Source organism: Romboutsia timonensis, assembly GCF_900106845.1.
Lineage (GTDB): Bacteria > Bacillota > Clostridia > Peptostreptococcales > Peptostreptococcaceae > Romboutsia > Romboutsia timonensis.
In genome coordinates, this window is record NZ_LT629850.1 from 1,240,845 (window position 1) to 1,298,515 (window position 57,671).

Below are 57,671 nucleotides of genomic sequence, written 5' to 3' on the forward strand. Positions count from 1 at the left end.
GATAAAGGTTACATTAACAAAAGGCTAACGCCTGAGTTAAAAACTGAAAAAGATATAAATTTACTATTTTTAAAAAGAGGAAATAGTAAAGATAACTATCCAAAACAAATAAGACAATTAATATTTAAAGTTAGAAGGAGAATAGAAACTAGCTTTTCTCAATTAACAGAACAATTAAACCTAAATAAAGTAAAAAGTAAATCAATGCTTGGATTTATAACAAGAATATCAATAAAAGTATTAGGACATAATATTTCATTTCTAATAAATAAATTGATAGGAAATTATGATTCTATAGCTAAAATAAAAAGTCTAGTATTTGGTTAAATTTTACAAATACTAGACTTGTGGGATATTATTTTTTTGTTAAAATTAATTAACTTTATTTGGAAAATATTTTGAACTAGCACAATAGATTAATTATATAAACCTTATCTTCTTTAAGCATAGATTTATCTAAAAATCCAAGTATAGATTTAAATATATTATATGCAATATCTTTTATATACTTATCATTTTTTAGAATCTTTTACATATGAATTAGATATAAAATCTATTTCTATAAGTAGTGCCAGAATTTTATCTTTTCTTCTAAGATTTCTATTTCTAAAACTGTGTCCCTTTCTTATGTGTTGTGTATTGTTTAAAGAAAGTTATTCAGGATCTTTTCCTTCATGTCTAAAGTCTAGATACAATTTCATATGTGTTTATTTTATAATATAGTTTTATCAATAATCTAATGGAGTGTATTTTTAAGTAATACTAAAAGATTTGAAGAATTTAGTAGGATGTGTTGTTATTCTTATCGAATATATATTTTAGGACTATAAGGTATGGATGTGTTTTATGTTAGAGTATTTAACTAGAGATGATTTACTTGAGATAGTGGTTGATGTTGTTGGGTTATAGTAATGGATACTTTTAAGAAAGTGATTGTGTATAGTTTTTATAAATTATATTTTAACTATATAATCTATTATAGTATGTAGAAAAATAAATTTCATACAAATGTAATTTAGTTGTATATTTATGTATTAATAAATAAATGTTAAAATAGAGTTATAAGAAACATCATAATATTGAAATATAAAAAGAAGATATTTATACTTATACACTTTATATAAATCAGTATGAAAATAAACTAAACACATAGGAGACAAAAAATGAGTAAATTTTCAAATTTGCTTAGATTAATAACGTTATTAAAAAGCAATAAAAGAATAAAAAGAAAGGAAATAGCAGATGCATTAGGTGTAAGTGAAAGAATGGTAAGGAAATATATAAGTGATTTGCAAGAAGCAAATATAACCATAGAGTCAATACCAGGACCTAATGGAGGATATGAGTTAAAAGGACATAATTATTTATTGAATTTAAATACAGATAATGAAGAAGTTAAATCTTTAGAAAAAGCATTAGAGCAATTGAAACAACAAGAGTTTGAATATATAGATGATTTAGAGTCACTTACAAAGAAGGTAAAAAGTAATAATGAGTTAACTAACGATATAACATATGGAATTATAAGTGAATCTGAAGAAACTTATTTAGATAAAGAAGAAGATTATGAGTTAGAAATTCAATCGGCATGTTTAATGAGACATAAATTAAAAATGAGTTATCATTCAATCTCATCGGGAGATAGTATAAGAGTAATAAGACCATATGCAGTAATTACTAAAAATGATATGAAATATGTTATCGCATATTGCGAAAATAGAAAGACTATAAGAACATTTAAACTTATTAGAATTAATTGGATTGAAGTATTATCTGATAAATTTGATATAAATAGCTCTTTTGATATTAAAGAGTATATGAAAAATACCATTGGTATATTTAATAATGACGAAATTAAATTAAAATTATTATTAAAGAAGCCATTTTCATATTCTGTAAGTGAGCGTAAATATGTTGAAAATCAACATATTACATGGAATGATGATGAAACTATAATATTTGAAGCAACTATGAATGGTAAAGAAGATATTATTCGATGGATATTATCAATGGGAGAATGTGTTACTATATTAGAGCCCTTATATTTAAAAGAAGAATTAAAAAATATATTAAAAAATATGATAAATACCATATAAATAGCGACTATTAGTTGCTATTTTTTTATTTAAAATAAAAGAGGCTTGAATGGTTCATTAATATAATGTATTATAATAACAAATATGACGTAAATAGTTCAGTGATTAAGGAGGTTAATATGAATGCAGAGCAAATAGAATTAGTTTATGCAATGGAAAATTTCATTAGTAAAGAAAATACTATATCAGAAAAAATACATTTATCTAATAAAGCTATAGATTTATTGACAAATCAAATGGTAAATAAACATAAATATAACTTTCCAACAAATATAAGTGAATTAATAAACTTTATGAAAACAGAAACTATGGATACATATTTAGGAGATGATTTCCCAAGCGAGCCTTTTATAAATTATAACTTAGAAGTTAATGAGTATATTTTAGAAGAAACAAAAGAAAAAGATGAGAAAGAAAAAGTTCAAAAAATAATGAAGAAGCTATTAGATTGTTGTAGAGAGAAATACAGTGAGCAAAATGATAGTTATTGGGATTATGAGTATAGAGAAGCAAGGAAATTTATATCAAATACATACTTAATAGAAAATACTACACTAGATACAAATTTATATTCAATATTTTCAAATGAAACAATAAAAATGATTCAAGATATGTATATACCAAGAAATATTAGTGATGAAAAACTTATTATATGTCCAGTTTGTGGCAAACCTTTAAATTTTACAAATGAAAAAGGAAGCTGTACTGAAATTTGTAAATACTATAGAGTTAAAGATAAGTTAGATGATATAACAAAAATCATAAATCCTAAAAATAAATATGTTGAATTGAGCGAAGGGATTTATAAATATGTATTACTCCCTAATATAGGAGAAATTAAAATATATGAAAAGTTAGTTGCTAAATTTAAGGATTTAGAGGTAACTTTATATCCTAATATAGATGAATTTGATATAAGTATATCTAATGGAGATATATGTATAAACTTAGATGTAAAAGACCATACAAATCCAAGTAGCTTAGCTAAAAATTTAAAAGAAAATTCAAACTTATCTAAATTCAATAAAGATAAATATTGTTTTTTAGTAATACCAGATCATAGAGTTGAGATTTATAAAAAGAATAATAGTAAAAATTATATGAATGAATTAAATAAAACTTTTCAAAATGAAGAAATCGATATTTACTCGCTTCAAGAAAAAAATCTTATAAAAAAGATAGAAGAAATATTGGGGGTGAGTTAATGAATAGATACAAAATAAGATTATCTAAGCTCTTTAAAGATGATAATATCGATTTTAAGGTTAAAGATTTTATAGACATAGAGATTAGACTTTATACACTACTTAATTTATATAATGTTGTTCCGGCAAGTTTAGGTTGGAGTGTATATACTAAATATTTTGATGTTTATAAATCTGAAGCAGAAGATGAAAAAAGTAGAAAAAATATATTTAATCTAAGAAAAGATAACCCTTTATTTAGTACTTCTACAAAATGGAAAATGTCACTAAATAAATATTTAGAGATTGATAAAAAATATAGGATGTTTGATATAGATGATAATGATAATTTAATTAAAATTGTAGCTAAGTATGAAAGTGATAGAGAAAATATATATAACATGTATATTGAAGAATTAAATAAATCTAAGGGAAGTACAAAATGGTTTGCTGAAAATACTGTTGAATATAAAAGCAGAAATAAAAAAGATGATATTAATAAATATAAAATTTATAAACATGAAGTAGTTGATATAGGAGATAAATATCAAAAAAATATAGACTTATACAAAAATAAAAAATATATAAAGTTATATAATGATAATAATTGGTCAGAAACATTAGAAAAAATGGGTCCTAATTTTATAAAAAGACCTAGTATACATATGGATATATTAAATAAAGAAAATGAAATAGAATTAAAAGGACCAATTCATATTGTAGGAGCATTAGGTGCGGGAAAATCTACATATAAATTTGCTCAAATATATGAAGGTGTTAAAGAACATAAGCTAAAAATAGGAGTAATTGAAGATACAGTACCAAATGTAATAAATACTGTTAAGACTTTAAGGAGTTTAGGTATAAATGCCGTTCCTATAATAGGAACAACAAATGAAAAAAATCATCTTAAAAACTATTTAAGTAATAAAAAAGAACTTGAAGAATTAGAGGATGATATTATAGTAAAATGGTTATCAGGCAATTGTATATTAAAAGCATTAAACCAAGATAAAGAAGATGAGTCATCATTTCCTTGTAACAGATTATATGAAGATAAAAATAAAGTATTATGTCCATATTCCTTTAAATGTGGTCATATGGAAAAAATGCGATGTATTCCAGAGGCTGAAGTTATAGTAACTACTCCTCATAATTTAGTAAAGGGAAGTATACCGGCATTTATAGATAATTACAACCGAAGTATTTATGAAATATTCTATGATAATTTAGATATGATAATTGTAGATGAAGCTGATGGTGTACAAAGTATTTTAGATGATCAATTAATGCCAAGTATAAAAGTAAATTATGGAGAAGATAGTTTATTTAGAAAGTTTAATGAATTAAAAAATGATATATCAAAAGATAATAAATCACGAGATGAAATAAGTAAATTTAAATTTATTAGTAATGTTAATAAACTTGAAAGAATTTTATTTAATATTGAACGTATATTACCTAAACTAGAAAAAGTAAAAAAGCATACTATGAATAGAATGTGGACTCCTATAGAAGTTTTTAAGGATATAACTTTAGTATTAAGAAAAGAGCAAGATGATAACAATGAAAAATTCATAAAGTTTTTACAAGAGTATGTAGAGCTTACAGATGCATTTAAAATATCTGAAGATAAATTAGATCATAAAATAAATCAGCGCTTTAATTTTATTTCAGATATACATCAAGCTGATAAATTAAATGAAGAAAAACTTATACAAGAAGTCGAGTTAATGATTAATAAATACAAAATAAAAACTTCGAGTAGAATTAACTTAGAACTATTTATACAAAAAATTGCATTTTTAATTATGCTAGTTCAAATGGATTATATATTAAAAATCATTAGTAATGAATATCCATATATGAGCTATGAAGTATATGGAGAAATAAAAAGCGTAGATGGATTTAATAATGTAAATAAAAAATTGAAACATTTAGTAAAAGAACCATGTATAGGGACTATATATGGATACAAAGTATCCTATAATAATGGACTTAGAATTGATATGATTAGATACGATGGCGTAGGAAGAAGTTTATTAGAATCTTGGTCTAATATTAAAGAGGATATAGGTTTAGAAGGACCATGTGTTATATATTTATCTGGTACAAGTTATTCACCAGGCTCAGCTCATTATAACCTAAAGAAAAATCCAGATATCCTACTAAGAGGTAAAAGCGAAGGTAACATTAATATGAAGTTTTTACCTAAAGTAAATAATGATAAATTCATAAGAATCTCAGGAATATACAACAAGGATATAAGGACTGATAATTTAAAGAATCTTACAAAATCAATAATTCAAGATATAAAAATAGAATTAAATTTATGGAAATCATCTGGAAGAAAAGTACTATTAATAGTAAATAGTTATGATGACTGTAGATCAGTAGGTGAGGTATTAAGATTTGAAAATATTAACTATAAGTTAATACTTAATGAAAAACAAGATGATAGTATAACAAAAGACTATATAGAAACTTTAGCAAATACTAGTGTGGATGTATGTGTAGTTCCATTATCAATAATATCAAGAGGATACAATATTTTAGATGATAAAGGAAATTCATACTTTGGAAGTATGTTTTTTATGGTTAGACCATATATGGTACCTGGAGATTTTTCTTCATACATACAAATATTACATCATTATCTAAATGATATTTGTGAAGAACTAGAAAACAGAGATTTAATATATTCAGATAAGGTTGATAGGTTTAGAAAAAATTGTTATATGAGATTTAATGACATACTAGAAATGTCATACTGGAAACAATTAAACTCTAAAGAAAAAGAAATAATGAGTTGGTTTATGATTGTTCCAATAAAACAAGCGATTGGAAGAATGCAAAGAAATGGAAATGACTGTAATGTATTTTTCTGTGACTTAGCATTTTCACAATCTATAATTGAAAATAATAAAGTCGATATAAATAACAGCATATTATATGGATGGTTTGAAACCTTATCAGAATGTATAAATGATGAAGTAATTAGTAATTTATATGGACAGTTTTATAAAGGATTAGAGATTATGCTGGATGAAATTAATGAAGAAATTGAAGAATACATGGATGAGGAGTGGGAGTAATGGCACAAATACAGTTATATTCATTTAATATAAATGAAGAAAATATAGATGATGTATATCTGAAGGTATTTAAATTACCTTCAGAAGTTAAAGAAGTAATAAATGAACTTAAGGAAGATAATAGTAAAAGTGACAATATAGCAGGAAGTACAATATTTAAAATAGCTGCTGCATTATTTGATGAAGTTATTTATGCTAATAAAAGGATATATGATATAAATAAAGATGATGGTATATGGTTTTATTCAGTAGGGGAGTTTGAGTTAGAAACACTTAAAATTAAGGTAATCCAATGGTTAAGAGAAGAATATAAAAATAGAACTGGAAAAGAGCTTAATAAAAGATTTACAGAAAAATGGAAATTTGATGGGGAAATATCTTTAAAAGAAATAATAAATAGAGATAATGGCTGTAAATTTACTATTATTCCTAATTATTATGTATATAAATTATCTAAGAACATATTCAAGTTTGATTCTATACAAAGAAATTTAAAGTTTTATAGAACTATAGAAGATAACAATACAATTTTACTTAGTAAACCGATACAATTAGATAAGAAAGTATATACTCCATTTTCATATTATATAGTTTGCAATATGAAAAACCCTATAGACACAGATAATTATGTAATGAATTTTTACTTAAAGATAAGAGTCTGGACTGATTATAATTTATTATCTGAAAAAGGTATAAATTACTTAGATGGTAAAGAAGCAACCTCAATATTTATATATAAAGAAAGTAAATACTATAATAGTGAGGAGATATTATTTAATAGAGTTCAAATTAATAAAGATAATAACAGTATGTTTATAATAAAAGATACTAGTGACAACAATTATATAAAGCTATTAGATATTGACATAGCAGAAATATTAAGAAATGTAAGTAAATATTCTCAAGATAACGATGAATTAATTGCATTAATTATTAATAAGAATAAGCAGAATGCAAAGACTCAAAGTGGAGCAGGATTACCAGAAAGAAATGAAATGTTAGAAAATTTAGTACAAATGTTACCAGAACTAGATTTAAGAAAAAGAATTGAATCTATAAGTACAAGAGGTTCTTCGAAAACTGATAAATTAGGTGAAGAACTTAGAACATATTACAACTTAGAAGATGACATTAATACAAATACAATGATAAATAAAGAAGCATATATAATATATAAAAATATAGAGCAAATTATACTAAATGTATATACAAATAATAAAATATTATATGAAAAAGTAGAAAAACTATTTTCAATGTATTTAAGGTTAGAAAATAATTTTATACTTGATAGAATATCACCAGATGGATACAGTGTTGAAATTAACATGGTAAATAATGATTTTGTAAGAGAGTTTTCAGAATCAGAAGACAAGGAAAAAAGAAAATTAGAAATAAAGAATTTAATTGAAAATTACGATAAGAAAACTTTAAGTTTAGCTTTAATAGATATACCAGCGTATCATGATAAAAAAGAAACTAAAGATAGAGATCCTAAAAACTTGATAAGAACAGCATTTAAAGATAATAGAGTATTAACTCAATTTATCAACTATAATGAGGAAACTAAAATAAATACCATAATGAATGCAATAAAAGATTTAATATCGGCAGCTGGATTTGTAGAAGGTTCATTATATAAAAATATAGGTGTAGGAAAAAATGATATACTAGTTGGAATAGGCAAAGTATCAGGTGGGAACAATGAAAAAATTCTAGCAATGAGTAAAATTGACAAAGGAAAAATATATATAAATTTATATGGTATAAATAATTGGATGGAATTAAATGATTGTATTTTTTCTATAAATAAAAACTTTACAAATAAGATAACTATAAGTAAAAATGGAATTACTACAGCTAAAGGAATAGAACAATGGATATCTGAAAATATTTCTAAAATATTAGAAAATAACAGAAAAGTATACGCTTTTGTAGATACTAATATTAGAAGTGGACTATGGAGTAAAGTAAAGAATGAGAACTTCAATGAATTAATGTTAAGTAAACTAAGGTTACTAAATATAGACTTATTAAGAATGATAAGAATTAATGATACAGATGAAGTTCCAGAATATTTTATAGATGATGGTAAAAAAACTATAAATAAATCAAATGGTGTATTTAAAGGAAACAATAATACCTATTATCTAGTTGGAATGAGATCAGATACAGATCAAGCTGCAGTTAGCACTACTAAATGCTCTTGCCCTAATAAACCTTTAAAAAGACCAAGTATGTATGAAGTTAATATAATAGGTTGTAATGATGACAATGAAAAAGATAAAATAGCAATTATGACTCAAGAGCTAAGAAGAATGAATATTTCATATGATAAGCATACATCACTACCATTACCACTTTATACAATTAAGAGGTTAAGTGAATATATTATAGCAGAGAAAAAGTTTTAAAGGTAGAAATTAGATTTAGAAAATAATTAAAAAATTATACTATCATAAATTGATAAAGCTAAAAAATAAAATATAGTGAGATTTATCTATAAAAAAACAATTGATAATTATTATTAATTTTTTTATAGGAATAGTGGATAAACTTTTTACCATTTCATATGAAAATAACTTTATCTACCAATTCACAAAATATACATTTATAGCTATTCCTAGTAAAGAAATTTTTATACTATAATATACCAATACTTATAAAGATATTCTAATATACAAATTTAATACTATAAACTATCTTACCCACCTAAAAGTATTGAAGGATTAAAAAACTAATGATATAATAAAAAGGTTTTATATGCACTATAATTGGGTAATATAACTTATTATAAAAGTATAGGTAGATAAAGGAGACAAAATGAAAAAGATAGAATTATTAGCACCAGCAGGTGATTTAGAAAGATTAAAGATAGCCTTTACTTATGGAGCAGATGCTGTATATATAGGTGGAGAAATATTTGGTATGAGATCTGCTGCGAAAAACTTTACTATAGAAGAAATGAAAGAAGGAGTAGAGTTTGCACATAACTTAGGAAAACAAGTTTTTGTTACTATAAATATAATACCTAGAAGTGAAGAACTTGAACAACTTCCTCCATACCTTTTACAACTTCAAGAAATAGGTGTAGATGCTGTTATAGTAAGTGATGCTGGAGTATTTTCAATAGTTAAAAAGACAATACCTAATATGGAAGTACACATAAGTACACAAGCTAGTACAAGTAACTCTGTAGCAGCTAAGTTTTGGTATGAACAAGGTGCTCAAAGAGTAGTAACAGCAAGAGAGCTATCATTTGATGAAATAAGAGCTATAAGAGATAATGTACCAGAGGATATGGATATAGAAGCCTTCGTACACGGAGCTATGTGTATGTCTTATTCTGGAAAGTGTGTAATAAGTAACTATACTACAGGAAGAGATGCAAACAGAGGAGCATGTGCTCAACCATGTAGATGGAAGTATAACTTAGTTAAAGAAAATGAAAATGGTGAATATGAAGAAGTTATAAATGGTATAGATTCATCGTTTTTCTTTAACTCAAAAGACTTATGTATGATAGAGTATATTCCTCAATTAATAGAATGTGGAATAACAAGTTTTAAAATAGAAGGACGTATGAAAACAGCTTACTATGTTGCTACTACTGTTAGAGCTTATAGAATGGCTATAGATGCATATTATGAAGACCCAGAAAATTGGAAGTTTAATCCTGCGTGGTTAGAAGAGTTAAAAAAGGGTAGCCATAGAGATTATAGTACAGGATTCTATTTTGATAGACCAAGTGATAAAGCTCATAACTATGAAAGTGCATCATATATTAGAAACTATGACTTTGTTGGTATAGTTAGAGATTATGATGCAGAAAATGATTTATATATAGTAGAGCAAAGAAATAAAATGAATGTATTAGATAAGGTTGAAGTTATAGGACCATACAAAGAAACTATGTTTGCTACTATAGAGGAAATGTACAATGAAGATGGAGAACCTATAGAATCAGCTCCACATGCAAGACAAATAGTTAAACTTAAATTAGATATAAAAGTAGATAAAAACTATATGTTAAGAAAACCTATAGTAACTATAAATACAATATAACTATAAAAATAAAAAGATGGTAATTCATGACCATCTTTTTATGTATAAATAACATTTTTAAATGATTCGCCGACACGTCGCTCAAGCGAAGCGAATTTTATATAACAAATCCACCATTAGGGCTTATAACTTGTCCTGTTATAAAATCTGATTTATCACTAGCTAAAAATAGTGCACAATTTGCTATATCATCAACTGTTCCAATTCTCATTAAAGGTGTTTCTTCTCTTAAACCTTCTATAATTTCCTCATCTATATCATTTAACATATCTGTTTGTATAACTCCAGGAGCTATACAGTTAACTTGAATATTAGATGGTCCAAGTTCTTTGGCTAATGCTTTAGTCATTCCTATTATTGCAGCTTTTGAAGTAGAGTAGTGTACTTCATAAGAGCCTCCAACCATTCCCCATATAGATGATATATTTATTATTTTACCACTGCACTCAGGCAACATATATTGAAGTGCCTTTTGAGTTGTGTAAAAAATACCGTTTAAATTAGTACCCATCATTTCATTCCAATCATCATCTGTTATATCTGTAAAAAGTTTATTTTGACTAATTCCAGCATTATTTATTAATACATCTATTTTACCAAATTTTCCTATACAATGATTTATAAGTGAATTAGCTTCAAATCTATTAGATATATCTGCTTTAAATATATCTACAGAATATCCAGCTTCTTTTAAATCATTAAAAAGGTCTTCAGCCAATTCTTTTGATTTATTATAATTTATAACTACATTATAATTGTTTTTTGCAAATAATATAGCACAAGCACGTCCAATACCTCTAGACGAACCTGTTATAACTACTGTTTTTTTTGACATAATTGTATTCCTTTCAAAACTTTTAATTAAAATAGTATTTATTTATATATTATTATACTAAATATTTTAAATTAATAAATACTATTAACTTATAAACAATACATTCTAAATATAATTAAATAGTAAAAATTCGCTTCACTCATTTCGCCAACGATATATCCTTGCTACCGCTACGGATACATCCGTTGCTCAAAAACATCATTTTTTACGTTTATAAAGTTATTGATATTACTTATATTCATAGGTTATCAAAAAATATATTTATGATATAGTTTCCTTATACGTAAAAAACCTGATAGTAAAACTATCAGGTTATAAGTTATCTTATAATAGTGTACGCCATATAAGCTATATATAAAGCTACTAATATTATTCCTTGACTTTTAACAAGAGAATTTCTCTTTTTCATAAACATATATAGTAGTAATGTTATTAAAACCATAAATATTATATCTATAAAAGCTAACATACTCATTGATATAGGATTTATTACAGCTGCTAATCCTAAAACTAAAAGTATATTAAATAAGTTTGACCCTATAACATTACCTATAGCTATCTCAGTTTCACCTTTTTTTATAGCTACAATAGATGTTACGAATTCTGGTAGAGAAGTTCCAACAGCAACTATTGTAAGTCCTACTAAATTAGCACTCATACCAAGAGATGTAGCAATAGATGTTGCAGAATTTACAACCATATCTCCACCAAGTACAATACCTGCAATACCTACAAGAGATACTAATATAGTTTTAGGAAGAGATATTTCGCTACTAGTTTGTGTTTCTATAGCTATAGCTGTTTCACCAGTTTCTAAAGAATCATCTTCTGTAGCTTTTTTAGCAGATTTTATAGTATTAACTAAGAAATAAGTAAATAATCCTAAAAGAGCTAACCCTTCAATTCTTCCTAATTTTAAATTAATTCCAAATACTAATAAAAGTATACTAACTAATATTAAAAATGGAGTATCTTTCTTTATAGTTTCTTCTTGAACTGGAAGTTTAGCTATAATAGATGAAACTCCTAGAACAACAAGAACATTGAAAAAGTTTGATCCAACAACATTAGCAACACTCATATCATTTTGTCCTGCTAAAGATGATGTAACACTAACAGCAGCTTCTGGTGCACTTGTACCCATAGCCACTATAGTTAACCCGATAATCATAGAAGGTACATTAAACTTTTTTGCAATTGATGAAGCACCTTCAACAAATACATCTGCACCTTTTATAAGTAATGCAAATCCTATTATTAAAATTAAAAATGACAAGAATATTCCTCCCTAAATACATATTAAGTTTTTAAACTATAGCATAGTATATCATATATACATAGTTTTGAAAATTAGATATACTTTATTTTATTAATTCAGATACCTCATTCTTAGATAATACTCTCCATTTCCCATAAGGTATACCTTTTAATGTTAAATTCATGATTCTAACTCTTTGAAGTTTTTCAACGGAATATCCAAATACCTCACACATTCTACGTATTTGACGATTTAAACCTTGAGTTAAAACTATTTTAAATGTACGATTATTAACCTTTGTAACAAGACATTTGTTAGTAGTTACGTATTTATTAGTTACAGGATTAAATATACGAACACCATTAGACATTTTATTTATAAACTCTTGAGTTATATTTTTGTTAACCGTAACTTTATATTCTTTCTCATGTTTATTTTCTGCTCTAAGTATTTTATTTACTATGCTTCCATCATTAGTTAAAAGAATAAGACCTTCTGATGGCTTATCTAATCTTCCTATTGGGAAAATTCTTTCTGGATAATTAACATAGTCAATAATATTTCCTTTTACATGACGTTCTGTTGTACAAGTTATACCTACAGGTTTATTAAGTGCTATATAAACATTGTTATTTTTAGGCTTTATAAGCTTATTATTTACCTTAACCATAGCACCTTCTTCTACAGTTTGACCAACTTGTGCTTTTTTTCCATTTACAGTAACTCTACCTTGTTCAATAAGCTTGTCAGCTTCTCTTCTTGAACAAAGTCCAGTTGAACTTATATAGTTATTTAATCTCATTAAAGGACCTCCTAAAACTTTAGTATAACTTATTTATTATATTATAGTTAATTTATCTAAGCAATAATAAAAACTAAGTTAATTAAATATATGTAGTATTAGTTGTATACAAAATAAGCTAGCTATATAAATATATATTTTGACATCATTAGTGTAATAAATTATTTAAATATTGGAAAATTTTACTGTAAAATGATAAAATATCAAATACAATAATTATATCTAATTAATATGGTTAATATACTAGAAGGTAAATAAAGTAGGGGCTAATATAAATGAATTTAAAAATATATGTTTTAAATTAAAAAATGTTAGGTAATTATAAAATGAAGGGATGTGTTTAATATGACATTTAAAAATTTAAAGGAGTTAAATACTACAGAATCTAGAAGTTGTGCTTTAGTATTTAATTTTAATAATAAAGAATTAATTAAAATAAAGAGTGTATTTAGATTAAGTGGAATAAGTGATATTATTATACTAAAAAATGATAATTTAAATACTACTATAAAAGATATATTAGATGATAACTTATTAGAAGATAGCGAAGAAAAAATAAATAGTAGAGCTATTATATTTAATAACATAGAAAGTAGAAAGATTAGTGCTGTATCTGATAATTTAAAAAGATTAAAAGTGCAAAGACCTTTATTAGCCACAGTAACAGAAACATCAATTAATTGGGACTTAAAAAATCTTTTATATAACTTACAAGAAGAAGCTATTAGTTTAAATAGCTCAAAAGTATCTATACATAAAAATTCATAAGTAAATACACAATTACCTAAATTTTATACATATAATTAATTATGTATAAAAGGAGGTCGTTGAGTATGAAAGTTGAATTGACAACTATTGAACTCAAGGCACTTGAGTTAAAAGATATAAATAATTTTAATGATAAAAAATGTGCAAGTATAATGAGTATAAGCGTTAAAGAATATAACGATATATTAAATAAAGCAAGAGAAAAAGTAACTAAGGCACTTATAGATAAAGATGAAATTAATATTATAGATATTAGTGTAAATGAACAACCTAAATGTACTACTCTATGCAAATTTAGATGTGCTGTATGTGGTCAAATATATGAGATAGATTATACTAAGGAAGATATAAAGTGTCCATTATGTTTATCTAGTAAAATTATGACAAATGAAGAAGCTGGTTTCTTAAAATAATTAAAATCCCTTATAATTTAGATTATAAGGGGTTTTTAACTTATAACTTAGATACACATTTATAGCAGAAAGACCTTTAGGTGCCTCTACTATATCAAATGATACTTCTTCACCTTCGTGTAAATCCTTATCATGTCCATTTTCTTTTACGTTTGAATAGTGTACAAAAACATCATTTCCATCATTTGCAGATATAAATCCATATCCTCTATCATTATCAAACCATTTTACAACACCCATATAATTTGCCATATATAAATATCTCCTTTTTAAATTTTGATATAATATATTATTTACTGATATATTTCATTTTATTAAAAAAATTTGGGGAATTGGTATAAAAGTAGGGTATAAAGATGGTATACTAAGTTGGGCGAGGTGATTTTAGTGAGCTATAAAAATATAAGTAGCAATGAATTAAAAAAGTTAATACAAAATAATGAAAATATATTATTAATAGATGTAAGAAGTGAAGAAGAATTTGAAGAAGTTAATATAGAAACATCAATAAATATACAGTTACAAGATTTACTATATAATATAGATGAATTACAAGATCATAATGATAAAGATATAGTAATTTATTGCAGAAGTGGACATAGAAGTATTACAGCATGCAATTTATTGGCTATGGAAGGATTTAATAAGTTGTACAACTTAGAACGTGGAATAATAGACTATTTAAAATAAGAGAGCTTTAATTAAGCTCTCTTATTTTTATTCACATACTATTATATCAACTTTTGATAAATCAAAATCATAAAAATCTTGAACTAATTCAAAAATAACATTTTCTATATAATATATATCTTTTTTCGAAAACTCATATTTAAAATCCATTTCAAAAACATTAATATTATTTATTATAAGTCCAATTGTATTATAGTCTTTTTTTACTTCTATTTTTAAGTAATCTGTTTTTACACACTTTAAAGTTTCTAATAACTTTTTTAACATAGAATCAATAATAACATTTTTATAAGCTATATCAAAGTTGGTATTACAATCTCTACAGTACGTATATGTAGAATTTGTACTAGATGTTAGATATTTAAAATTGTCGCTATTACAATAGTTGCATGTCATATAAATAGATCCCCCAACACATAATGAAATTTTATAAATATAAAGTATTTTACCTTTTATACTTATAAGACATTATACCATTTTTGATATATATATGTTTACTTGTAAATTATAGAAAAACCTATTATACATTAATATATATAATAGGTTTAAAGTTTAAAAAGTTCTTATAAATGCTAATATAATAAGAAGTACACCAGATAGCCAAGATAAGTTTACATTTATTATATTAGCAAAATGTCTTCCTAATTGACTTCCTAATCTTAAACAAACTATACCAACTAAAAAGCAAAGTATTATAACCTGTGCATAGTTTACATATCCCAATCCGCTACCAAATCCAACTGCTAAACTATCTAAGGAAAGAGCAATTGCTAAATAAAAAGCTTCTTTAGCGCTAAGTAATTTAGAATTATCATAATCAGCCTTTATTTCATTTGCATAAATTTGAAGAACAAATTTAAAGTCAAAAACTTTAAAAGTAAGAGGTTTATCTTTATTGGAAAACTTCCTTATATACTTTTTACAAAATACTTCAAATACTCTATATATACCAAGTCCGAGTAAAAGAAAAAAGCTAAGATAAGTTGCAACATTAATAGGTATAAAATTATTTAATAAATCTCCTAAAAACAGAGCAATACCTAGAAATGAGGAACAAACTAAGTTTATTATAATTGAAGAGTAAAAAGGTATTTTTATTTTATCTGTACCATAAGCAATACTCGCTACAAAAGTATCTAAGCATAAAGAAAAAACCAATAACAACGATTGTAACATGAAGTCACCCCCCTATATTGTAGTGCTAGTATTATATTATTCTGGAAAATAAATTTGTGTACATAAAGATATAAAAAGAATATTGACTTTTATTAATACATAAATATATAGAAAGAATATTGATTTTTACTAATACATAAATATATATGAAGTATAAGCCGATAAAGATTTTGATAATACAAGGGAGGATATTATGAAACAAATAATCGTAGAAAAAAATATACCTGTAAATAATAATGAACTGGCAGATAAAAATAGGAAGCTATTAGATGAGAAACAAATATTTACTATAAATTTATTAGGATCTCCTGGTTCTGGAAAGACATGTTTACTTGAAAAATTAATAGAAAATATTAAAACAAATTATAATATGGCAGTTATTCAAGGTGATTTATATACTGCAAAAGATGCAATGAGAATAGAAAAGCATAATATAGATGTAATCCAACTTAATACAGGTGGACTGTGTTACTTAGATGCTGGTATGATTTCAACTTCTCTTGATAACTTAGATATAAATAAGTTAGACTTTTTAGCTATAGAAAACATAGGAAATCTAGCATTTCCAGAAGAATATGATTTAAGTGAAGATATGAAAATAGTAGTTATGAGCACAACTGAAGGAAATGATAAGCCTTTTAAATATCCATTAATGTTTAAAAGCGCATCTGTAGTTATATTAAACAAATTAGATATTATAGACCATACTAATTTTGACATAAATGAATTCTATAGAGATATACGTATGTTAAATAAAAATATTAAAGTATTTGAAGTATCTTGTAAAGATAATAGAGGAATAGAAGAATTAAGTGACTTTTTAAAAAGTAAAATAAGAGAGAAAAAAATAATGAACTCATAATAAAAAGCCTTGTAAACTACAAGGCTTTTTATTATATGTAAATACTGAAAAATGCAAAGTTAATTACCAATATTTTCAAAGTAGTAGAAATCTATTAATGGATTATTTTACAATTAGTTTTTTACTTTAAATTATTAATGATTTTTAATAAAATTTAGTATATAATATAAAAAACAAAATGTAAAAATATGCAATTATTTTTATAAAATTGTAAAAGGAGGATATTATATGGAAAATAGTATAGTAAATCAAAAAACAAAATCCTCTAATATAGAAGCTTTTATATTTTTAGGAATTTTACTTTTTGGATTTTCTTATGTGGCAAATATTATGGGCGCTGGTATAATGTTTAAAGTTATAATGAATACTGCTCATGACTTACTTTTAAATACGGTATTTTTAATAATGGCAATGGCAGTACTTGCAGGTTCGCTTAGTGCATTACTTTCAGAATTTGGAGTCATATCACTTTTAAACAAAGTATTTGCTATTTTTATGAAGCCATTATATGGATTACCAGGTGCAAGTATTGCTGGTGCAATAACTACTTACTTATCTGATAATCCAGCAATAATTTCATTTAGTAAAGATAAGTCTTTTACTAAATACTTTAAGAAATATCAAATTCCTGCCTTATGTAATATAGGTACATCTTTTGGTATGGGACTTATCGTAACAACATTTATGATATCTCAAGGTGAAGAATATGTATTACCTGCTTTAATAGGAAATGTAGGAGCTATAATAGGTAGTATAGTAAGTGTTAGAATAATGCTACATTTCACTAAAAAGTTTTATAAAGATGATAAATGTGATGATAAATCTGATTTAAAATCAAGTACAGCTAAAGAAGCTAGAGTAATAAGGGATGGTAGTGTATTCCAAAGAGCATTAGATGCTATACTTGAAGGTGGTAAAAGTGGAGTTGAACTTGGACTTGCTATAATACCTGGAGTATTAGTTGTATGTACATTGGTTATGCTTTTAACATTTGGACCAAGTACTGATCCAACTACAGGAGCAGATATTTATACAGGAGCTGCATATGAAGGAATTGGATTACTTCCTATACTTGGAGAAAAACTTAGCTTTATACTAGAACCATTGTTTGGATTTAAATCAGCTGAAGCTATAGCATTTCCAATAACATCTTTAGGTGCAGTAGGAGCTGCAATGAGTTTAGTTCCTCAGTTTATAACAGATGGTATAATAACACCTAATGATATAGCAGTATTTACAGCTATGGGAATGTGTTGGAGTGGATATTTAAGCACTCATGTAGGTATGATGGATGCATTAAATGCAAGAGAACTTACAAGTAAAGCTATATTATCTCATACTATAGGTGGTATTTGTGCAGGTGTGTCTGCGCACTTTATATTTATGATTATTTCATAAACTATATAAATGGACTTAAGTTATAAACTTAAGTCCATTTTATTTTTTACGCTTAATGATATTATAATACTTTAAAAATTGTGTATAACTTCTTAATGTAAGTAATATCAATAAATTAGTTTTGAGCGTAAAAAAGATTTTGAGCAACGGACGAAGTCGTTGGCGACATGAGCGTAGCGAATTTTTTATTATTTTTTTCTAGGTTTAATAGGTTTTGATGTATTTTGGCTTACAGAACCTGTTTTAGCTGGTCTTAATCTTGGTTCTATATTTAATTCTTCTCCTATTTCTAAACTTGACTTAGCTACATTTTTAGCTAATTTAGGTTCTTTTCTTCCTTTATTTTTTGCATTTTGCTTTGACATAATATCCTCCTATGTTGAAGTTAATTTACATTAATAATTTAACCAAAACAAGTGCTAGATATTCCTTATAAACTAAAGCGTGTATTTTATATTAAAACTATCTTTATAATAAAAATTATTACTATTATAAATAAATTAACTAGATTTACCATAAAATAAAATTAAATATATAATTGACAAATTAATAAAGGAGGTATATAGTTTATATAAAGTTATTATCACTCTTCTTAATAGAGTGCTAATAATTCGAAAATACTTTTATTATTTGAAATTTTTAGCATAATAAATAATAGTCTTTATATATATAAATCAATGGAGGTATATTTTATGGATATAGAAAAAATGACGGTTAGAGTTCAAAAATCATTAAATGATGCTTATAGCATAGCTGTAAAAAATCATAATCAACAGTTAGATGTTATTCATCTATTTAGTGCACTTGTAAATCAAGAAGATGGGCTTATTCCTAATATATTTGATAAAATGAATGTATCGGTAGATGCTTTAAAAAGTAGTATAGATTTAGAATTAAAAAAATTACCTCAAATACATGGTGAGGGAATAAGTTCTCAAGGAGTAACAGCTACAAGAAGAATAAATGAAGTTTTAATAAAAGCAGAAGAAATATCAAAAGAGTTTAAAGATAGTTATATAAGTGTAGAGCATGTTATGCTTGCCATTATGGATATGGAATCTAATAATGCAGTAGGAAGAATCTTAAAACAATATAATATAAATAAAAACGACTTCTTAAAAGTATTATCTCAAGTAAGAGGTAGTCAAAGGGTTGAAACGCAAGACCCAGAAGGTACTTATGAAGCATTAGCTAGATATGGAACTAATTTAGTTGAACTTGCTAAAAAGAATAAGCTAGACCCTGTTATCGGTAGAGATGAAGAAATAAGAAGAGTTATAAGAATATTATCAAGAAGAACTAAAAATAATCCAGTACTTATAGGAGAGCCTGGAGTTGGTAAAACTGCTATAGTTGAAGGATTAGCAGAAAGAATAGTTCGTGGAGATGTTCCAGAAGGTTTAAAGGATAAAATAATATATGCGCTAGATATGGGTTCTTTAATTGCTGGAGCTAAATATAGAGGAGAATTTGAAGAAAGATTAAAAGCAGTACTTAAAGAAGTACAATCATCTGATGGAAAGATAATACTATTTATAGATGAAATACACACAATAGTAGGTGCTGGTAAAACTGATGGTGCTATGGATGCAGGTAACCTTATAAAACCAATGCTTGCACGTGGAGAGTTAAACTGTATAGGAGCTACAACTTTTGATGAGTATAGACAATATATAGAAAAAGATAAAGCATTAGAAAGACGTTTCCAACCAGTTATAGCAGAAGAACCTACTGTAGCTGATACTATATCTATATTAAGAGGTCTTAAAGAAAGATTTGAAATACATCACGGAGTAAGAATACATGATAATGCAATAGTTGCAGCTGCTAAATTATCAGATAGATATATACAAGATAGATTCTTACCAGATAAAGCAATTGACTTAATAGATGAAGCAGGTGCAATGATTAGAAGTGAAATAGATTCTCTTCCTACAGAATTAGATACAGTAAGAAGAAAACTATTTACACTAGAAACAGAAAGAGAAGCTTTATTAAAAGAAAATGATGAAAAAAGTAAAAATAGACTAGAAAAATTAGCAAAAGAAATATCAGAACTTAAATCTAAAAATGATGAGATGAGTGCTAAGTATGAAAAAGAGAAAAAACAAATACTTGAAATAAAGAATTTAAAATCTCAACTTGATGAAGCTAAAGGAAATGTAGAAAAATTTGAAAGAGAATATGATTTAAATAAAGCTGCTGAAATAAAATACGGTGTAATACCAAAGCTAGAGGAACAAATAAAAGAACATGAATTAAAAATACAAGAAAGTTACGATAATGCATTATTAAAAGAAGAAGTAACAGAAAATGAAATATCTCAAATTGTTGCTAAATGGACAGGAATACCTGTTACTAAATTAGTTGAAGGAGAAAGAGAAAAACTTCTTAAACTAGAAGATGAGCTTCACAAAAGGGTAATAGGTCAAGATGAAGCTGTAACAGCAGTATCAAATGCAGTAATACGTGCTCGTGCAGGTCTTAAAGACGAAAATAAACCAATCGGTTCATTTATATTCCTAGGACCTACTGGAGTTGGTAAAACAGAACTTGCTAAAACTTTAGCTAATAACCTATTTGACAGTGAAGATAATATAATAAGGATAGATATGTCAGAATACATGGAAAAACATGCTGTATCTAGACTTATAGGACCACCTCCAGGATATGTAGGATATGAAGAGGGAGGACAATTAACAGAAGCTGTAAGAAGACATCCATACTCTGTAATTTTATTTGATGAAATAGAAAAAGCACATGAAGATGTATTTAATATATTCTTACAAATACTAGATGATGGTAGACTTACAGATAATAAAGGTAAGACTGTAGACTTTAAAAATACTCTTATAATAATGACATCAAATATAGGAAGTCATTATTTACTAGAAGCTGGAGAAAATATAACTGAATCAACTAAGGATTTAGTTATGAGTGAAATGAAACATAGATTCAAACCAGAGTTTTTAAATAGGGTTGATGATATAATAATGTTTAGACCTTTAGATATAGAAGGAATTAAACAAATAATAGATATATTTGTAAATGCTCTTAGAAACAGACTAAAAGATAAAAATATAGGTATAGAAGTAACTGATTCAGCTAAAGAAGTTATGGCTAAAGAAGGTTATGACCCAGTATACGGTGCTAGACCATTAAAGAGATATATAAGTAATACACTTGAAACTATAATTGCTAAAAAGATGATAGCAGGTGAAATTTATAGTGGATGTAATATTATTATTGATGGAGAAGATGATAATATTAAAGTAGAAGTTAAATAGTAATAAAAAGCATCTCAATAGATTCAATAATCTAGAGATGCTTTTTTTTATAATTTAGTAATAGAGTTAAGTTTTTAAATAATATTACAATTTGTTTAAATTAATATTATAAGAAAATAAAAACTATATAGCATTGCAATATCAATATTTTTATTAATTTTTTCCATTAAAAGTTCTTAATATAAAAAATTCGCTTCACTTGAGCGACGTGTCGGCGAAACACTTCATTTCGCAAACGATATATCTTTCCTACCGCAACGGATAAATCCGTTGCTCAAAAATATTATTATATATATTACTTTATGGGTATTCTTATATAATGCATATTTATGGTATAATAAATTTTTGATGAAAGTTAAAAATAAATAATATACACTTGAGGAGGTCATAAAGTTGGCAAATACTTTTTACATAGTAAGACATGGACAAACGAATTGGAATATATTAGGCAAAACTCAAGGTCATGGAAATTCAGATTTAACTCAAAAAGGAGAAGAACAAGCTTTTGAGTTAGCAAAAGCCATAAAAGAGTATCCTATAGACTATATATATAGTAGTGATTTAGGTAGAGCAGTTCAAACAGCTGAAATTGTTGGTGATCAAATAGGTGTTAAGGTTAATCAAACTAAATCTCTAAGAGAAATGGGATTTGGAGACTGGGAAGGTCTTTTAATAGATGAAATAAAGAAAAATCACGCAAAAACATATGAAACTTGGAGAAATCAACCTCACTTAGCAGATATACCTAATGGTGAAACTCTTCATATTATAAAAGATAGAGTAGATGCCTTTATAAAAGAATTAAATGAAAAATATGATAATAAACATATTTTACTAGTTAGTCACTCTGTTACAGTGAGAGTTATGTTACTTTCATTTTTAAACTCTGGAATGGAAAATATATATAGAATAAAACAAGATAATACAGCTCTTAATATAGTAGAGTGTAGAAATTATGGCCCAGTAATAATAAAGATGAATGATACTAGTCATATAAAAAATAATGAGAAATTAAATAACTCAGCATTAGAATAGGAGTAAATAAATGTCTAAAATTATAGTAGTTGGAGGTGGCCCATCTGGAATGATGGCTGCTCTTAATGCATCAAAGTCTAATCATGAAGTTATATTATTAGAACGAAATGGAGAGTTAGGAAGAAAGCTTTTACTTACTGGTGGTGGAAGATGTAATATAACTAACAACAGAGATATTGAAGACTTTTTTGATAAAGTTGTAAATAATAAAAAGTTTTTATATAGTAGTTTTTATAGCTTTACTAACAAAGATTTATTATCATACTTCGAAGAAAATAATTTAGAATATAAAATTGAAACTGATAATGACCATAAAGTATATACAAAATCAGATAAATCAGAAGAAGTAATAGAAGCGTTAAAATCTGATTTAAAAGCTAATAAAGTAAAAATACTATATAATACTAAAGTTGTTGATCTTATAATAGAAAATAATACTGTTATAGGAGTTAAAACAGAAAATAACCAAACTATACTAGCAGATAAGGTTATAATATCAACAGGTGGAAAAAGCTATCCAAACACAGGATCTGATGGTATGATGTATGAAATATTAAAAAAATATGGACACACCATAAATAAAATATATCCAGCATTAATACCTCTTACAGTTAAAGAAAGCTTTATAAAAAAACTACAAGGTATTTCTATGAGAAATGTTGAAATTTCTTGTAAGATAAAAAAGAAAAAGATAAGTCAAGTTGGAGATATGTTGTTTGCCCATTTTGGTTTAACAGGACCAGCTGTATTAAAATTTTCATCATATATAAATAAATATATAGATGAAAATGAATTAGAAATAAGTTTAGACTTTTTACCTAGTATTACTGGTGATGAAATATCTAAACTTATAAGAGAAAATCCTAATAAAAATGTAATTAATAATCTAAAAGGATTACTACCTCAAAACTTTTTAAAGGAAATATTCAATTTATTAGATTTAACTGATAAAAAAGCTAATGAATTATCAAAGAGTGATGAATTAAAAATAGTAGAGTGTATAAAAAGTATGAAGCTAACTTGCAATGGAAGTATTGGTATAAAAGCTTCTCAAGTTACAAGTGGTGGAGTATCTGTAAAAGAAATAAACTCTTCTACTATGGAGTCAAAATTAATAGAAAATCTATTTTTTACAGGGGAAGTAATAGATGTAGACGCTGAAACTGGCGGATATAATTTACAAATAGCTTTTTCAACAGGGTATCTTGCTGGAATAAGTGTATAGGTGATTAATATGAAAGTATTAGCAATAAGAGGTGCAACAACTGTAACTTCTAATAATAAAGAAGAAATATTAAAAGAAACTTCTAAACTAATAGAAACAATAATATTAAAAAATGAATTAAATAATGAAGATATTATAAGTATGTGTTTTACTATGACAAAAGATTTAGATGCAGTATATCCAGCTGTAGCTGTCAGAGAGATTCTAGACATACATGATATACCTATGTTAAATTATGAAGAAAAGCATATACAAGGAAGTTTAAGTAAATGTATAAGAGTTATGATGTATATAAATACTGAAAAAACTAAAGCTGATATAAAGCATATTTACTTAAATAATGCAAAAAACTTAAGAAAAGATTTAATAAATAAATAACTAATAGGAGATAAAAAATGAAAAACTTAGTAATAGCAGTAGATGGACCAGCAGGAGCAGGTAAAAGTACAATAGCAAAATTAATAGCAGAGAAATTAAATATAAACTATATAGATACTGGAGCTATGTATAGAGCAATAACATATAAATGCCTTCAAAATAATATAGATATAAATAATGAAGAAGAAGTTATAAAAATAGCTAAAGATTGTGAAATAGATTTTAAAGATAATAATATATATTTAAATGGAGAAATATTAAAAGACGAAATAAGAACAATGGAAGTTAGCAACAATGTTTCTAATGTAGCAAAAATAAAAGAAGTAAGATATCTTATGGTAGATGTTCAAAGAAATATAGGAAAAGTAAGTTCTGTTATATTAGATGGAAGAGATATCGGTTCTTATGTATTCCCAAATGCAGATTATAAATTTTTCTTAGTAGCAACACCAGAAGAAAGAGGAAAAAGAAGATATAAAGAGTTAGTTAATAAAGGATATGATGTAAACCTTGAAGAAATAATAAGCGATATAATAAAAAGAGATGAAATTGATTCAAACAGAGAATTTGCACCACTTGTTAAGGCAGATGATGCTATAGAAATAGATACTACAGGAAAGAGTATAAATGAAGTAGTTCAATCTGTACTATCTAAAATAAACATATAATATATTAAAGTTATAAAGTGCTTTATGGTACTTTATAGCTTTAATAATTGAAGGGAGATAAAAGTGAGTTTTTATAAATTTGTAACAAAAGCTTTTAAATGTTTTGTAAATATATTTTACAAATATAAAGTTATAGGAGCAGAAAATATACCTGATGAGGGCAATGTAATAATTGCTGCAAATCACAAATCTAATCTAGATCCTATATTCTTAGCAGCAGCAATAGAAAATAGGCAAGTTGCAGCTATTGCTAAAAAAGAACTTTTTGATATAAAGCCATTAGCATATATTTTAAAAAAATTAAATGTTATTCCTATAAATAGAGAAAAACCAGATATCTCTACTATAAAAAATATTCTAAAGGCTATAAAAGATGGATATGTATTAGGTATATTTCCTGAAGGAACAAGAATTAAAGAACCTGGATTTGGTAAAGCTAAAGCTGGACTTTCTCTATTTGCCATAAAAGGAAAAGCACAAGTTGTACCTATATCTATAATATCTAATTATAAATTATTTAATAGAGTAACGATATTTATAGATAAACCAATTTCATTTGAAGAATACTATAAACAAAAGCTTACTTCAGAGGAAAATGAACGATTATCACAGAATGTATTAGAAGTAATAAAAGAAAATTACTATATACACTCTAAATAATAATATTTTAATTTTAGGGAGATATGAAATATGAAAGTAAAAATAGCTAAAGAAGCAGGATTTTGCTTTGGTGTTAAAAGAGCTATGAAAATGGCATGGGATGAATTAGAATTAAATTCTGATATATATGCTTTAGGACCACTTATTCATAATAAGCAAGCTGTACAAAGGTATGAAGATAAAGGGCTTGTAACTGTAGATACTATTAATGATATTCCTAATGATAAAAGTGTAATAATAAGATCTCATGGTGTATCTAGCGATATTTACGATAAAGCTAATTCTAATAATTTAAATATAATAGATACAACATGTCCATTTGTAAAAAAAATCCACAATATAGTAAAAGAATTTTATGAAAAAGGATATAAAATAATAATAATTGGAGATAAAAACCATCCTGAAATAATAGGTATAAATGGTTGGTGTGAAAATTCAGCACTTATAGTAAAATCTATTGATGATGTAAATAGCTTAAACTTAGATAATAACAGTAAATATTGTCTTGTAGCCCAAACTACACTAAATTTAGAATTATATAATGAAATAGTAAATATACTATCTAAAAAATTAGATAATATAACTTTTAAGAATACTATTTGTTCTGCAACAAAAACAAGACAACAAGCAGCTAAAGAATTATCTGTTGATGTAGACTGTATGATAGTTATAGGTGGAAAACATAGTTCTAATACACAAAAGCTAGTAAATATATGTAAAGAACAAGTACCTACTTTTGCAATAGAAACTAAAGAAGATTTAGATATAGATAAATTAAACAAATTCAATTTAATAGGAGTTACAGCAGGAGCTTCTACACCTGATTGGATAATTGAAGATGTAATAAGTTTTATAGAATCATTATAATTTATCTAAACTAGCATAATATATAATACGATAATATATAATAAAGACATGAGTTTTATTTAATTCATGTCTTTTGTTTTAAGTTATTTTATTAAGGGTGGATGATATTATATGATTAAGAAGAAAATAAAAAATGTATATAGAATGTTAAGGTATGCATATACAAAAGATATAAATATAAAATGCACTAATGTAAAGTATGGAAGTGATAAAAAACAATATTATAAGGTATATAAACAAAATAGTAATAAACCAACTATATTTTTTATTCACGGAGGAGGTTGGTGTCAAGGTAGTCCATCTTTATATAGTGGAGTTGGGAAATATTTTTTTAAACATGGATATACAGTAGTATTGGTTGGATATAGATTAGTACCACATTATAGATATCCTATTCAAATAGAAGATGCATTTAAAGCTCTTAGACATTATATAAAAAATAATGATACTAATAATGGTATAGTAGTTGGAGGTTATTCAGCTGGTGCAGAAATATCATCTCACTTAGCTTTTGATACAAAAAGGCAAAATGATTATAAAATAAATACATCTATTTTAAAAGGTTTTATATCCATATCTGGAGTTTTAAATTTTAATAAATGTAATTCAAATAGATCTAAAAGGTTAATAAAAAGGTATATATATAAAAGTAATACTGATACTTGTAATCCTATAAATCTAATAAATAAAAACTCTACTATAAGTACTCTTTGTATACATGGTGATAGTGATACACTAATAGATATAGAAAACTCAAAATCCTTTATAAATAATTTAAAGAATGTAAACAATAATTCTTATTTAAAAATAATAAAAGGTGCTGAGCATGAAGATACAATAGATATAGTAAGAGGAAATGGTAATGAATATTCAAAATACGTTTTTGAGTTTTTAGAAAAAATAGTTTGAAGCGAGGTGAATTAATGGCTATTACTAATAAAAGACATTTTATAGATAACATAAAAGTAGTACTTATATTTCTAGTTGTATTTGGTCACTTAATAGAGAGATATATAGACACTAGTGACACATTAATGGCTATATATATGTTTATATATATTTTTCATATGCCTTTGTTTATTTATATCTCTGGATACTTATCTAAAAATGTAAATAAGAGTAAGAAAATTTTTCTAAAGGATTTATTAATACCATATATTTTCTTAAATATTATATGGTATTCACTAGCATATATATATACTGGGGATGTTAATTTACCTATAATATATCCAGGATGGACTTTATGGTTTTTACTAAGTTTATTTTTTTGGAGAAGTTCACTTAAATACTTAATAAAAGTTAAATATATACTGCCTATTAGCTTTATATTAGGTATTTTAATTGGACTTATACCAAATGGATCTATTCTATCATTTTCAAGAACTATAGTTTTTTTACCTTTCTTTTTATTAGGATATTATACAGATATAGAAAAGATAAAATATATATTTGATAAGGTTAACATAGGTATATGTATTTTAGGAATACTTATATTTATAATCGTTTCATTTTTTATAGCTAATAAAGATATTTTAGATTATCGATTTTTATATGGATCTCATTCCTATAAAGAGCTTGGTATCAGTATTTATATAGGCATAATCTCTAGAATATTACTTTATATTAGCAGTATATTATTAAGCTTATTTGTATCATATATAATACCAACTAGCAAAACATTTTTTACTCATATTGGAAAATCAACTATGTATATATATGTTTTTCACACTTATATTATACTTATAATATTCTATCTTATACCTTCATGGAATAAAAGTCTTCTTACAAATTTAATAATTATAATTAGTCCATTATTAGTTACATATATACTTTCATGTAAATTTTTTGAGAAAACTTATAATATGGTACTCAATCCTATATGTAAACTAATAAAATAAAAGAGAGTATAGCATACTCTCTTTTATTTATATCAGAATTTTAACTTATCATTTAGCTAATAATATAAAGGGTGATAAATATGTATATATTAAATTTAAAAACTGCCGAAATAATAGATCATTTTAGAGAAGACTTTTATAGTAAAGTTTATCCATATCTTATTTTAAGTACAGCTTGTGAACTAAAATTACTTAAAGATATTTTAGATATAGATGAAATAACATTTAATGATTGCCTTGAATTTGATGAAAATATAAAACTTGATTTATTTGATAACTATGACTTTTTAAGTCTTAATACATGTGAACTTAGTGGTAATGAAGCTAAAATTGAAGAAGTAAATATGTACTTATCAGATAACTTTATATTAGTTATATGTGAAAAGGATAATTTCTTATATGATTATGTAAAAAGTATGATTCTTAATAATTCAAAGATTCAAAAGCATTATAATCCTAGTAATCTTTTTAAAATAAGTTATCTTATAATAAAAAATATTATTATACATGAATTTGAAAATTTAGAAAAAGTAGAAGATATGATATTAGATTTAGAAGATGAAATTATGGAAGGTACAGATGATGAACATATTCTAAAAATAAATTATATAAGAAGTCTAACTAGAATCTTAGTAAAAAACACAAGACCTCTTTTATATTTAGGTGATAGAATACTAAAAGATAATTTTAGATATCTTAAATATAATGATATGAAAAGATCCAATTTAGATAATTTACAAAGTATAGATTTTGGTATTGATAAATTATATAATTTCGCACTTTCAACTAGAGAATTAGCTGATAAATTACTAGATATCTATTCCTCTAAGGTTGCCGAACAGACTAATGACATAATAACAAAGCTTACACTTTTAACAGCTATTTCAGCTCCACTTACTATAATTACAGGTATATACGGTATGAACTTTAAATTTATGCCTGAACTCAACTTATATTACGGATATCCTTTGACTATAGGAATTATGTTTATTATTGTATTGTGTGGAATTATAATATTTAAAATAAAAAAATTATTATAAAGTAAGAGTAATTATATTATATATTTTTACAAAATAACATCCACTTTATTTTTTTAAGTCAACTCACTTGGATGAATGGCATTTTCCTTTATTTTTTTAATTAAAATATACTTTAAAATTATAAAATAAGGTAAAGTGCTATTTTTTTAAATAAAATCATCCTTTTATAGTATAAAATATTTATATTTTTATCCAAATAGTGTAAAATACAGTTAAAACCCAAGAAAAGGAGATACTTTATGGAGAAATTATACTATATTGATCAATATATAAAAGAGTTTACAGCTGAAATCGTGGAAGTTTTAGAAGTAAACAACCAATTTCATGTATTACTTGATAAAACAGCATTCTTACCTGGTGGCGGAGGGCAATTTTGTGATTTAGGAAAAATAGATGTCCATCCAGTTATAGATGTTTATGAAAAAGAAAATAAAGTTTATCATGTTTTAGAAAAAAAGCCTATAAAAATACATAAAGTTAAGTGTGAGATAGATTGGAGTAGAAGAGAAGACGGTATGCATCAACACTTTGCTCAACATGTATTATCTGGATGCTTTTACACCCTATTTAAATTAAATACAGTTTCTTTTCATTTAGGAAAAGAGTCTAGTACAGTCGATATACAAGGAATATTAACTGAAAATCAAATAAGAAAAGCAGAGCAATTTGCTAATGAAATGATATCTAATGATATAAAACTTGAAGTATTAACTCCATCTAAAAAAGATTTAAAAAAGATATGGATAAGAAGGGACTTACCAGATACTACTAATGAAATAAGAATAGTAAAAATTGGAGATTTAGATTCTAATGCTTGTTGTGGTGTTCATCCAAAATCTACATTAGATTTAAGATTAATAAAGATAAAAAGATGGGAAAAGAATAGAGGAAACACTAGAATAGAATTTTTTGCTGGAAAAAGAGCAATAGACTATATACTAAAAAGAGATTTAATTCTAAATGACATTTGTAAGTATTTAAAATCTGGAGAAGAAGAGGTTATTAAAGGAATAGCTAATATAAATGATAAAGTTCAAGAGATTTCAAATGAAAATAAAAAGTTAGAAGCTATTGTATCAGATTACGAAATAAAAGATATGATAAATAAAAGTACTAAAATAAATAATATCTCTATTATAAAAAACATATATACTGATAAATCTATGAAGTACATATCTAAGGTTGCATCTAAAATAACAGAAAACGATAACTTTATAGCTTTACTAGCTTTAATAAATGATGATAAGGCAAACTTAGTATATGCATCATCTAAAAATTTAGATGTAAAGATTAATGATCTATTAAAAGATTCAATAAAGTTAATTGATGGCAATGGTGGAGGAACACCTTTCATGGCTCAAGGTGGAGGTAAAAATAACGGGAATATAGAAAATACATTAAATTACGCACTTAGTAAATTAGAAAAGTCTATAGGATAAAATAAAAATGAAGCTAAGATTAAATAATTAGCTTCATTTTTGAGCAAGGATATATCGTTGGCGAAATGAAGTGTTTCGCCGACACGTCGCTCAAGCGAAACGAATTTTTTTATTATCACTATTAACTTAACTATTATAACTTTTAATATTCTATAAAATCAATTCTTAATTAGTCTTATCTTTTTCATTATGAAAATAACCATATCTTTTTTTAGTCAAAGGATATAATCTTTAATTAATTTATATTAACATAATAAATCATATAATTCCGTCTATTAAATTAATCATCTATTATTTACATATTTAATTAAAAATTATTTACAACTATGAATATGCTTATAAAGAGCAATAATCAGGATGAAGTTTACATAATTTAATTATTTTAAAAATATAAAGCTATTTTTTATTATAATTACAGTAAAACGCATTTAATTCGATTCTAAGCATTTCCGTTATTTTTCTGATACATTATATTATTTTTTTTTGAAACTTCTTAAAACTGAATATAATGCTTTGGATTTTTAACATACTTTTATAAATTAAAAGAAAGTATTAAAACTATAAGTATAAAAAGAGTAGGTAATTTATAATAAGAAACCATAAGATTAAATTACATAAATATTAACAATTGCTCATTATCTGTAATAATATATAGAAGCTAAAATATCACTTTATAAAAAGTAAATTTTAATTGAACACTATTTTAATTTCTTTAATTAAATAAACACAATTTAAATTAATATATTTTATAAATATTTTAAAAACTCAAAAACTAATTTCTTTTATGTTATAAATTCTACTATACATGTAATAAATTGATTTTATTTATATTTATTTGTATAAATAAACTAATTTTCACGTGAAAATTATAAATTTCAGCTTAGTTTTATTAAAATCGATTATAAGAGGTTTAATAAGATTTTAATACTTTTAGTCTATAAATAAAATAAGAACCCTTTAAAATCGAATTTAAAAGGTCTTTATTTTTCACTTTTATCCTAAGTTAAATAAAACTTCTGATATTTTATCACTAGCTTCAGAATCCATTTCTTTTAATGTATGAGCGTATATATTAAGAGTAGTATTGACGTTTGAATGTCCAACCCTTTCTGAAATTACTTTAATTGGTACTTTTGAATTTATAAGCAACGTAACATGAGAGTGTCTAAGATCATGAAATCTTATATGATCTAAATCATTATCCTTAAGAAATCTATTAAATTTCTTACTTAATACATCCTGAGCTATAGGATTTTCATTTTTATCAAAAAATAATAAATTTAAATTATTCTTTATTTTACCCTTTAGTTTATCCTCTAACTGATTTCTTTTATGTTCTCTCAATAAATTTATTATTTCTTTAGGCGCTGATATTGTTCTTTCGGAACTTTCTGTTTTAGGGCTTTTTAATATTACAGTATTATTATCTCTAACAGTTATTTTATTTATGGTTATTGTATTTTCTATAAAATCTATATTATCCCAAGTTAATCCTAAAACTTCCGAGATTCTAAGCCCCAATCCACTAGCCAAATAAATCTGTAACTCTAATGAACTTCCTTTACAAACTTGAAGAAGCTTAACCATATCAGTTTTATTGTATATATTATTTTTAAACTTTTTTACTTTTGGAAGTTCTATACATTCAACTATATTTTCTCTTATTAATCTTAATCTATAAGCTTTTTTTAATGCCAAGTTTAAAATGTTTATATGTATCTTTATAGTTTGAGGAGCTAAGATACCTACTAAATCATCAACATAGTTTTGTAAATGTATAGGCTTTAATTCTTCTAATTTATATTTTCCTAACATAGGGATTATATATTTTTTACATATTCTAAGGTAACAATTATATGTGGTGATAGATAAGTTTATCTTATGTTTATCTAAAAAATCAATTAAAAAGTTTTCTAAATTCACAGCATTTGGAAGTACTAATTCATCATTAAATATGCTATCTTTTAACTCATTTAACTTTCTAGAGGCATCTCTTTTCTTTTCAAAAGAGCCCATATTTTTTTGTATTTTTTTACCGCTATTTTCATCTTTATATTCCAAATAAACTATATAGTTTTTGCTTCTTTTTCTTATAAATACAAAACTCATTTTATTCCTCCGTTTTATGACAGTTATGTATTTATTATACCATAATTTAAAAATAAAAATATAAAAATATCTGACATAAAACTGACATAAAGCACAAAATTAGACATACAATCATTGAAAATACTATATTTTATTTTTTTGGCATAAAACTATATATTTTATGTCTTATAATAAAAACATTTTAATTTATAGGTTTACAACAATTTACAAAAGTGCATTTTACTGCATATCTTATAAGTATCTATTTAAATTAATTCTATTTTTAAGTAACAAATATATTCGTATCAGAAGCAAGAATATACTATCGATAAAATTATAAAAGCGAATTTTTCACACTCATATATTAACTTCATATTATTTTTTAGTAGATTAGTAGGAGTATAAATTTATTTTAAAAACTGTATTTTGAAATTCCTAAAATCTTTATTTTTTATAAAAATTTCTGTATAATTATATATCAGTATATAATACAAGGAGATAAAACATGAGAAGAAGAAAAGTCAAAGGTGCAGATGAAAAACTATTAAGTTATAAAGACTATGTAGTTAGAGATAATATAGAAAGTTTAAAAGGAAACTGGAATCAACTATTTAAAAATGATAATCCTATACATGCAGAGTTCGGTACTGGTAGAGGTAAATTTTTAACTACATTAGCAAAACAAAATCCTGATATAAATTACATTGCTTTTGAAATAAAAGAAGAAGTGCTTTTAAAAGCTGTAGAAAAAGCAGATCGTGATAATTTAAAGAATATAGTATTTGCTTGGGCAGATGTAAGCAAAGCATTAGATTATTTTGATTCAAATGAACTATCTAGAGTTTATATCAATTTCTGTGATCCATGGCCTAAGAAAAGATGGGCAAAAAGAAGATTAACTCATACTAATTTCTTAAATATGTATAGAGAGATACTTAACCCAGAAGGTGAAATACATTTTAAAACCGATAATGAAGGGTTATTCGAATTTAGCTTAAATGAAATAGCTTCTAACAACTGGAGTCTTAAAAACATATCATTAAATTTAGCTAATAGCGATTTTGAAAATGTAACAACTGAATACGAAGATAAGTTTATGTCTCAAGGATTAAAAATTTTCAGATGTGAAGCTAAATCAAGATAAAAAAATAAGAGGTTATTATAAAATGTAACCTCTTATTTTAAAAAATACCATTTTTTTTGCTCGTAGCATATATACCTATTAAAACTATAACTAGATATATACAATATAATGTTATTTTTATATTTTGAACACTTATCCCAAGTAATTCTATACCTTCATTAGATGATGGAAGCATCACTAAAAGCGAAGAAATTATGATAAGCAAAGGATTTATAACTATTTGCTTATCAGTTCTTAAAATCATTATTTTTCCAGCCCATGTTATAGATAAAACAAAAAATAAAATTCTAAGTACAAATTCTAATGTATCTAACATAATCAAACTCCCCTTTACTCAGTGGATTTATTAGTAGTATTTCCATATTAGTTGTATTTAATCAGTTGATAGGCCAAATAACCCACTGTAAATATGTAAAATAAATATTTATAGAACTATATTATATTACTTATAAGATAAAAAATAAATACTAAACTACATTAACTAATAAATTAAAATCTTTAATAACATAATAAAAGATATATTTATCTTAACGAATGCATATTAATTCTATATACATTTGTTAGGAGTGATACTATGAGATTTAAATTTCTAGATTGGTACACCCAAGCTCTAGGTGCAACTTTTGGTATTTTAGCATGTATTTATGCGTATTTAAATGGTTATATGTTTGTATATGGCAACATAGAAGGTTATTTTGATTTTCTTGGTTTCAGCGGAGTAATTTCTAGTTATTTATTACTACCACTTTGTCTACTAAGTTTATTTATTAGTTTAATTAGGTCATATACTATAAAAAAGGAAATATTAAACATGTCTTTTGAATCTATTAATATCTTTATAAGTATTTTGACTGTTGTCGTAGGTTTTATGGGAGCTAAAATTTACTTTACAATTCCTGCTGCATTTATATTGTTCCATATATTAGAACCTTATTTACATAATTATAGAAATTCAGAAAATCAAGAAGTCATACTTGACGATAATAAAGAGTACGATATTACACAAAATACTATCGAATTTGATAAAATAGATATCGATATACCTAGTGAAGCTAATGCATCTAACGAAGCTGAGGAATTATACAAAAGCAGAAGTAATAATCCAAATGTTATAGAGACAAAAAAAGAAATCGCTATAGAGCTTTTAAGAAAGAATTCTAGCAAACAATTTATAGTGGAATTAACTGGATTTACCTTGGATGAAATTAATATGTTAGAGAAAGAATCAGGAATAAATAATATTTAATCTGGTTAATCTAAATATAAATTCTAACATGTAATAGAAACCAAGGAGGATTATATGCAATTAAGAAGAGCTATGGAAATAGTAAATACACAAGATAATAACAGTAATATTTTTTATAAAGAAAACCCAGTAAAAATACTAAGTGTTGATAATAACATAGGAACTGCATATGTAGAAACATTACAAGGGGATTCAAGATTTGAAGTTGACTTAGAACAATTAAGCGAAGTAGAAAAATAAATTTTATAGAAAAAACACTTGGAATTAAGTCATTTCAAGTGTTTTTTCTATTTTTAGTATTTTCAATCATGGCTTTAGTATAGTTTATTAATTTATTACTGTTATTAAAACTAAAAATGATTTTTTAATTACCTTGTCAAAAACTTTTCTCTTCATATCATCTAGTAATCAAGTATGTCTCATAGTCCTCTCTGGTGATTCATGAGCAAGTAATTCATGTACTGTCAGTTTATTTAATAAAATATTTGTATACTAAATTATTATCAGTATATTTTATTATGCATTGACATGATTTAAGCATAATAAAATATACTGATAATAATATATACAAATAAGGGGATTTAGCATGGAGGGAAAATTAATAGACAATAAGCAATATGGTAGAGTTGGAGATGTATTAAAAATACATATAAAGGAAAATTCAAAACTTTCTATAATAGCATCTTATTTTACTTTGTATGCCTTCGATGAACTTAAAGAAGAATTATCAAAAATAGATAATTTGAGATTTATCTATACAGAGCCTACATTTGTGAATAACGATAACAAAAACATAATGAGAAAAATTAAAGAAAATGAAAATAAATTATTCGGAGTAGAAGAAGAGCTAAAGGATAAATGTACTCTTAATCAAAGTTATATTGCTAGAGAATTAGCTAAATGGATTAAAAGAAAAGTAGAAATTAAAGCTTTAAAAAATACTAAAATGAATGGTGCTCTTTGTCATATTGAGAGTGATGATAAGAATGTGAGTATAACTGGAGCAACTTCTCTATCATGCCCAAGCCTAGGGTATATAAATTCTACTCCAATGTATTTAAATATTTATACAGATGATAATGAATTAAATTCTACATTAAAAAGTAAGTTTAATGAAATATGGAATAATGAAGATAAACTTAAAGACGTTAAGAAAGATATTTTAAATAAGATAAGTTATTTGTATAAGGATAACTCACCAGAGTTTCTATATTTTATTACTTTGTACAACATATTTAAAGATTTTTTAGAAGAAAATGATAATAAAGAAGTAATCAAATCAAGAACTGGTTTTAAAGATACTGAAGTTTGGAATAGATTATATAGCTTTCAAAAAGATGGTGTAGTTGGAGCTATTAATAAAATAGAAACTTATGGTGGTTGTATTATTGCAGATAGTGTTGGTCTTGGTAAAACCTTTGAAGCTCTAGCTATTATAAAATATTATGAACTTAGAAATTATAAGGTTTTAGTTCTTACACCTAAGAAACTTCATGATAATTGGTCAGTTTACAGAGTTAATGATAAGAGAAATATATTGGCAAGTGATAGATTTTCTTATGATTTATTAAATCATACTGACTTATCAAGAAAAGGTGGAATGAGTGGTGATATAGACCTCGATTTTGTAAATTGGGGGAACTATGATTTAGTAGTTATAGATGAATCACATAACCTTAGAAATAACGTAGCTGTTAATGATAGAGAAACTCGCTATGAAAAATTAATGAAAAACATTATAAAAGACGGTGTAAAAACAAAGGTACTTATGTTATCAGCTACACCTGTTAATAACAAAATGGATGATTTAAAAAATCAATTAGCATTTATAACAGAAGATAACGATAAAGCATTAGAAAAAAGTGCAGATATAAAAAGTATTAGCTCTACACTTAGAAAAGCTCAGTATATATTTAATAAATGGAGTGAACTAGAAGAAAATGAGAAAACGACAGAAAGACTTCTTGATATGTTAAACTTCGACTATTTTAAGTTGCTAGACTCATTAACTATAGCACGTTCTAGAAAACATATTGAAAAATATTACAATGTTTCAGATATTGGAGAGTTTCCAAAACGTTTAAAACCAGAAAATATAAAATCAGATATTGACATATTAGGTAAGTTTCCTTCACTAAAAGAGATTAATAATGAAATACTAAGACTTAATTTATCTGTATATGCACCAATAAAATATGTACTNATAAATGTACTCTTAATCAAAGTTATATTGCTAGAGAATTAGCTAAATGGATTAAAAGAAAAGTAGAAATTAAAGCTTTAAAAAATACTAAAATGAATGGTGCTCTTTGTCATATTGAGAGTGATGATAAGAATGTGAGTATAACTGGAGCAACTTCTCTATCATGCCCAAGCCTAGGGTATATAAATTCTACTCCAATGTATTTAAATATTTATACAGATGATAATGAATTAAATTCTACATTAAAAAGTAAGTTTAATGAAATATGGAATAATGAAGATAAACTTAAAGACGTTAAGAAAGATATTTTAAATAAGATAAGTTATTTGTATAAGGATAACTCACCAGAGTTTCTATATTTTATTACTTTGTACAACATATTTAAAGATTTTTTAGAAGAAAATGATAATAAAGAAGTAATCAAATCAAGAACTGGTTTTAAAGATACTGAAGTTTGGAATAGATTATATAGCTTTCAAAAAGATGGTGTAGTTGGAGCTATTAATAAAATAGAAACTTATGGTGGTTGTATTATTGCAGATAGTGTTGGTCTTGGTAAAACCTTTGAAGCTCTAGCTATTATAAAATATTATGAACTTAGAAATTATAAGGTTTTAGTTCTTACACCTAAGAAACTTCATGATAATTGGTCAGTTTACAGAGTTAATGATAAGAGAAATATATTGGCAAGTGATAGATTTTCTTATGATTTATTAAATCATACTGACTTATCAAGAAAAGGTGGAATGAGTGGTGATATAGACCTCGATTTTGTAAATTGGGGGAACTATGATTTAGTAGTTATAGATGAATCACATAACCTTAGAAATAACGTAGCTGTTAATGATAGAGAAACTCGCTATGAAAAATTAATGAAAAACATTATAAAAGACGGTGTAAAAACAAAGGTACTTATGTTATCAGCTACACCTGTTAATAACAAAATGGATGATTTAAAAAATCAATTAGCATTTATAACAGAAGATAACGATAAAGCATTAGAAAAAAGTGCAGATATAAAAAGTATTAGCTCTACACTTAGAAAAGCTCAGTATATATTTAATAAATGGAGTGAACTAGAAGAAAATGAGAAAACGACAGAAAGACTTCTTGATATGTTAAACTTCGACTATTTTAAGTTGCTAGACTCATTAACTATAGCACGTTCTAGAAAACATATTGAAAAATATTACAATGTTTCAGATATTGGAGAGTTTCCAAAACGTTTAAAACCAGAAAATATAAAATCAGATATTGACATATTAGGTAAGTTTCCTTCACTAAAAGAGATTAATAATGAAATACTAAGACTTAATTTATCTGTATATGCACCAATAAAATATGTACTCCCTCATAAGAAAAGCTATTACAGTAAGCTCTATGATACCAAAGTTAAAGGCGGAAAGAGTGTGTTAAGACAAATAGACCGTGAACAAAGTATGATTTATTTAATGAAAACAAACTTTCTAAAAAGACTAGAAAGTTCTATAAACTCTTTTACTTTAACTTTAGAGAATGTTCTTAATAATATTAACTCTAAGATAAAAAAATTAGAAAGTATAAATGATGAGATCAATATAGATATAGATGAAATTGACCCATTAGATACTTCTATAGAAGAGTTTACTATAGGTGACAAGGTAAAAATTAAAATTAAAGATTTAGATATAATCAAGTATAAACAAGATTTAGAGCTAGATAGAAATATAATTTTAGATTTGCTTTCTAAATCAAGAGAAATAAATGAAAGTAGAGATAACAAACTAAACGAATTAAAGAATGTAATTTCTAGAAAAGTTAATAACCCTATAAATGAAAATAATAAAAAAATAATAATATTTACAGCCTTTGCAGATACAGCTAAGTATATATATAAAAATATTAGTATATGGGCAAAAGAAAAATATAATTTAAATTCAGCTTTAGTTACAGGAAGTGAAAATCCTAAGACAACTATTAAAATGAGTAAAGTTGATTTAAATAAAGTTCTTATAAATTTCTCTCCAATATCAAAAGAAAGAGAAAAAATAATGCCAGAAGCTAANAATTGGGGGAACTATGATTTAGTAGTTATAGATGAATCACATAACCTTAGAAATAACGTAGCTGTTAATGATAGAGAAACTCGCTATGAAAAATTAATGAAAAACATTATAAAAGACGGTGTAAAAACAAAGGTACTTATGTTATCAGCTACACCTGTTAATAACAAAATGGATGATTTAAAAAATCAATTAGCATTTATAACAGAAGATAACGATAAAGCATTAGAAAAAAGTGCAGATATAAAAAGTATTAGCTCTACACTTAGAAAAGCTCAGTATATATTTAATAAATGGAGTGAACTAGAAGAAAATGAGAAAACGACAGAAAGACTTCTTGATATGTTAAACTTCGACTATTTTAAGTTGCTAGACTCATTAACTATAGCACGTTCTAGAAAACATATTGAAAAATATTACAATGTTTCAGATATTGGAGAGTTTCCAAAACGTTTAAAACCAGAAAATATAAAATCAGATATTGACATATTAGGTAAGTTTCCTTCACTAAAAGAGATTAATAATGAAATACTAAGACTTAATTTATCTGTATATGCACCAATAAAATATGTACTCCCTCATAAGAAAAGCTATTACAGTAAGCTCTATGATACCAAAGTTAAAGGCGGAAAGAGTGTGTTAAGACAAATAGACCGTGAACAAAGTATGATTTATTTAATGAAAACAAACTTTCTAAAAAGACTAGAAAGTTCTATAAACTCTTTTACTTTAACTTTAGAGAATGTTCTTAATAATATTAACTCTAAGATAAAAAAATTAGAAAGTATAAATGATGAGATCAATATAGATATAGATGAAATTGACCCATTAGATACTTCTATAGAAGAGTTTACTATAGGTGACAAGGTAAAAATTAAAATTAAAGATTTAGATATAATCAAGTATAAACAAGATTTAGAGCTAGATAGAAATATAATTTTAGATTTGCTTTCTAAATCAAGAGAAATAAATGAAAGTAGAGATAACAAACTAAACGAATTAAAGAATGTAATTTCTAGAAAAGTTAATAACCCTATAAATGAAAATAATAAAAAAATAATAATATTTACAGCCTTTGCAGATACAGCTAAGTATATATATAAAAATATTAGTATATGGGCAAAAGAAAAATATAATTTAAATTCAGCTTTAGTTACAGGAAGTGAAAATCCTAAGACAACTATTAAAATGAGTAAAGTTGATTTAAATAAAGTTCTTATAAATTTCTCTCCAATATCAAAAGAAAGAGAAAAAATAATGCCAGAAGCTAAAGAAGATATAGATATATTAATAGCCACAGATTGTATCAGCGAAGGGCAAAACTTGCAAGACTGTGATTACTTGATAAACTACGATATTCACTGGAATCCAGTTAGAATAGTTCAACGATTTGGTCGTATTGACCGCCTTGGATCAAAAAATAGTTGCATAAAGCTAGTGAATTTTTGGCCTAGTATAGAGCTTGATGAATACATACACTTAGAGGGGAGAGTAAAACAAAAGATGAAGATGCTAGATATATCTGCAACTGGAGAAGAAGACGTTATAAGTGAAAATCCACAGAAAATGAAAGACTTAGAATATAGAAGAAAGCAACTTAAACAATTACAAGATGAAGTTATCGACTTAGAAGATGTAAAAGGAAATGTATCCCTTACAGATTTCACATTAGACGACTTTAGAATGGATCTTATTAACTTACAGCATAAATACAATGATGAAATAGAGAATACTCCCCTTGGCATTTATGCCATAGTAAATAACAATAATAAATCACTAGATGGTGAAATAAAACGAGGCGTAATTTATTGCCTAAAGAAAATAGATGGATATAAAAATGAAAGTGATAAAAATCCAATTTATCCTTACTATATGGCTTATGTTAGAGAAGATGGAGAGATAATTTATAACTATACAAATATAAAGAAAATACTAGATATTTATAAATCATTATGTGCTGGAAACAACAAAGTCCTAAATGATTTAGTGGAAGAATTTAATAAAGAAACTAGAAATCAAAAGAAAAAAGAAAATGGATAAATACAAAGAATTATTAAAAGATGTTACAAATGATATTCTAGGAAAAATAGAAGAGCAAGACACTTTAAATATATTCTCTTTAGGAGATTTAAGTNAATATTTACAGCCTTTGCAGATACAGCTAAGTATATATATAAAAATATTAGTATATGGGCAAAAGAAAAATATAATTTAAATTCAGCTTTAGTTACAGGAAGTGAAAATCCTAAGACAACTATTAAAATGAGTAAAGTTGATTTAAATAAAGTTCTTATAAATTTCTCTCCAATATCAAAAGAAAGAGAAAAAATAATGCCAGAAGCTAAAGAAGATATAGATATATTAATAGCCACAGATTGTATCAGCGAAGGGCAAAACTTGCAAGACTGTGATTACTTGATAAACTACGATATTCACTGGAATCCAGTTAGAATAGTTCAACGATTTGGTCGTATTGACCGCCTTGGATCAAAAAATAGTTGCATAAAGCTAGTGAATTTTTGGCCTAGTATAGAGCTTGATGAATACATACACTTAGAGGGGAGAGTAAAACAAAAGATGAAGATGCTAGATATATCTGCAACTGGAGAAGAAGACGTTATAAGTGAAAATCCACAGAAAATGAAAGACTTAGAATATAGAAGAAAGCAACTTAAACAATTACAAGATGAAGTTATCGACTTAGAAGATGTAAAAGGAAATGTATCCCTTACAGATTTCACATTAGACGACTTTAGAATGGATCTTATTAACTTACAGCATAAATACAATGATGAAATAGAGAATACTCCCCTTGGCATTTATGCCATAGTAAATAACAATAATAAATCACTAGATGGTGAAATAAAACGAGGCGTAATTTATTGCCTAAAGAAAATAGATGGATATAAAAATGAAAGTGATAAAAATCCAATTTATCCTTACTATATGGCTTATGTTAGAGAAGATGGAGAGATAATTTATAACTATACAAATATAAAGAAAATACTAGATATTTATAAATCATTATGTGCTGGAAACAACAAAGTCCTAAATGATTTAGTGGAAGAATTTAATAAAGAAACTAGAAATCAAAAGAAAAAAGAAAATGGATAAATACAAAGAATTATTAAAAGATGTTACAAATGATATTCTAGGAAAAATAGAAGAGCAAGACACTTTAAATATATTCTCTTTAGGAGATTTAAGTGGAATGTTAAATAACAATACTAACCAAAATGAATTTGAAATAGTTTCATATTTAGTAATTAAATAGGAGATAATAGTATGTTTGAATTGCTTGGATTAGATAAAGTTAAATATCTTGGACGAAAGCTAGACAAAAAAATGTTTTATGATAATGGAGATTTGTCTAAAGAAGATAAGAAAATTTTTATTGACTATATAGATAGGATAGAAATGAGCTATATATTAAATAGTTCTACTTTAAACATATCATCTTTTATAAATGATGAATATTACTATGAAGCTATAGCTTATTTAAAAGTAAAATTAAAACAACAAGATAAAATAGATAAAATAAGTAAGATTATTAATAATAGCATACCAAATCCTCTGGTGATTATATATGAATTTGATAAAGAATATTGTATAAGTACAGCTATAAAAAGACTTAGTAAAACTGAGAAAAATAAAACGGTAGTAGAGGAAAGTAATATAACTGATTGGTTAAACATAAATAATTTAAGTGAAAATGATAAAAAGTTTATAGACTCTATAAGTCTTAGAAAAATACCTTATACAAATCTATTTGACTTCTATAAGACTATAAATGATAAGATTTATATTTTTAAAATATCTGATAAAATCATTGGGTATGAAGATATAAGTGATAAAAAGACTTTGGAAGAAAGTAAACAAATATCAGAGCAAATAGAAAAATTAGAAGATGAACTAAAGAAAACTATTAGAAATCTTAAGAAAGAAAACCAGTTTAATAAAAAGATGGAGCTTAATATTAAGGCAACTGATTTGGAGAAAAAGATTAAGGAATTAAAAAGTATTTTCTAAATATAGCCATTAAAAATAATATGAGTTATTTTTAAATAACTTATTTGGGGTGATATATATGATTTCAAAAAATAAGCCTCAAAGGGGGAAAATTGGAACACCATATCATATTGAGAAAGCTCACAAGAAAAGAAGAATTAATTGTAAATATTATGATGTAGATGATGGTTCTTGTTATAAAAAATCCGTGGTTTTATGGCAAGTAGGATATGATATTTGTAAAAATTGCAGAGATAAAATACCAATATATGATAAGAAAACAAATACAAAAAATAAAGATACAAATGAAAAAGCTAAAAAATCTAATTCAAATTTGCAAATCACAAATCTAATTATAAATAGTAGTAGGGTTAAAGAAGTTTTAAAAATAGCCAATAACTGTTGTGAACTATGTAATAAAAAAAGCCAAAATCTATGTATTTATGTAATAGATAAAAACAAACCTTCAGAAGAGCTAGATAGTATACTGAACATAATAGCAGTATGTCCAACATGTAAATCTAAAATTTCTAACAATAAAGAAAAATATTTAAATGATATTAAAAAAATAACAAATGACAGATTAAATAAGATGGTTTAATAAATGTATTATTTTTAATAAAAAAGGGGAATTAATTTATGAAAATGTTAGAGGGGATAAGCATGGATTTGACTGAAGATAACTTAAATAAATTAAAGGAGATTTTTCCTGAGGTATTTGAAGAAGGTAAGATTGACTTCGAGAAGTTACGATTAATACTGGGAGATAATATTGAAGATAAAGAAGAAAGATATGAGTTTACTTGGAATGGAAAACAGGATGCTATAAGAATAGCTCAAACATCTTCAACTGGAACTTTAAGACCAGATAAAGAAAGTAGCAAGAATTGGGATGATACTGATAACCTTTATATTGAGGGAGATAATCTAGAAGTTTTAAAACTACTTCAAAAAAGTTATTTTGGAAAAGTAAAGATGATTTATATTGATCCACCATATAATACAGGAAAGGATTTTGTATATAAGGATAATTTTAGAGATAATATTGCTAATTATAAAGAAATTACTAAGCAAAGTACTAAGGCTAATCCAGAAACTAATGGAAGATATCATACTGACTGGCTAAATATGATGTATCCTAGGTTTAAGATAGGACGTAATTTACTTACAGATGATGGTATAATGATAATATCAATAGACGATAATGAAATATCAAATGTTTTAAAAATATGTAACGAAATATTTGGAGAGACAAATGTAGAAACTATGATATGGAGAAAATGTGGTGATGGTAGAGACGGTAAAATGAAAAATACTGCAACATTCAGAACAGATCATGAGTATCTAGTATTTTGTTATAAAAAACAGAAAAAATTAAATAAGGTATTAGAGTACCCAGAATTTAAAAATGAATATTCTAATCTTGATGGCGATCCAAGAGGAAATTATAAGGCTGGGAGTATCTCTAGGAAAGAAGGAGACTCTAATTCTTCTCATAGAAATTATTATTCAGTAAAATCCCCTAGTGGAAAAATATTTACACGTCAATTTGATGTATCTGAAGAAGAGTTTAAAAAATTAGATTTGGATAATAGAATTTATTGGGGAAAAGATGGAGAAGGTGTGCCAGCTATAAAAATATTTCTTAATGAAAAAAGAGAAGTAACACCATATTCAATATTGTTAAATAAAGGTACTACAACAGATGGAAAAAAGGAATTGAATGAACTTTTCGATAATGAAATTTTTGAAAATCCAAAGCCTATAGAATTATTAAAAACACTAATCCAAATATCTACTAGTGAAAGTGACCTGATAATAGATTTCTTTTCTGGTTCATCAACAACAGCACATGCAGTTATGATTCTAAATAAAGAATCGTGTACTAATCGTAGATATATAATGGTTCAATTGCCTGAATTATCTCAAGAAAAAAGTGAAGCATATAAATCTGGATATAAAAATATTTGTGAAATAGGAAAAGAACGTCTAAGAAGAGCTGGAGATAGGATAATCTCAGAAAATCAAAATAAAGAAGAAATTGAAAAACTTGATATCGGATTTAAAGTATTTAAACTAGATTCTTCCAATTTAAAATCATGGGATTCATCAATAGACGATTTAGAACAAAACATTCTCGAAATGGAGACTAACCTTAAAAAAGATAGAAGTAAGGAAGATTTATTATATGAAATTCTTCTAAAAAGTGGTGTAGAACTAACTGCCAAAATAGAAGAGATAAAAGTTGGATATAATACTCTATATAATATAGGAGAAGGAGCATTACTTGCTTGTCTTGATGATAAGATAACTCAAGATGTTATAGATGAAATACCAAAACATAAGTCAAAACATATGGATAGTAAGGTAATATTCAAAGAAGCTGGATTTATGAGTGATGCTGCTAAAATAAATGCTATACAAAACTTAAAACAGTTTGAAATTGAAGATGTAAGGAGTGTGTAGTTATGAAATTAAAATTCCAATCTAATCTACAATATCAAAATGATGCAATAAACTCCGTAGTAGACATCTTTAAAGGGCAACAAAGTAGACAGTCTAATTTTACAGTTTTAAATAGTAGTAATATAAATGAAAATCAGCAACAAATTGGTGTAGTTTATACTAATACAGGCATTGGAAATAGTCTTGATTTGACTTATGACGATGTTTTGGAAAATGTTCAAAAGATACAGATGAGAAATAATTTAAAAAGAAGTGAAAAGTTAGAAGGTATGAACTTTACTGTAGAGATGGAGACTGGTACTGGTAAGACTTACGTATATTTAAAAAGTATTTATGAGCTTAATAAAAACTATGGATTTACTAAGTTTATTATAGTAGTTCCTTCTGTAGCTATTAGAGAAGGTGTTTATAAAACTTTACAAATAACAAAGGAACATTTTAATAATATTTTTAATAATGAACCTGCAAATTACTTTGTTTATGATTCAAGTAAGCTAGATCAAGTTAGAAGTTTTGCTACTTCTAATACTATAGAAATAATGATTATTAATATAGATGCATTTAGAAAAAATTTCGAAAATCCTACCAAAGAAAATCAATCCAATATAATACACAGACCACAAGATAAGTTAAATGGACAAAAACCTATAGATCTAATAAAAGAAACTAATCCAATCGTTATAATAGATGAACCACAAAGTGTAGATACTACTGAAAAATCTAAGGAAGCTATAAAATCACTTAATCCATTATGTACATTGAGATATTCTGCTACACATGTAGATGAGTATAATATGGTATATAGATTAGATGCAGTAGATGCTTATGAAAATAAGTTAGTAAAGAGAATAGAAGTATTATCTATTAGAAGTGAAGATTCCTTCAATTTACCCTATATAAAATTAGTTGAAGTTGGAGAGAGAAAAGCTAAATTAGAGATAGACATACAAGATAAAAAAACAGGTGTAGTAAAAAGAAGTAAGAAACAAATAAAACTAGGTGATGATTTAAAAGAATTAACAAATGGTAGAGAACTTTATAATAATTATCTAGTACAAGATATAAGCTGGGGAGAAGGAAATGAGTATGTTGATTTTTCAAATGGAACTAGAATATATCTAAATGAGGCTATTGGTGATCTGGATGAAGATGCTGTAAAAAGGTTTCAAATAAGAAAAACTATAGAAGAACATTTGGATAAGGAAATTATGTTAAATAAGAAAGGTATAAAAGTACTTAGTTTATTCTTCATTGATAAAGTATCTAATTATAGAGAGTATGATAAGGACTATAACCATATTGAAGGTAAATATGCAAAAATGTTTGAAGAGGAGTATTCTAGACTTATTACTTTAGATAAGTATAGAGATAATGAGAATAAAGATTTAGAAGTATCACGTACTCATTATGGTTATTTTGCTTCAGACAAGAAAAAAGGGAAAAAAGTATACAAAGACACTAATGGAAATACAAAAGCTGATGATGAGTTTTATAACTGGATTATGAGGGATAAGGAAAAACTTTTAAGTATGGATAACCCACTTAGATTTATATTTTCACACTCTGCTCTAAGAGAAGGATGGGATAATCCAAATGTGTTTCAAATATGTACATTGAAAGAATCTAAAGGAACTTATATAAGTAGAAGACAAGAAATTGGTCGTGGCCTTAGACTTTGTGTAAATCAAGAAGGAGAAAGAGTTGAAGATTACAGTGTAAATAGACTTACAGTTATGGCTAATGAATCTTACTTAGAGTTCGTATCAGGACTGCAAAGCGAAATAGAAAGAGATACTAATATTAGATTTGGTATAGTGGAAAAACACAGCTTTGCTAATGTTAAAAGAGAAGATAATGATAACTTAGGTGAAAGCATTTATATGGGATATGATAAGTCAGAAGATCTTTATAGGTATTTAGTCAAAGAAGAATACATAACTGATAAGGGAAATGTAACTGATAAGCTTAAAATTGCTATAGACTCCGAAGCTGAAAGTGATGAAAGCTTAAAATTAGATAAAGAGTTTATAGATTTTTATGGTGGAATATATGAAGAGTTAAAGAAAAGAGTTAAAAACTATGAAATTAAAGATGCTTCTAAAAAGAAAAAAGTTCAGCTTAATAAGGCTATTTTAGAGAGTGAAGAGTTTATAAATCTATGGAATAAAATAAAATCAAAAACTATTTATCGTTTAAAATTTGATAGTAAAGAATTAATTAGAAAATCCATCGACGATATAAAAAACATGCCTAAAATAAATTCTCCTAGAATGTTTTCATCAAAAAACACTATAGACAAAATGTCAAGGGAAACAGGCCTAGAAGGAAAAACTGTTAGAGAAGATGAAGACAGATTAGAATATAATATACAATTGCCAGACATAATAACTGATTTACAAAATAAAACTAACTTAACTAGAAAAACGGTAATAGACATTTTAATTAATTCTAAGAGATTAGAAGATTTTAAAAGAAATCCTCAAAAATACATAGAGGAAGTAACTAAAATAATAAGAAAAAATCTAAGACTTATGGTAGTAGACGGTATAAGCTACTCTAAGTTTAGAGGCGGAGATTATTACTCTATAGAAATGTTCAATGACAGCGAACTCCTTACTTATTTAAATGACAAAATAGTAGAAAGTAAGAAATCTCCGTACAACTATGCTATATGTGATTCATATGTTGAAACTGAATTTGCCAAGAAATTTGAAGAAAGAGACGAAATTAAAGTGTATGTAAAGTTACCAAGTTGGTTTAAGATAGAGACTCCTATTGGAAGTTATAACCCAGACTGGGCAGTGGTCATTAATGAAATAGATGAAGAGAGACTTTATTTTGTAGTAGAAACTAAAGGTAAAAGTGATATCAATCTTCTTAGAGAAGAAGAACAATCTAAAATAAAGTGTGCTAAAAAGCATTTTGAAGCTCTTGGTGAAAAAGTTGAATTTATGGCACCAGAAAGCAACCCTGATGAATTTATTGAAAAAGCTAGAGATGTATTTGCTTAAAGTGTCTAAGACAATTGGATTTAATATTTCTACAGAAGCTTATACGAACTATAAATTTAATTTATATATTCAAAGTTTGATTTAATGGCTTAATGTTCGGGGTTTATAAAAATGGACCATTAAATTTTATACGTTCATATACGAATATTAATCCAAAACACTCAAATATATTTTAGTTGATTAGTATTAAAAAGAAAATCCAATAAAAATACTAAGCGTTGATAATAATATAGGAATTGTATAGGTAGAAACATTATAAGGTAGGTTTAAAGTTAATTTAGAATAATTAAGTGAAATAGAAAAATAGATTTTATAATTAAATTACTGAAAATAATTAAAAAATTTAAAAGATATGTAAATATTAAAATTTATAATAAAAACAAATTTGTATGTAAAAATGAATATGCATGCGTATTTATTATAATATAAATTGTAATTATAAAAATAATAAATACGCATGCATATAAAATAATGAAAGAAGAGAGCTATAGTATGCAATTTTCTATTATATAAAACTATCCTTTAAATGTATATTTAGGGTATAGTTAGTATTAAAATAAGCCACTTTCGTATAAAACCTATATTTTATAGCTAAATTACAAATTATACAAAAAACCAATTATGCATGCATATTTTATATTTGAATTAATAAATTATTTTTTATAATTTATTAATCATATTTTAATTAATTTAAATCTGATTAAAATCATTTATCAAACCTTAAACAACAAATCTAATCAAATCCAAAATTTATTAATTATATTCAATTTCTAAATCTTAATCTGATATCTTAAGAATCTTTTATCTATATGCATGCATATTCATTTAAATTGCATTATATAAATTAAGCTTCTTATTTCATCTATAATCTTTGCCTTATAGCTTTACAAATATATCAAACTATCCCTTAAATAAATCATACGTTTCAATATTTAAGGGATAGTTGAAATGAATGTTTATATGTGTTATTTTATAAATATGAAAAATTTTAGGAGATAATTTATATGGATGATAAAAAAATTATAAAAATACATAATAAATCAGATAAACCAGATAACATCGTATTTAAAGAGAATGTCTTAATAGAAAGATGTATAAAAGTAGAAAATAAACTACCTAAGTTTATGAAAGATTATTTTATCTATCTAAAAGGATCTGTAGCAACCTCTACTCGACTTGCTTATTTAGAGGATATTCACTTCTTTTGTGTTTATCTAACAGAAACAAAAGATATAACAAGTGCAGATAAACCTTTTAATATTACATTAGAAGATTTTAAAAAAATAAAGGCTAGGGATGTTAATTTATTTTTAGGTGACTATTGTAGTAGATATTATAAACATACTGAGAAAAGTACTTTAATATTTGAGAATAATAGTCGTGCATTAGCTAGAAAAAAATCATCACTATCTACTCTATTTAAATTTTTATATAGGAATGATCAACTAGATAACAACATAACAGATGGGTTTAACCCTATTAAGCTTCCTAAGCCTCAACCAGACGCTATAAAGCGACTTGAGATTGATGAAGTTGCAAAAATGTTAGATGCTGTTGATACTGGTTACGGTTTAACAGATAAAGAAAAAGTTTATTGGAGAAAAACTAGGCTTCGTGATAAAGCTATCTTAGCATTATTTGTTACCTATGGTCTTAGATTAAATGAGCTTCGAGAATTGAATATTTCATCTTTTAATTTTTCTAGAGGTGAATTTAAAATTTATAGAAAAAGAGGTAAAGAAGTTTTAATGCCAATTAACCATACCTGTGAATCTGTTGTAAAAGATTACATATTAAACGAAAGGCCTCAAAGTGAACTTTTAGAAGAAGAATATAAGGATACCCTATTTTTATCTCTTCAACGTAAGAGAATGGATCCTAAGGCTATCAGACAACTTGTAAAGAAATATACATCTATTTCCATGGAAACATCAAGAGAAAGCGGTTATAGCCCTCATAAATTAAGAGCTACTGCAGCAACTTCTCTAATTCAAAGTGGATTTTCTATATATGATGTTCAAAATTTACTAGATCATGATAATGTAACAACAACACAGCTTTATGCAGCACATAAAAAGCATGTTAAAAGAGATATTGTTAATAATTTTGAATGGATTGATGAAGATAAAGAGAATGAAAATAAAGAGTTAAATATTTAAAAAATGTTATTTTATACATTCAAGAACAAATGTTTGTATAAATATATTCATTGTGTTACAATATAATTATAAATTAAAATTAGAAAGGATAGCTTTTATGTATTTAGATTTAAGCCCAAAGCAAATATTGATACTAGAGTTTATCAAGGAACAAATTGCACTTAAAGGATATCCACCTTCAGTTAGAGAAACATGTGAAGCTGTTGGTTTAAAGTCTACATCTACCGTACACTCACATTTAAATAAACTTGAAAAATATGGATATATAAGAAGAGATGCAACAAAACCTAGAGCTATTGAAGTCTTAGATGGAAATAAAACAACATTTAATCATGAAGTACTTAATCTACCATTAGTTGGTCAAGTAACTGCTGGACAACCAATATTAGCTGAAGAAAATGTTGAAGAATATATCCCATTCCCTGCTAATTTTATAAAGGGTAATGATAACTTTGTATTAAAAATTAAAGGCGACAGTATGATGAATGCAGGTATTTTAAACGGAGATTACGTAATAGTAGATAGAAAAAATACTTCATCTAATGGAGAAATAGTTGTTGCCCTTATCCATAAAGAATATGCTACTGTAAAAAGATTTTTTAGTGAAGATAATAATATGATACGACTTCAACCAGAAAATGATTTTATGGATCCCATAATGTTAAATTGCAAAGATGTTGAGGTTATAGGAATAGTTACTGGGGTATTTAGAGTTATAAAATAAAAAAGATAAGGTTTCATTTCCTTATCTTTTTTTATTTCTATTTTATAAAGTGATTTAATTAAGCTAATTCTAAAGCTATCTCCATCATTTTAGTAAATGCTACTTGTCTTTCATGCGATGTTGTTTCTTCTCCAGTTAGAGGACAATCTGAAATAGTAAGTATCGTTAAAGCATTAACCCCAGCTCTAGCTGCATTCATATACAGAGCTGCTGCTTCCATTTCAACACAAAGAACACCCATCTTTTGCCATTTAGCTAAATTATCTAATCCTGCATCACTATAGAATACATCACTTGAAAGAATATTCCCAACTGCTACCTTTGTTCCTTGTTCTTTTGCAACTTCAACAGCTTTTTGCATTAATTCATAACTAGCTATTGGAGCAAAAGTTCCAGGTAAATTATATTGTGAAGCATAGTTTGAATCTGTACATGCTCCCATACCTATAACTACATCGTGTAGTTTTAAATCTTTGTTTATAGCTCCAGCTGAACCTACTCTTATTAAGTTCTTAACATTATAAAAATGTATAAGCTCATAAGAGTATATTCCTATAGATGGTATACCCATACCTGATCCTTGAACAGATATTCTTTTTCCTTTATAGTATCCTGTATATCCAAACATCCCTCTTACAGTGTTATATTGCACTACATCTTCTAAAAAAGTTTCCGCTATAAATTTAGCTCTTAATGGGTCTCCTGGTAATAAAACCGTTTCTGCTATATCACCTAATTTTGCATTGTTGTGTGGTGTTGGTGTACTCATTTATTCTGCCTCCTAATTTTGTTATTGTATGTACATATAATTAATGTATTCCCAAATAAATGATTATTAATTCATTTTTTGGCACCTATAGTAGTATACTATAAGTAAGATTATATTTTCTATACTATAAATGGAAATTTTTTATATGGAGGGATATTTTATTAAAAATAATCAGAAGCTTTCTATATTAATACTAATACCCATGTTAATCCTATCATTTATACTCACTTTCAAGTCTAAACCTATTGATAACAATGCAAAATCTACTATTTATAATTATATAGAATGCATTAATAAAAAAGATCTAGCTTCAATTTCAAAATTAGTTACAAAAGATAAAATTTCAGATTTAAAATTACAAATTGATAATATAAAAAGTATACATTTAATAAAAATTGAAGAAGAAACAGATATGAATTTAGTAAGTGATTACCTAAAAGATAACCCTCTACATGATAAAAACTTAAAAATCTTTAAAATAAACTATAGTGTTAATTATGAAAATGAAACAGATAGCAAAACTTATGAAAGTTTATGTTCATTAATTACTGACCAATCCGGTGAGTGGTTAATTAATGATTTTAATATAGAATTATCTAAAAAGTAGCTTAATTAGTTTAAGCTGCTTTTAAATTTATATATACGTTGTACTTATCATATTTATAATACTAATCTCATACATTTATTTATAGTTAATTTATAATGAATAAAAAATTTTACAATTGGTTGGTGAATTTAATTGAGATTATTGCGTACTTATAAAAAAAGTATAAAGATTGAAGCTCTTACTAGTATCTTTTTACTGATTGCAACTATATTTGCTTTATTTATTTATAACACTCCTCTAAAAAATATGTACGACTATATATTAAATGACATATACATAGTAAATGAATTTTCAATACATATGTTTATAAATGAATTTTTAATGTCTATATTCTTTTTAGTTGCAGGTTTAGAAATAAAGTCTGAAATATTATATGGTAATCTATCATCATTAAAAAAAGCTTCTTTTCCAGTCTTTGCATCTATAGGAGGTGTAATTGTTCCTGCATTAATATTTATATTAATAAATAAAAATAGTCAATTTTTAAGCGGATTTTGCATTCCTATATCTACAGATATTGCATTTGCAGTAGGTATATTTATTTTATTTTCTAATAAGTTCAATCCTGCTCTTAAAGTATTTTTATTATCTTTAGCTGTTGTTGATGACTTAATATCTATAGCTTTTATAGCCATTGTCTATTCTTTAGATATAAATTTTACATATTTGATAATTTCCTTTGCGATTTTTATAACTTTAATTATAGCTAATAAATTATTTAAAATAGAAAGTATTATCTATTATCTTATATGTGGACTTTGTTTATGGTATTTTGTACATTTAAGTGGATTACATTCTACAATAAGTGGAATCATATTAGCTATTACTATCCCATCAAAATCTTATACGTGTAGAAAAAGTACATTAGATAGATTACAATGTATATTAGTACCTATAAATAGTCTATTTATTATACCGTTATTTGCTTTTGTAAACACTGGAATATCACTTACATATAATATTGATTTAAGTAGTGCTAAACCACTTTATATGGGAATAATATTAGGACTTAGTGTAGGTAAACCTCTAGGTATTATGCTATTTTGTTATTTAGGAGATTTATTTAAGTTTACAGAAAAACCTAAAAACATAAGTTGGTTAGCTATATTTTTTGTATCACTTATTGCTGGAATTGGATTTACCATGTCTATATTCATATCAGAACTAGCATTTATTCATAACCTAACACTTGTAAATATAGCTAAAATGGCAATACTTATTTCTGCATCTATATCTATAGTAGCAAGCTTCTTAACAATAAGTATTTACATATATGTGTGTAAGTTAAAAAATAAAACTACAAGATTAACTAATAAATATTTAATATCTTAAAAAGTATTCTTTATAAATAATTCTAATTTATAATTCCATGTAATTAAGTATTTTACTTTATAAAATAAAGTTTTTATTATTTTGATTTTATTTTATAAAGTAAAATGCCATTTCTCCATATGGGCTGAGTTAAAAAAATAAAGTTGCTAGTACTAAAATAAGTAACCAAGTTTTACATATTATTACCTTGGCTACTTATTTACTATAAATATAATTTAGTCTCTATTCTTCTATCATAATCTGACCAAGTATCTTCTTTAGTATTTTCTTTAATTTGTTCTATTTTATTCATTGTAGCATCTACAGTGTCTGCATAATTTAATATAAATGATTCTTCCATATTACAAGCTCTAGGAGATCCATACTCTAATTTACCATGATGTTGAGTTATACACCCTTTAATACGTCTTATAAAGTCCTCACTAAATGGATAATCTATTTCATTTAAAGCTTTATCGATCATCTGAACTCCAATTACAATATGACCTTCTAACTCACCTTGAAGTGTATACTTAAATGGTCCTTTATAATCTAATTCATAAAGCTTTCCAATATCATGAAGTTTTGCACTTAAAACAGCCACTTCTCTTCTTTTACAGTTATATCTATCACAAAGTACTTTTGTTAAATACATTACATTTAAAGTATGTTCAGCAAGTCCTCCTATATAATTATGATGCATTGAAACTCCACCGATACCATGTTTAAATTCCTCTAAGAATTTTTCATCATTAAAAAAGTAATCATTTAGAATCTTTCCTTCTTCAGAAATTATGCACTCCTTTGTTATTTCTTCGATATCTGCCATAATATCATTTATAGGTCTTTTTACAGATGGTAAATAATCCTCTAAGTTAAAATCTTTTATATATTCAAAATCTGAAATATCAATAGTACCTTCTGTACTATCCTCTACTTCTATAACTTCTCCCATATTAAGATTTTGTTTAACTGACAACTTACCTTTTTTATATCCATTTTTATTGCTTAATAAATATACTTGTTTATTTCCGTCTTTATATAGCTTTTTCATAATCATAAACTTTGTATATGAATTTTTATTTTCAGACATAGTGCTGCACTCCGTTTCTTTTTTATTTAGCTAATGTATTGAATTTATTATATGCTGAATTTGTACTTATCATAAGTTAATATTAATATTAAAAATAAAGAAGCTATCCCTTAATAAAGTGTACCCTTTGTCAAGGACAATTTAAAAAAAGGTATTTCTAAGAAACAAGATGATTTCTGTACTGAACAGGAGTCATCTTGCTTAAATTCCATTGATATCTATAATTATTATAGTAATCCATATAATCATCTATTTCTTTTATCACTTCTTCTAATGTACTACATTTGCTAAGAATAACTTCATCTTTAAAATGCCCAAAGAATGATTCTTGTGGAGCATTGTCCCAGCAATTGCCTCTCCTTGACATAGATTGTTTTAAACCTAATTGCTGTACTTGCTTTTGAAATTTAGGACTCGTGTAATGAACACCTTGATCTGAGTGTAAAATAGCTTCGCTATGGAGTTTTAAATTCACATTTGACTTAAGTTTTTCTAGTGTATTTAAAACAATATCTAACCGTAGGTTATCTGAGACATAATGAGCTAATATTTCATTTGTAGAGGAGTCTTTTATTGTAGACAAGTATGCTTTTTTTCCATTTTTATAACTTAAATATGTAATATCTGTTAATAGCACTTTATATGGTATATCTTGCTTAAATTCTCTGTTTATGAAATTAGAAACAATAGTATGCTCTTTACTTGCTTTCATCATACGTCTGTAAGGATTCGCTTTTCTATACGGGCAAACTATTCCATATTTTTTCATTATTCTCCTAATACGCTTTAAATTATATATTATATTAAATCTATCTTTTAAAACCATTTTTATTTGTCTTGCACCTTTTTTACGTCCTTTAAAGTTAAAAGCTTTTAATACATTTTCTTTTGATAAAATATCTTTATCTTCTCTTGATTTTCTTAAATCCTTGCTTTCTGATGAGAAGTATTTATAATACCCAGAACGTGATACACCTGCAACTTTACATAAATAACTTATCATATTTTTAAGTTTATATTTTTTTATTGTAGACTTAATAATCTCATATTTTTCACAAGAAAATAAACTTACTTCTTCTTTAACACTCTCCTTTCTATCATATCTAACTTTTTTAGTAATTCATTTTCAGCTTGAAGTAACTTCATTTTAGCTTCTAGTTTTTTGTATTTTTCTTCTATTGAAAGATCTTTCTCAATAGGTCTTCCAGTATTGTATTTGCGAGTATCTGTAAGTTTTATAGCTCCGCCATTTTTAAAGGCCGTACGCCATCTGCTAGCAGAAGATTTAATCCTTTGCATGCCTATAATATCGATATTGAAGCCACACTCTTCAAATATTATTCTAGGAAGTTTACCATTGATACTTTCATTTATAAATATTTTTTTAAATTCATCGGTATAGGTAATACCTTTCGAACTTACTTTCTTAATGTATTTGTTTTGTTTTAATATTATTATTTCCTGTTCTGTAAATAATTTTTTACTCATTAAAATTTTCTCCGATCTAATTATTATTTATTTAATTATATACAAAAATACCCTATAGAGTAGACCTTTTTATTAGTTGTCTACTCTATAGGGTACATTTTATAAAGAGATAACTTCTTTATTTTTAATGTTAATTAAATTATAATAGCTTTTCTTTCCATTCATCTACTTTAAAT

At 25.5% G+C, this 57,671-nt stretch carries 47 protein-coding genes and 2 pseudogenes (1 of these 49 only partly in view); 36 read left to right on the forward strand and 13 right to left on the reverse strand.

What is annotated here, in order from left to right; genetic code table 11:
- The 6 genes and pseudogenes from BN7997_RS15775 to BN7997_RS08480 all read left to right on the forward strand — a co-directional run.
- Window positions 1–327 (forward strand): annotated as a pseudogene (locus BN7997_RS15775) (IS982 family transposase); the annotation flags it as partial.
- An 836-nt stretch (window positions 328–1,163) separates the two neighbouring features.
- Window positions 1,164–2,096: a helix-turn-helix transcriptional regulator gene (locus BN7997_RS08460; RefSeq protein ID WP_071120372.1), complete on the forward strand. Its 933-nt coding sequence runs from the start codon at window positions 1,164–1,166 to the stop codon at window positions 2,094–2,096.
- A 119-nt stretch (window positions 2,097–2,215) separates the two neighbouring features.
- Entirely contained in the window at window positions 2,216–3,301 is a 1,086-nt protein-coding gene (locus BN7997_RS08465) for a restriction endonuclease-related protein (protein ID WP_071120373.1), read from the forward strand.
- Window positions 3,301–6,375 carry a pPIWI_RE_Z domain-containing protein gene (locus tag BN7997_RS08470; RefSeq protein WP_071120374.1) on the forward strand — a complete coding sequence of 1,025 codons (3,075 nt, stop codon included), beginning with the start codon at window positions 3,301–3,303 and terminating at the stop codon, window positions 6,373–6,375. The genes BN7997_RS08465 and BN7997_RS08470 overlap by 1 nt, the downstream gene beginning before the upstream one ends.
- Window positions 6,375–8,786 (forward strand): pPIWI_RE module domain-containing protein, encoded by a 2,412-nt coding sequence (locus BN7997_RS08475; RefSeq protein ID WP_071120375.1) that lies wholly within the window; start codon window positions 6,375–6,377, stop codon window positions 8,784–8,786. Before BN7997_RS08470 ends, BN7997_RS08475 begins: the two co-directional genes overlap by 1 nt.
- Window positions 8,787–9,195: 409 nt before the next feature.
- Window positions 9,196–10,437, forward strand: coding sequence for a peptidase U32 family protein (locus BN7997_RS08480; RefSeq protein ID WP_071120376.1), 1,242 nt, complete (start codon window positions 9,196–9,198; stop codon window positions 10,435–10,437).
- A 97-nt stretch (window positions 10,438–10,534) separates the two neighbouring features.
- On the opposite strand, the gene ymfI is transcribed toward BN7997_RS08480, so the two are convergent.
- The 3 genes from ymfI to rluF form a co-directional block, all read right to left on the reverse strand.
- The gene (ymfI, locus tag BN7997_RS08485; protein ID WP_071120377.1) at window positions 10,535–11,272 is read right to left on the reverse strand and encodes an elongation factor P 5-aminopentanone reductase; all 738 of its coding nucleotides are present in this window, start codon (window positions 11,270–11,272) and stop codon (window positions 10,535–10,537) included.
- A 319-nt stretch (window positions 11,273–11,591) separates the two neighbouring features.
- Window positions 11,592–12,548, reverse strand: a complete 957-nt coding sequence (locus BN7997_RS08490) for a calcium/sodium antiporter (protein ID WP_071120378.1) — start codon at window positions 12,546–12,548, stop codon at window positions 11,592–11,594.
- A gap of 85 nt (window positions 12,549–12,633) precedes the next feature.
- The gene (gene rluF, locus BN7997_RS08495) at window positions 12,634–13,332 is read right to left on the reverse strand and encodes a 23S rRNA pseudouridine(2604) synthase RluF (protein ID WP_071120379.1); all 699 of its coding nucleotides are present in this window, start codon (window positions 13,330–13,332) and stop codon (window positions 12,634–12,636) included.
- A 345-nt stretch (window positions 13,333–13,677) separates the two neighbouring features.
- Here rluF and BN7997_RS08500 point away from each other — a divergent pair, with 345 nt between their 5' ends.
- Window positions 13,678–14,100, forward strand: a complete 423-nt coding sequence (locus tag BN7997_RS08500) for a DUF3783 domain-containing protein (protein ID WP_071120380.1) — start codon at window positions 13,678–13,680, stop codon at window positions 14,098–14,100.
- 65 nt (window positions 14,101–14,165) lie between these two features.
- On the forward strand, window positions 14,166–14,513 hold the full coding sequence (locus BN7997_RS08505; protein ID WP_071120381.1) for a DUF134 domain-containing protein: 348 nt from the start codon (window positions 14,166–14,168) through the stop codon (window positions 14,511–14,513).
- On the opposite strand, the gene BN7997_RS08510 is transcribed toward BN7997_RS08505, so the two are convergent.
- Window positions 14,514–14,765, reverse strand: coding sequence for a cold-shock protein (locus BN7997_RS08510; RefSeq protein ID WP_071120382.1), 252 nt, complete (start codon window positions 14,763–14,765; stop codon window positions 14,514–14,516).
- Between the two features lie 135 nt (window positions 14,766–14,900).
- On the opposite strand from BN7997_RS08510, the gene BN7997_RS08515 reads away from it, so the two are divergent.
- Complete coding sequence (locus BN7997_RS08515) at window positions 14,901–15,203, forward strand: rhodanese-like domain-containing protein (RefSeq protein WP_071120383.1); 303 nt, start codon at window positions 14,901–14,903, stop codon at window positions 15,201–15,203.
- A gap of 27 nt (window positions 15,204–15,230) precedes the next feature.
- Here BN7997_RS08515 and BN7997_RS08520 read toward each other — a convergent pair whose 3' ends face one another.
- Window positions 15,231–15,599, reverse strand: coding sequence for a hypothetical protein (locus BN7997_RS08520; RefSeq protein ID WP_071120384.1), 369 nt, complete (start codon window positions 15,597–15,599; stop codon window positions 15,231–15,233).
- Between the two features lie 156 nt (window positions 15,600–15,755).
- Window positions 15,756–16,379, reverse strand: a complete 624-nt coding sequence (gene ytaF / locus BN7997_RS08525) for a sporulation membrane protein YtaF (RefSeq protein WP_071120385.1) — start codon at window positions 16,377–16,379, stop codon at window positions 15,756–15,758.
- Window positions 16,380–16,572: 193 nt separating this feature from the next.
- On the opposite strand from ytaF, the gene hypB reads away from it, so the two are divergent.
- Both hypB and BN7997_RS08535 read left to right on the forward strand, forming a co-directional pair.
- A complete protein-coding gene (gene hypB, locus BN7997_RS08530) occupies window positions 16,573–17,241 on the forward strand; it encodes a hydrogenase nickel incorporation protein HypB (protein ID WP_071120386.1) in 669 nt (222 codons plus the stop codon).
- A gap of 228 nt (window positions 17,242–17,469) precedes the next feature.
- The gene (locus BN7997_RS08535) at window positions 17,470–18,639 is read left to right on the forward strand and encodes a CD0519/CD1768 family membrane protein (protein WP_071120387.1); all 1,170 of its coding nucleotides are present in this window, start codon (window positions 17,470–17,472) and stop codon (window positions 18,637–18,639) included.
- Between the two features lie 188 nt (window positions 18,640–18,827).
- Here BN7997_RS08535 and BN7997_RS15580 read toward each other — a convergent pair whose 3' ends face one another.
- Entirely contained in the window at window positions 18,828–19,004 is a 177-nt protein-coding gene (locus BN7997_RS15580) for a hypothetical protein (RefSeq protein WP_154665242.1), read from the reverse strand.
- 327 nt (window positions 19,005–19,331) lie between these two features.
- On the opposite strand from BN7997_RS15580, the gene clpB reads away from it, so the two are divergent.
- From clpB to BN7997_RS08590, 11 genes are all read left to right on the forward strand, one after another.
- Window positions 19,332–21,926, forward strand: coding sequence for an ATP-dependent chaperone ClpB (gene clpB / locus BN7997_RS08540; protein WP_071120388.1), 2,595 nt, complete (start codon window positions 19,332–19,334; stop codon window positions 21,924–21,926).
- A gap of 393 nt (window positions 21,927–22,319) precedes the next feature.
- Complete coding sequence (locus tag BN7997_RS08545) at window positions 22,320–22,961, forward strand: histidine phosphatase family protein (RefSeq protein ID WP_071120389.1); 642 nt, start codon at window positions 22,320–22,322, stop codon at window positions 22,959–22,961.
- A 10-nt stretch (window positions 22,962–22,971) separates the two neighbouring features.
- Window positions 22,972–24,186: a BaiN/RdsA family NAD(P)/FAD-dependent oxidoreductase gene (locus BN7997_RS08550; RefSeq protein ID WP_071120390.1), complete on the forward strand. Its 1,215-nt coding sequence runs from the start codon at window positions 22,972–22,974 to the stop codon at window positions 24,184–24,186.
- Between the two features lie 9 nt (window positions 24,187–24,195).
- Complete coding sequence (gene aroH, locus BN7997_RS08555) at window positions 24,196–24,564, forward strand: chorismate mutase (protein WP_071120391.1); 369 nt, start codon at window positions 24,196–24,198, stop codon at window positions 24,562–24,564.
- A gap of 17 nt (window positions 24,565–24,581) precedes the next feature.
- Window positions 24,582–25,232, forward strand: a complete 651-nt coding sequence (gene cmk / locus BN7997_RS08560) for a (d)CMP kinase (protein ID WP_071120392.1) — start codon at window positions 24,582–24,584, stop codon at window positions 25,230–25,232.
- A gap of 63 nt (window positions 25,233–25,295) precedes the next feature.
- Complete coding sequence (locus BN7997_RS08565; RefSeq protein ID WP_071120393.1) at window positions 25,296–25,892, forward strand: lysophospholipid acyltransferase family protein; 597 nt, start codon at window positions 25,296–25,298, stop codon at window positions 25,890–25,892.
- Window positions 25,893–25,922: 30 nt separating this feature from the next.
- A complete protein-coding gene (locus tag BN7997_RS08570) occupies window positions 25,923–26,759 on the forward strand; it encodes a 4-hydroxy-3-methylbut-2-enyl diphosphate reductase (protein WP_071120394.1) in 837 nt (278 codons plus the stop codon).
- A gap of 111 nt (window positions 26,760–26,870) precedes the next feature.
- Window positions 26,871–27,668 carry an alpha/beta hydrolase gene (locus tag BN7997_RS08575; RefSeq protein ID WP_071120395.1) on the forward strand — a complete coding sequence of 266 codons (798 nt, stop codon included), beginning with the start codon at window positions 26,871–26,873 and terminating at the stop codon, window positions 27,666–27,668.
- A 14-nt stretch (window positions 27,669–27,682) separates the two neighbouring features.
- On the forward strand, window positions 27,683–28,657 hold the full coding sequence (locus BN7997_RS08580) for an acyltransferase family protein (protein WP_071120396.1): 975 nt from the start codon (window positions 27,683–27,685) through the stop codon (window positions 28,655–28,657).
- An 80-nt stretch (window positions 28,658–28,737) separates the two neighbouring features.
- On the forward strand, window positions 28,738–29,697 hold the full coding sequence (locus BN7997_RS08585; RefSeq protein ID WP_071120397.1) for a magnesium transporter CorA family protein: 960 nt from the start codon (window positions 28,738–28,740) through the stop codon (window positions 29,695–29,697).
- Window positions 29,698–29,936: 239 nt separating this feature from the next.
- Window positions 29,937–31,136 (forward strand): alanyl-tRNA editing protein, encoded by a 1,200-nt coding sequence (locus tag BN7997_RS08590; RefSeq protein ID WP_071120398.1) that lies wholly within the window; start codon window positions 29,937–29,939, stop codon window positions 31,134–31,136.
- 993 nt (window positions 31,137–32,129) lie between these two features.
- Here BN7997_RS08590 and BN7997_RS08595 read toward each other — a convergent pair.
- Window positions 32,130–33,245 carry a tyrosine-type recombinase/integrase gene (locus tag BN7997_RS08595; RefSeq protein WP_071120399.1) on the reverse strand — a complete coding sequence of 372 codons (1,116 nt, stop codon included), beginning with the start codon at window positions 33,243–33,245 and terminating at the stop codon, window positions 32,130–32,132.
- A 484-nt stretch (window positions 33,246–33,729) separates the two neighbouring features.
- Between BN7997_RS08595 and trmB the strand changes: the two genes are divergently transcribed.
- Window positions 33,730–34,368 (forward strand): tRNA (guanosine(46)-N7)-methyltransferase TrmB, encoded by a 639-nt coding sequence (gene trmB / locus BN7997_RS08600; RefSeq protein WP_071120400.1) that lies wholly within the window; start codon window positions 33,730–33,732, stop codon window positions 34,366–34,368.
- A 37-nt stretch (window positions 34,369–34,405) separates the two neighbouring features.
- Here the strand turns inward: trmB and BN7997_RS08605 are convergent, their stop codons facing one another.
- Window positions 34,406–34,684, reverse strand: a complete 279-nt coding sequence (locus BN7997_RS08605) for a hypothetical protein (RefSeq protein WP_071120401.1) — start codon at window positions 34,682–34,684, stop codon at window positions 34,406–34,408.
- Between the two features lie 258 nt (window positions 34,685–34,942).
- Between BN7997_RS08605 and BN7997_RS15425 the strand changes: the two genes are divergently transcribed.
- The 11 genes from BN7997_RS15425 to lexA all read left to right on the forward strand — a co-directional run bounded on the left by BN7997_RS15425 (window position 34,943) and on the right by lexA (window position 52,227).
- The gene (locus tag BN7997_RS15425; RefSeq protein WP_071120402.1) at window positions 34,943–35,614 is read left to right on the forward strand and encodes a hypothetical protein; all 672 of its coding nucleotides are present in this window, start codon (window positions 34,943–34,945) and stop codon (window positions 35,612–35,614) included.
- A gap of 54 nt (window positions 35,615–35,668) precedes the next feature.
- Entirely contained in the window at window positions 35,669–35,854 is a 186-nt protein-coding gene (locus tag BN7997_RS08615) for a small, acid-soluble spore protein, H family (protein WP_071120403.1), read from the forward strand.
- Window positions 35,855–39,268: 3,414 nt separating this feature from the next.
- A complete protein-coding gene (locus BN7997_RS15430; protein ID WP_456300065.1) occupies window positions 39,269–41,899 on the forward strand; it encodes a helicase-related protein in 2,631 nt (876 codons plus the stop codon).
- A 222-nt stretch (window positions 41,900–42,121) separates the two neighbouring features.
- Window positions 42,122–42,973 (forward strand): helicase-related protein, encoded by an 852-nt coding sequence (locus tag BN7997_RS08635; RefSeq protein WP_071120407.1) that lies wholly within the window; start codon window positions 42,122–42,124, stop codon window positions 42,971–42,973.
- A complete protein-coding gene (locus BN7997_RS15885; RefSeq protein WP_207645584.1) occupies window positions 42,966–43,133 on the forward strand; it encodes a hypothetical protein in 168 nt (55 codons plus the stop codon). Before BN7997_RS08635 ends, BN7997_RS15885 begins: the two co-directional genes overlap by 8 nt.
- A gap of 11 nt (window positions 43,134–43,144) precedes the next feature.
- Entirely contained in the window at window positions 43,145–43,888 is a 744-nt protein-coding gene (locus BN7997_RS08640; RefSeq protein WP_071120408.1) for a DUF4391 domain-containing protein, read from the forward strand.
- Window positions 43,889–43,946: 58 nt separating this feature from the next.
- Entirely contained in the window at window positions 43,947–44,468 is a 522-nt protein-coding gene (locus BN7997_RS08645; RefSeq protein ID WP_071120409.1) for a hypothetical protein, read from the forward strand.
- A gap of 38 nt (window positions 44,469–44,506) precedes the next feature.
- Complete coding sequence (locus tag BN7997_RS08650; protein WP_071120410.1) at window positions 44,507–46,333, forward strand: site-specific DNA-methyltransferase; 1,827 nt, start codon at window positions 44,507–44,509, stop codon at window positions 46,331–46,333.
- A 2-nt stretch (window positions 46,334–46,335) separates the two neighbouring features.
- Window positions 46,336–49,344, forward strand: coding sequence for a type III restriction-modification system endonuclease (locus tag BN7997_RS08655; RefSeq protein WP_071120411.1), 3,009 nt, complete (start codon window positions 46,336–46,338; stop codon window positions 49,342–49,344).
- A gap of 1,004 nt (window positions 49,345–50,348) precedes the next feature.
- Window positions 50,349–51,503: a tyrosine-type recombinase/integrase gene (locus tag BN7997_RS08660; protein WP_071120412.1), complete on the forward strand. Its 1,155-nt coding sequence runs from the start codon at window positions 50,349–50,351 to the stop codon at window positions 51,501–51,503.
- A 97-nt stretch (window positions 51,504–51,600) separates the two neighbouring features.
- Entirely contained in the window at window positions 51,601–52,227 is a 627-nt protein-coding gene (gene lexA, locus BN7997_RS08665; RefSeq protein ID WP_071120413.1) for a transcriptional repressor LexA, read from the forward strand.
- Between the two features lie 58 nt (window positions 52,228–52,285).
- On the opposite strand, the gene deoD is transcribed toward lexA, so the two are convergent.
- Window positions 52,286–52,996, reverse strand: coding sequence for a purine-nucleoside phosphorylase (gene deoD, locus BN7997_RS08670; protein WP_071120414.1), 711 nt, complete (start codon window positions 52,994–52,996; stop codon window positions 52,286–52,288).
- A 145-nt stretch (window positions 52,997–53,141) separates the two neighbouring features.
- Here deoD and BN7997_RS08675 point away from each other — a divergent pair, with 145 nt between their 5' ends.
- Window positions 53,142–53,603 carry a DUF4829 domain-containing protein gene (locus tag BN7997_RS08675; protein ID WP_071120415.1) on the forward strand — a complete coding sequence of 154 codons (462 nt, stop codon included), beginning with the start codon at window positions 53,142–53,144 and terminating at the stop codon, window positions 53,601–53,603.
- A gap of 141 nt (window positions 53,604–53,744) precedes the next feature.
- Window positions 53,745–54,935, forward strand: a complete 1,191-nt coding sequence (nhaA, locus tag BN7997_RS08680; protein WP_242873441.1) for a Na+/H+ antiporter NhaA — start codon at window positions 53,745–53,747, stop codon at window positions 54,933–54,935.
- A 202-nt stretch (window positions 54,936–55,137) separates the two neighbouring features.
- Here the strand turns inward: nhaA and BN7997_RS08685 are convergent, their stop codons facing one another.
- The 3 genes and pseudogenes from BN7997_RS08685 to BN7997_RS08700 form a co-directional block, all read right to left on the reverse strand.
- Window positions 55,138–56,007 carry an HD domain-containing protein gene (locus tag BN7997_RS08685; protein WP_071120417.1) on the reverse strand — a complete coding sequence of 290 codons (870 nt, stop codon included), beginning with the start codon at window positions 56,005–56,007 and terminating at the stop codon, window positions 55,138–55,140.
- A gap of 157 nt (window positions 56,008–56,164) precedes the next feature.
- A protein-coding gene (locus BN7997_RS15250) for an IS3 family transposase (RefSeq protein ID WP_408638337.1) occupies window positions 56,165–57,495 on the reverse strand; the annotation gives its coding sequence in 2 pieces (ribosomal slippage) (window positions 56,165–57,108 and window positions 57,108–57,495; 1,332 coding nt in all).
- 139 nt (window positions 57,496–57,634) lie between these two features.
- A pseudogene (locus tag BN7997_RS08700) lies at window positions 57,635–57,671 on the reverse strand (Spx/MgsR family RNA polymerase-binding regulatory protein) (its annotated part continues 275 nt past the right edge of the window); the annotation flags it as partial.

Coding starts and splice junctions, on each gene's coding strand:
- trmB (WP_071120400.1), top strand. CDS start 33,730: ATGAGAAGAAGAAAAGTCAAAGGTGCAGATGAAAAACTATTAAGTTAT.
- BN7997_RS08605 (WP_071120401.1), bottom strand. CDS start 34,684: ATGTTAGATACATTAGAATTTGTACTTAGAATTTTATTTTTTGTTTTA.
- BN7997_RS08655 (WP_071120411.1), top strand. CDS start 46,336: ATGAAATTAAAATTCCAATCTAATCTACAATATCAAAATGATGCAATA.
- lexA (WP_071120413.1), top strand. CDS start 51,601: ATGTATTTAGATTTAAGCCCAAAGCAAATATTGATACTAGAGTTTATC.
- BN7997_RS08675 (WP_071120415.1), top strand. CDS start 53,142: ATGGAGGGATATTTTATTAAAAATAATCAGAAGCTTTCTATATTAATA.
- BN7997_RS08585 (WP_071120397.1), top strand. CDS start 28,738: ATGTATATATTAAATTTAAAAACTGCCGAAATAATAGATCATTTTAGA.
- BN7997_RS08575 (WP_071120395.1), top strand. CDS start 26,871: ATGATTAAGAAGAAAATAAAAAATGTATATAGAATGTTAAGGTATGCA.
- BN7997_RS08615 (WP_071120403.1), top strand. CDS start 35,669: ATGCAATTAAGAAGAGCTATGGAAATAGTAAATACACAAGATAATAAC.
- BN7997_RS08635 (WP_071120407.1), top strand. CDS start 42,122: ATGAGTAAAGTTGATTTAAATAAAGTTCTTATAAATTTCTCTCCAATA.
- BN7997_RS08595 (WP_071120399.1), bottom strand. CDS start 33,245: ATGAGTTTTGTATTTATAAGAAAAAGAAGCAAAAACTATATAGTTTAT.
- rluF (WP_071120379.1), bottom strand. CDS start 13,332: ATGAGATTAAATAACTATATAAGTTCAACTGGACTTTGTTCAAGAAGA.
- BN7997_RS08500 (WP_071120380.1), top strand. CDS start 13,678: ATGACATTTAAAAATTTAAAGGAGTTAAATACTACAGAATCTAGAAGT.
- BN7997_RS08470 (WP_071120374.1), top strand. CDS start 3,301: ATGAATAGATACAAAATAAGATTATCTAAGCTCTTTAAAGATGATAAT.
- deoD (WP_071120414.1), bottom strand. CDS start 52,996: ATGAGTACACCAACACCACACAACAATGCAAAATTAGGTGATATAGCA.
- BN7997_RS08460 (WP_071120372.1), top strand. CDS start 1,164: ATGAGTAAATTTTCAAATTTGCTTAGATTAATAACGTTATTAAAAAGC.
- hypB (WP_071120386.1), top strand. CDS start 16,573: ATGAAACAAATAATCGTAGAAAAAAATATACCTGTAAATAATAATGAA.
- BN7997_RS08640 (WP_071120408.1), top strand. CDS start 43,145: ATGTTTGAATTGCTTGGATTAGATAAAGTTAAATATCTTGGACGAAAG.
- BN7997_RS08650 (WP_071120410.1), top strand. CDS start 44,507: ATGAAAATGTTAGAGGGGATAAGCATGGATTTGACTGAAGATAACTTA.
- BN7997_RS08535 (WP_071120387.1), top strand. CDS start 17,470: ATGGAAAATAGTATAGTAAATCAAAAAACAAAATCCTCTAATATAGAA.
- BN7997_RS08590 (WP_071120398.1), top strand. CDS start 29,937: ATGGAGAAATTATACTATATTGATCAATATATAAAAGAGTTTACAGCT.
- BN7997_RS08580 (WP_071120396.1), top strand. CDS start 27,683: ATGGCTATTACTAATAAAAGACATTTTATAGATAACATAAAAGTAGTA.
- BN7997_RS08685 (WP_071120417.1), bottom strand. CDS start 56,007: ATGTCTGAAAATAAAAATTCATATACAAAGTTTATGATTATGAAAAAG.
- BN7997_RS15425 (WP_071120402.1), top strand. CDS start 34,943: ATGAGATTTAAATTTCTAGATTGGTACACCCAAGCTCTAGGTGCAACT.
- BN7997_RS08645 (WP_071120409.1), top strand. CDS start 43,947: ATGATTTCAAAAAATAAGCCTCAAAGGGGGAAAATTGGAACACCATAT.
- BN7997_RS08520 (WP_071120384.1), bottom strand. CDS start 15,599: ATGACATGCAACTATTGTAATAGCGACAATTTTAAATATCTAACATCT.
- ymfI (WP_071120377.1), bottom strand. CDS start 11,272: ATGTCAAAAAAAACAGTAGTTATAACAGGTTCGTCTAGAGGTATTGGA.
- BN7997_RS08660 (WP_071120412.1), top strand. CDS start 50,349: ATGGATGATAAAAAAATTATAAAAATACATAATAAATCAGATAAACCA.
- BN7997_RS08510 (WP_071120382.1), bottom strand. CDS start 14,765: ATGGCAAATTATATGGGTGTTGTAAAATGGTTTGATAATGATAGAGGA.
- BN7997_RS08480 (WP_071120376.1), top strand. CDS start 9,196: ATGAAAAAGATAGAATTATTAGCACCAGCAGGTGATTTAGAAAGATTA.
- ytaF (WP_071120385.1), bottom strand. CDS start 16,379: ATGTTACAATCGTTGTTATTGGTTTTTTCTTTATGCTTAGATACTTTT.
- BN7997_RS08550 (WP_071120390.1), top strand. CDS start 22,972: ATGTCTAAAATTATAGTAGTTGGAGGTGGCCCATCTGGAATGATGGCT.
- BN7997_RS15580 (WP_154665242.1), bottom strand. CDS start 19,004: ATGTCAAAGCAAAATGCAAAAAATAAAGGAAGAAAAGAACCTAAATTA.
- BN7997_RS08570 (WP_071120394.1), top strand. CDS start 25,923: ATGAAAGTAAAAATAGCTAAAGAAGCAGGATTTTGCTTTGGTGTTAAA.
- BN7997_RS15885 (WP_207645584.1), top strand. CDS start 42,966: ATGGATAAATACAAAGAATTATTAAAAGATGTTACAAATGATATTCTA.
- BN7997_RS08475 (WP_071120375.1), top strand. CDS start 6,375: ATGGCACAAATACAGTTATATTCATTTAATATAAATGAAGAAAATATA.
- BN7997_RS08465 (WP_071120373.1), top strand. CDS start 2,216: ATGAATGCAGAGCAAATAGAATTAGTTTATGCAATGGAAAATTTCATT.
- aroH (WP_071120391.1), top strand. CDS start 24,196: ATGAAAGTATTAGCAATAAGAGGTGCAACAACTGTAACTTCTAATAAT.
- BN7997_RS08505 (WP_071120381.1), top strand. CDS start 14,166: ATGAAAGTTGAATTGACAACTATTGAACTCAAGGCACTTGAGTTAAAA.
- clpB (WP_071120388.1), top strand. CDS start 19,332: ATGGATATAGAAAAAATGACGGTTAGAGTTCAAAAATCATTAAATGAT.
- cmk (WP_071120392.1), top strand. CDS start 24,582: ATGAAAAACTTAGTAATAGCAGTAGATGGACCAGCAGGAGCAGGTAAA.